At 66.5% G+C, this 57,210-nt stretch carries 48 protein-coding genes and 2 pseudogenes (2 of these 50 cut by a window edge); 21 read left to right on the plus strand and 29 right to left on the minus strand.

Annotation, left to right across the window (positions count from 1 at the left end):
- The 9 genes in view from R9J51_RS17510 to R9J51_RS17550 are tightly spaced (at most 40 nt apart) and all read right to left on the minus strand, a layout consistent with a single transcriptional unit that may run on beyond the window.
- On the minus strand, positions 1-76 hold the start of the coding sequence (locus tag R9J51_RS17510; protein WP_432787629.1) for an ATP-binding protein. Its footprint begins 1,883 nt before the window's first position; the window shows 76 of its 1,959 coding nt (coding positions 1-76); the start codon lies at positions 74-76; its stop codon lies off the left edge, out of view.
- A 40-nt stretch (positions 77-116) separates the two neighbouring features.
- Positions 117-1,082, minus strand: a complete 966-nt coding sequence (gene virB11 / locus R9J51_RS17515) for a P-type DNA transfer ATPase VirB11 (RefSeq protein WP_432787631.1) — start codon at positions 1,080-1,082, stop codon at positions 117-119.
- A 10-nt stretch (positions 1,083-1,092) separates the two neighbouring features.
- Entirely contained in the window at positions 1,093-2,169 is a 1,077-nt protein-coding gene (locus R9J51_RS17520) for a TrbI/VirB10 family protein (RefSeq protein ID WP_179505252.1), read from the minus strand.
- Positions 2,166-3,014, minus strand: coding sequence for a TrbG/VirB9 family P-type conjugative transfer protein (locus tag R9J51_RS17525; protein WP_179505253.1), 849 nt, complete (start codon positions 3,012-3,014; stop codon positions 2,166-2,168). Before R9J51_RS17525 ends, R9J51_RS17520 begins: the two co-directional genes overlap by 4 nt.
- The gene (locus tag R9J51_RS17530; RefSeq protein WP_179505254.1) at positions 3,011-4,180 is read right to left on the minus strand and encodes a type IV secretion system protein; all 1,170 of its coding nucleotides are present in this window, start codon (positions 4,178-4,180) and stop codon (positions 3,011-3,013) included. Before R9J51_RS17530 ends, R9J51_RS17525 begins: the two co-directional genes overlap by 4 nt.
- Entirely contained in the window at positions 4,177-6,573 is a 2,397-nt protein-coding gene (locus R9J51_RS17535; RefSeq protein WP_179505255.1) for a VirB4 family type IV secretion/conjugal transfer ATPase, read from the minus strand. Before R9J51_RS17535 ends, R9J51_RS17530 begins: the two co-directional genes overlap by 4 nt.
- Positions 6,570-6,854: a type IV secretion system protein VirB3 gene (locus R9J51_RS17540; protein WP_168556976.1), complete on the minus strand. Its 285-nt coding sequence runs from the start codon at positions 6,852-6,854 to the stop codon at positions 6,570-6,572. The genes R9J51_RS17535 and R9J51_RS17540 overlap by 4 nt, the downstream gene beginning before the upstream one ends.
- A 5-nt stretch (positions 6,855-6,859) precedes the next feature.
- Positions 6,860-7,177 carry a TrbC/VirB2 family protein gene (locus R9J51_RS17545; RefSeq protein ID WP_169476159.1) on the minus strand — a complete coding sequence of 106 codons (318 nt, stop codon included), beginning with the start codon at positions 7,175-7,177 and terminating at the stop codon, positions 6,860-6,862.
- A complete protein-coding gene (locus tag R9J51_RS17550; protein ID WP_179505256.1) occupies positions 7,174-7,779 on the minus strand; it encodes a lytic transglycosylase domain-containing protein in 606 nt (201 codons plus the stop codon). Before R9J51_RS17550 ends, R9J51_RS17545 begins: the two co-directional genes overlap by 4 nt.
- A 225-nt stretch (positions 7,780-8,004) precedes the next feature.
- On the opposite strand from R9J51_RS17550, the gene R9J51_RS17555 reads away from it, so the two are divergent.
- From R9J51_RS17555 to R9J51_RS17565, 3 genes are all read left to right on the plus strand, one after another.
- A complete protein-coding gene (locus R9J51_RS17555; protein ID WP_179505257.1) occupies positions 8,005-8,769 on the plus strand; it encodes a response regulator in 765 nt (254 codons plus the stop codon).
- An 86-nt stretch (positions 8,770-8,855) separates the two neighbouring features.
- The gene (locus R9J51_RS17560; protein ID WP_169476156.1) at positions 8,856-9,803 is read left to right on the plus strand and encodes an intradiol ring-cleavage dioxygenase; all 948 of its coding nucleotides are present in this window, start codon (positions 8,856-8,858) and stop codon (positions 9,801-9,803) included.
- Positions 9,804-9,821: 18 nt separating this feature from the next.
- Entirely contained in the window at positions 9,822-11,192 is a 1,371-nt protein-coding gene (locus R9J51_RS17565) for a phospholipid carrier-dependent glycosyltransferase (RefSeq protein WP_179505258.1), read from the plus strand.
- An 84-nt stretch (positions 11,193-11,276) separates the two neighbouring features.
- On the opposite strand, the gene R9J51_RS17570 is transcribed toward R9J51_RS17565, so the two are convergent.
- Positions 11,277-12,653: a formimidoylglutamate deiminase gene (locus R9J51_RS17570; protein ID WP_179505259.1), complete on the minus strand. Its 1,377-nt coding sequence runs from the start codon at positions 12,651-12,653 to the stop codon at positions 11,277-11,279.
- Between the two features lie 62 nt (positions 12,654-12,715).
- Between R9J51_RS17570 and hutI the strand changes: the two genes are divergently transcribed.
- From hutI to hutU, 4 genes are read left to right on the plus strand one after another with little or no spacing between them, the layout of a single operon-like run.
- Complete coding sequence (gene hutI / locus R9J51_RS17575; RefSeq protein WP_179505260.1) at positions 12,716-13,915, plus strand: imidazolonepropionase; 1,200 nt, start codon at positions 12,716-12,718, stop codon at positions 13,913-13,915.
- Entirely contained in the window at positions 13,912-15,441 is a 1,530-nt protein-coding gene (gene hutH / locus R9J51_RS17580) for a histidine ammonia-lyase (protein WP_218843506.1), read from the plus strand. Before hutI ends, hutH begins: the two co-directional genes overlap by 4 nt.
- Positions 15,441-16,235 (plus strand): N-formylglutamate deformylase, encoded by a 795-nt coding sequence (gene hutG, locus R9J51_RS17585; RefSeq protein ID WP_179505261.1) that lies wholly within the window; start codon positions 15,441-15,443, stop codon positions 16,233-16,235. The genes hutH and hutG overlap by 1 nt, the downstream gene beginning before the upstream one ends.
- Before the next feature lie 2 nt (positions 16,236-16,237).
- Positions 16,238-17,905 (plus strand): urocanate hydratase, encoded by a 1,668-nt coding sequence (gene hutU / locus R9J51_RS17590; protein ID WP_179505262.1) that lies wholly within the window; start codon positions 16,238-16,240, stop codon positions 17,903-17,905.
- 174 nt (positions 17,906-18,079) lie between these two features.
- On the opposite strand, the gene R9J51_RS17595 is transcribed toward hutU, so the two are convergent.
- From R9J51_RS17595 to R9J51_RS17605, 3 genes are all read right to left on the minus strand, one after another.
- Positions 18,080-18,742: a hypothetical protein gene (locus R9J51_RS17595; protein ID WP_218847383.1), complete on the minus strand. Its 663-nt coding sequence runs from the start codon at positions 18,740-18,742 to the stop codon at positions 18,080-18,082.
- Between the two features lie 35 nt (positions 18,743-18,777).
- Entirely contained in the window at positions 18,778-19,212 is a 435-nt protein-coding gene (locus R9J51_RS17600; protein ID WP_168556964.1) for a YbjQ family protein, read from the minus strand.
- Between the two features lie 120 nt (positions 19,213-19,332).
- Positions 19,333-19,962 (minus strand): polysaccharide biosynthesis/export family protein, encoded by a 630-nt coding sequence (locus tag R9J51_RS17605; RefSeq protein ID WP_432787632.1) that lies wholly within the window; start codon positions 19,960-19,962, stop codon positions 19,333-19,335.
- A gap of 490 nt (positions 19,963-20,452) precedes the next feature.
- Between R9J51_RS17605 and R9J51_RS17610 the strand changes: the two genes are divergently transcribed.
- The 4 genes from R9J51_RS17610 to R9J51_RS17625 all read left to right on the plus strand — a co-directional run bounded on the left by R9J51_RS17610 (position 20,453) and on the right by R9J51_RS17625 (position 26,479).
- Positions 20,453-22,648: a GumC family protein gene (locus tag R9J51_RS17610; RefSeq protein WP_169476141.1), complete on the plus strand. Its 2,196-nt coding sequence runs from the start codon at positions 20,453-20,455 to the stop codon at positions 22,646-22,648.
- Between the two features lie 298 nt (positions 22,649-22,946).
- Positions 22,947-24,092 (plus strand): glycosyltransferase, encoded by a 1,146-nt coding sequence (locus R9J51_RS17615; RefSeq protein WP_179506542.1) that lies wholly within the window; start codon positions 22,947-22,949, stop codon positions 24,090-24,092.
- A gap of 88 nt (positions 24,093-24,180) precedes the next feature.
- Positions 24,181-24,927 (plus strand): acyltransferase, encoded by a 747-nt coding sequence (locus R9J51_RS17620; protein WP_179505264.1) that lies wholly within the window; start codon positions 24,181-24,183, stop codon positions 24,925-24,927.
- 43 nt (positions 24,928-24,970) lie between these two features.
- Positions 24,971-26,479, plus strand: a complete 1,509-nt coding sequence (locus tag R9J51_RS17625) for a hypothetical protein (RefSeq protein ID WP_179505265.1) — start codon at positions 24,971-24,973, stop codon at positions 26,477-26,479.
- 626 nt (positions 26,480-27,105) lie between these two features.
- On the opposite strand, the gene R9J51_RS17630 is transcribed toward R9J51_RS17625, so the two are convergent.
- On the minus strand, positions 27,106-28,476 hold the full coding sequence (locus R9J51_RS17630; RefSeq protein WP_066763960.1) for an IS1380 family transposase: 1,371 nt from the start codon (positions 28,474-28,476) through the stop codon (positions 27,106-27,108).
- A gap of 798 nt (positions 28,477-29,274) precedes the next feature.
- On the opposite strand from R9J51_RS17630, the gene R9J51_RS17635 reads away from it, so the two are divergent.
- Both R9J51_RS17635 and R9J51_RS17640 read left to right on the plus strand, forming a co-directional pair.
- Positions 29,275-31,920: a TonB-dependent receptor gene (locus R9J51_RS17635; RefSeq protein WP_432787634.1), complete on the plus strand. Its 2,646-nt coding sequence runs from the start codon at positions 29,275-29,277 to the stop codon at positions 31,918-31,920.
- Between the two features lie 134 nt (positions 31,921-32,054).
- Positions 32,055-32,211 (plus strand): annotated as a pseudogene (locus R9J51_RS17640) (transposase); the annotation flags it as partial.
- 48 nt (positions 32,212-32,259) lie between these two features.
- Here the strand turns inward: R9J51_RS17640 and R9J51_RS17645 are convergent.
- Positions 32,260-33,159 (minus strand): AraC family transcriptional regulator, encoded by a 900-nt coding sequence (locus R9J51_RS17645; RefSeq protein WP_179506544.1) that lies wholly within the window; start codon positions 33,157-33,159, stop codon positions 32,260-32,262.
- A 94-nt stretch (positions 33,160-33,253) separates the two neighbouring features.
- Here R9J51_RS17645 and R9J51_RS17650 point away from each other — a divergent pair, with 94 nt between their 5' ends.
- Positions 33,254-34,003 (plus strand): SDR family oxidoreductase, encoded by a 750-nt coding sequence (locus tag R9J51_RS17650; RefSeq protein ID WP_179505266.1) that lies wholly within the window; start codon positions 33,254-33,256, stop codon positions 34,001-34,003.
- Positions 34,004-34,072: 69 nt separating this feature from the next.
- Here the strand turns inward: R9J51_RS17650 and R9J51_RS17655 are convergent, their stop codons facing one another.
- The 5 genes from R9J51_RS17655 to R9J51_RS17675 all read right to left on the minus strand — a co-directional run bounded on the left by R9J51_RS17655 (position 34,073) and on the right by R9J51_RS17675 (position 42,290).
- Entirely contained in the window at positions 34,073-36,385 is a 2,313-nt protein-coding gene (locus tag R9J51_RS17655) for an EAL domain-containing protein (RefSeq protein ID WP_179505267.1), read from the minus strand.
- 69 nt (positions 36,386-36,454) lie between these two features.
- Positions 36,455-38,350: a glucans biosynthesis glucosyltransferase MdoH gene (gene mdoH / locus R9J51_RS17660; protein WP_179505268.1), complete on the minus strand. Its 1,896-nt coding sequence runs from the start codon at positions 38,348-38,350 to the stop codon at positions 36,455-36,457.
- Positions 38,347-39,909, minus strand: a complete 1,563-nt coding sequence (locus R9J51_RS17665; RefSeq protein WP_432787635.1) for a glucan biosynthesis protein — start codon at positions 39,907-39,909, stop codon at positions 38,347-38,349. The genes mdoH and R9J51_RS17665 overlap by 4 nt, the downstream gene beginning before the upstream one ends.
- A 39-nt stretch (positions 39,910-39,948) precedes the next feature.
- Positions 39,949-41,184 carry an efflux RND transporter periplasmic adaptor subunit gene (locus R9J51_RS17670; protein WP_168556955.1) on the minus strand — a complete coding sequence of 412 codons (1,236 nt, stop codon included), beginning with the start codon at positions 41,182-41,184 and terminating at the stop codon, positions 39,949-39,951.
- Positions 41,166-42,290: a hypothetical protein gene (locus R9J51_RS17675; RefSeq protein ID WP_218847382.1), complete on the minus strand. Its 1,125-nt coding sequence runs from the start codon at positions 42,288-42,290 to the stop codon at positions 41,166-41,168. The genes R9J51_RS17670 and R9J51_RS17675 overlap by 19 nt, the downstream gene beginning before the upstream one ends.
- 195 nt (positions 42,291-42,485) lie before the next feature.
- Between R9J51_RS17675 and R9J51_RS17680 the strand changes: the two genes are divergently transcribed.
- Positions 42,486-43,265: an SDR family oxidoreductase gene (locus R9J51_RS17680; RefSeq protein WP_179505270.1), complete on the plus strand. Its 780-nt coding sequence runs from the start codon at positions 42,486-42,488 to the stop codon at positions 43,263-43,265.
- Positions 43,266-43,292: 27 nt separating this feature from the next.
- Positions 43,293-45,170, plus strand: coding sequence for an ABC-F family ATP-binding cassette domain-containing protein (locus R9J51_RS17685; RefSeq protein WP_179505271.1), 1,878 nt, complete (start codon positions 43,293-43,295; stop codon positions 45,168-45,170).
- Positions 45,171-45,341: 171 nt separating this feature from the next.
- Here R9J51_RS17685 and R9J51_RS17690 read toward each other — a convergent pair whose 3' ends face one another.
- The gene (locus R9J51_RS17690; RefSeq protein ID WP_179505272.1) at positions 45,342-46,154 is read right to left on the minus strand and encodes an APH(3')-I family aminoglycoside O-phosphotransferase; all 813 of its coding nucleotides are present in this window, start codon (positions 46,152-46,154) and stop codon (positions 45,342-45,344) included.
- 391 nt (positions 46,155-46,545) lie between these two features.
- On the opposite strand from R9J51_RS17690, the gene R9J51_RS17695 reads away from it, so the two are divergent.
- The gene (locus tag R9J51_RS17695; protein ID WP_179505273.1) at positions 46,546-47,541 is read left to right on the plus strand and encodes a sterol desaturase family protein; all 996 of its coding nucleotides are present in this window, start codon (positions 46,546-46,548) and stop codon (positions 47,539-47,541) included.
- Entirely contained in the window at positions 47,538-48,200 is a 663-nt protein-coding gene (locus R9J51_RS17700; RefSeq protein WP_432787637.1) for a hypothetical protein, read from the plus strand. The genes R9J51_RS17695 and R9J51_RS17700 overlap by 4 nt, the downstream gene beginning before the upstream one ends.
- A gap of 438 nt (positions 48,201-48,638) precedes the next feature.
- On the opposite strand, the gene R9J51_RS17705 is transcribed toward R9J51_RS17700, so the two are convergent.
- Complete coding sequence (locus tag R9J51_RS17705; RefSeq protein ID WP_179504171.1) at positions 48,639-49,010, minus strand: hypothetical protein; 372 nt, start codon at positions 49,008-49,010, stop codon at positions 48,639-48,641.
- 171 nt (positions 49,011-49,181) lie between these two features.
- Between R9J51_RS17705 and R9J51_RS17710 the strand changes: the two are divergent.
- Positions 49,182-49,583 (plus strand): annotated as a pseudogene (locus tag R9J51_RS17710) (S41 family peptidase); the annotation flags it as partial.
- A 31-nt stretch (positions 49,584-49,614) separates the two neighbouring features.
- On the plus strand, positions 49,615-49,851 hold the full coding sequence (locus R9J51_RS17715; protein WP_179504173.1) for a hypothetical protein: 237 nt from the start codon (positions 49,615-49,617) through the stop codon (positions 49,849-49,851).
- A gap of 30 nt (positions 49,852-49,881) precedes the next feature.
- On the opposite strand, the gene R9J51_RS17720 is transcribed toward R9J51_RS17715, so the two are convergent.
- The 3 genes from R9J51_RS17720 to R9J51_RS17730 are packed head-to-tail and all read right to left on the minus strand — an operon-like array spanning position 49,882 to position 53,355.
- A complete protein-coding gene (locus R9J51_RS17720) occupies positions 49,882-51,381 on the minus strand; it encodes an oligosaccharide flippase family protein (protein ID WP_179505274.1) in 1,500 nt (499 codons plus the stop codon).
- Positions 51,378-52,481: a glycosyltransferase family 4 protein gene (locus R9J51_RS17725; RefSeq protein WP_179505275.1), complete on the minus strand. Its 1,104-nt coding sequence runs from the start codon at positions 52,479-52,481 to the stop codon at positions 51,378-51,380. The genes R9J51_RS17720 and R9J51_RS17725 overlap by 4 nt, the downstream gene beginning before the upstream one ends.
- A 4-nt stretch (positions 52,482-52,485) precedes the next feature.
- On the minus strand, positions 52,486-53,355 hold the full coding sequence (locus R9J51_RS17730) for a glycosyltransferase family 2 protein (protein ID WP_168556946.1): 870 nt from the start codon (positions 53,353-53,355) through the stop codon (positions 52,486-52,488).
- A gap of 760 nt (positions 53,356-54,115) precedes the next feature.
- On the opposite strand from R9J51_RS17730, the gene R9J51_RS17735 reads away from it, so the two are divergent.
- The gene (locus R9J51_RS17735; RefSeq protein ID WP_157088941.1) at positions 54,116-54,262 is read left to right on the plus strand and encodes a hypothetical protein; all 147 of its coding nucleotides are present in this window, start codon (positions 54,116-54,118) and stop codon (positions 54,260-54,262) included.
- 130 nt (positions 54,263-54,392) lie between these two features.
- Here the strand turns inward: R9J51_RS17735 and R9J51_RS17740 are convergent, their stop codons facing one another.
- The 4 genes from R9J51_RS17740 to grxD all read right to left on the minus strand — a co-directional run.
- Complete coding sequence (locus R9J51_RS17740; RefSeq protein ID WP_349237537.1) at positions 54,393-55,127, minus strand: sugar transferase; 735 nt, start codon at positions 55,125-55,127, stop codon at positions 54,393-54,395.
- Positions 55,128-55,342: 215 nt separating this feature from the next.
- Positions 55,343-55,474, minus strand: coding sequence for a hypothetical protein (locus R9J51_RS17745; RefSeq protein WP_282599595.1), 132 nt, complete (start codon positions 55,472-55,474; stop codon positions 55,343-55,345).
- Between the two features lie 305 nt (positions 55,475-55,779).
- The gene (locus R9J51_RS17750) at positions 55,780-56,601 is read right to left on the minus strand and encodes an NUDIX domain-containing protein (protein ID WP_179505276.1); all 822 of its coding nucleotides are present in this window, start codon (positions 56,599-56,601) and stop codon (positions 55,780-55,782) included.
- A gap of 332 nt (positions 56,602-56,933) precedes the next feature.
- Positions 56,934-57,210, minus strand: the 3' portion of a protein-coding gene (grxD, locus tag R9J51_RS17755) for a Grx4 family monothiol glutaredoxin (protein ID WP_168556945.1). The gene runs 47 nt beyond the window's last position; the window shows 277 of its 324 coding nt (coding positions 48-324); the start codon falls outside the window, past its right edge; its stop codon occupies positions 56,934-56,936.

Genomic DNA, 57,210 nt, shown 5'->3' on the forward strand with positions numbered 1-57,210 from the left:
GCAGGGCCATGAGTTGCATGCCCAGCGGCAAGCCGGCGCGCGGGCGGACGGCGGGGGCGATCAGGGGAAGCTTCATTGTCTCGTCCTTGCTGCCTGTGCTGCTTCACGCCGCGCCATCATGCCATCCCCGCCACCAGATCGCGCGCCAGGGCCATGCCCGTAATCGCCCGCCGCCCATCCTGGCGGCCCAGGTGCACCACAACATCGATCACTTGCGCTGCATAGTGCAAGGTTTCCCGCCGGGCGAGGCCCAGGCCCGCCTGCATCACCAGCAAGGCCAGTTGCTCCAGCGCGCCGGTACAGCTGTTGGCGTGGATCGTGGTGAACGAGCCCGGGTGGCCGGTGTTGATCGCGCGCAGGAAGGTGATTGCCTCGGCCCCGCGCAACTCGCCCAGCACGATGCGATCGGGGCGCAGGCGCAGCGCGGCGCGCAGCAGCGCATCGGTATCCACCTGCGCTTCGCCAAGCTCCCCGCGCACCGCTACCAGGCCCAGGGCATTGGGCTGCGCCAGGCGAATTTCCGGCGTGTCTTCCACCGCGAGCACGCGATCGCCGCGCGGCACTTGCGCCAGCAGGGCATTGAGGAAAGTGGTCTTGCCGCTCGACGTGCCGCCAGCAATCAGCACGGTGCGCCGCGCGGCCACCGCCTGCGCCAGCCAACCCAGCGGATCTTCGGCCATGCCGTCCGTTTCGGGCAATGGCGGCAAAGCCAGCGGCCCTTGGGGCGCCCAGGCCGACAGTGGCAGGTCCACCACGCGGTGGCGGCGGATGGCCATGGCCCATCCGGTACGGGTGGCAGGCGGCCCGACGAACTGGATGCGCGCGCCATCGGGCAATGTCGCCCCCAGCAGCGGCTGCGCGCGATTGACCCCCTGGTGGCTGATCCGCGCGACCTGCTCGGCCAGGCGGCGCAGCGCGCGCTCATCCAACGCAGGCACGTCATGGCATTCCATCTGTGGCGCGCCGGCCGCTTCCACCCACACTTGCCCCGGCCGGTTGACCATCACTTCGCAAACATCGGGCCGCGCCAGAAAGGGCAGGAGCGGCGCCAGCGCCGCCGCCAGGACGGGATCGGCAATCACCGCGCCCCCCTCACCGCGCCACCGGGGCAAAATCCAGGTCGCGCGCGGTAAATACGCGGATCGGCTGGCCCTGCGCCACATGCACCGTAGGCGGGATCTGCGCATCGCGCTGCGCCGCGACCGAAGCCGCGCTTGTCCCGCTGTTGGCAATCAGAACGCTGGCGCTGCCCCCCGCAAGCGCGCCCAACCCGCCGATCACAGAAAGCATCGATGCCGCGCCAAAGCGCTTGAAGAAATGGTTGTCCACTTTGCCCGAAAAGCCCGACTGGCCGTTGAATTCCACGCCGGGCGAGGCCAGCGCCACCGTCACCCCATCGGGCCGGATCAGCCGCGTCCACATGACATAGGCGCGGGTCTGCCCGGCGGCGAGACCGCTCTTGTATTGCCCGATCAGGCGCGAGGACCGCGGGATCAGCACGCGCCGCCCGTCAAAGCTTTTCACATCCTGGCTTACCACCGCGCGCACATAGCCGGGCAGATCGCTGTCGATCGCGGTTTCCAGGATTGCCGGGATCAGCGTGCCTTGGGTGACGGTGTTGGAAAGATCGGCGATACGCGTGGCACTGGCGGTTTCCACCCCGGCATTGCCCACGCGCGTGCCAAACGCTTCGTTCTCCGTCAGGTTTTGCTGGGGCGTGGCTGGTCCGCCGGGCGCAACAGGTGTGGCAGCAGTCCGCACGGGCGCTTCGGCGGCCGACGTATCATAGACCATGACCGGCGCAGCGCCGGGATCGGCCATCTGGCTTGCCGGCATGCGATCGAGCACGGCCTGCTGCGCTGGGGTGGGCGGCGGCGGGGTGGCAACCGCCGTGGTCGAAGCCGGGGCGGGCGCGATCGGCGAGGACAGCGCCGGCAGCGGCGTCGGGCTCGATGCCGGCGGGGCAAGCGGCGGGGCATTCTCGCTGCGGCCGTGCATGGTGAAGAAGGTAAGACCGCCCAGTGCCAGGGCAATCGCCACGCCGGCCGTCATGCCCCCGCGATCCTTGCCCAACGTGCTGCCGGCCACCACGGGAAAAGCGTTGCGGCTGGCTTCGGCAAGGCTGTCTTGCGTCATGTCGGCACGCGGATCGGTGAAGTCGTGGGTCATTTCGCCAAACCTTGCGGTTGTGCCGGCCCGCTTGCCATGGCGAGCGGCGGCGTGGGCACTTCGGCCATGGGCGCATCGCGTTCCAGCCAGGCCACATCCTTGCCCGAACGCAGCACCAGCGTGGCATGGCGCCCGTCGATCACCAGGTAATCGCCCTGGCTGGCATAGTTGACCGGCCCTTCGGCCTGCCGCCGGGCCTTGGCACCATCGCCGGCGGTTACTCCGGCTGGCGCGGGCGCCAGCACGGCCGGCAGGTCGCGCCCCTTGGGCCAGGCAAGGTAGACCGCGTGGCCATCATCGAACACGCGATCGGGTAGCAGCGCGCGCGCGCCGCGCATGGTCCAGCCGAAATGCAGCGTGGCCGGATCGAGGGCGGGATTGGGCGCCGCCACCATTCCAGCATCGGTCGCAGCGGTGGTCAGCGCCGCTTCGGGCGTGGCCGGTGGCTGTGGCGGCGGATCATCGGGATAGGAAAAGCGCAGCAGGAACAGCGGCTCTCCCGCCAGCCCCACGCGCAGGGCGAACAGATAGGTGTGCCGATCGGTGATCACGGTCATGTTGGTGGCCACAGCGCGCGCGCTGGTGGGCTTGACGAACACGCGGTCGGCCCGGCGATTGGGGGTGATCTGCCACATCGCCGAACTGCCGATCGCGATGTTTTCCACCTGCTCGCCATCGGCAAAGGCGATCGTGGCTTCATAGCCTGGGCGCGCGGCGATGGCGATCACCTGGTTTTCATGAAACGCCAGGTGCTGGACGCGCGCATCCGCGGCGCGCGCCTCGCCCGGCGCCAGTGCGAGCACCAGCGTGACGAGGGAGGACAGGAAAGCCTTGGCGGTCATCATGTGTTCTCCGGCGCGCCCAGGCTGCGGCCCAGGCTTTGTGCGCGGCTGACGCCCGGCGCGGATGTCGTTGCCGTCGATGGCGGCATCGCGCGGGCACGGGACGGGCCAGCAACCGATACGCCGGGCATGGCGGCCGGCGCTGGCATGGCAGGCGGGGCCATGGCCGCAACAATGGCATGGATGCGCGGATCGCGGGGTGGCGTGCTCCCCGTCGTGCCACCAGCGGGCTGCCCAGCCTGCCCTGGCACCACCGCTGGCGCCATGGTGGGATAGGAACCTGGCGCGCGGACAGAATCGCCCGCGCCACCCAGCCACGGCGCGATGAGGGCGTCGATCCGCCAGCCGGCCACCAGCGTGGTCGCCACTTTCAAGACCATGGCCATCAGCGCGCAATGCACCGCCGCCACCAGGAACACCGCCGTGGCGCTGCGCATATCCACCTCGCCCGCGCCCAGATCTGCCACCACCGGATCGGCCAGCGCCAGCGCGCCCGCGCCGATCAGCACGGTGAACAGCGGCACCAGGGCAAACAGCACCGCCCCTTTCACCCAGCCTTCGAACAGCCCACGCGTGCCCGAAAACAGCGCCAGGATCAGGAACACCGGCCCAACGGCAAGCAGCGCGGCCAGCGCGATGCGGCTGGTGACCAGCACGCCCACGGTGCCCAGCAACAGCAGCATGGCGGCGTAAGACAGCATGTCGCCCGGCGTGGTGCCCTTGGCATCGCCCTGCGCGGCATGGGCACGTTCGGCCGCATCGCTTACCGCGTTGAACAGCGTGTCGAGATGCTGGGCAAAGGCGTGGGAAGCGCTGCCCCGGATGCCCAGCACCATGCCCGCCACCTGGTCGGGCCCGCCCGAAAGCAGGCCCCACACCACGTTTTGGTACGCCATCCACGATGTGGCAAAGGTCAGCGCCAGGCCCAATGTCATCACCCGCGGGCTTAGGCTGGCGAGGCCCAGCGTGACCCGCCCGGTGACCAGCCCGATCGCGATCAGCGCGACATAGATCGTAAGCCCCATGGTCAGCGCCACGGTCAGCCCACCATGGCTGCCGAACAGGCGGGCAAAGGCCTGCGCGGTGGCCTGGCCCGACAGGCAATCCACCGCATCGAGCGCCGAAGCGATAGTGCTGCCATCGGCCACCGAGATCGCCGGGCAGATCATTCCGCCGCCTCCGCCAGCGCGGAAGGCGCCAGGCCCGGCCACGCCACGCCGGTCAACGCGGGCAGCCACAAGGCGGGATCGTCCCCCAGTTCGGCCCGCAGCGAGTCGAGCCGGCGCACGCTCGCTTCCCGGCCAGACAGCACGGTGAGCACTTCCGGGCTGCCCGCCAGGTCCAGCCGCGCCAGCACCGAAGTGTTGGCATGGCGCACCAGGAAGCAGCGGCTTTGCGCCGGCAGCGCGCGGATCAGGTCCACCTCGTGCGCGGAAAGGCCGAAACCCTCGCCGTAATCCTCCCACCGCGCGCGCGAATTGGGGGTGAAGATCATCGTGGCGGTCTGTTCCACCAGCGCGCTGGCAATCCGGCTGTCGAGCGCATCGCGCGCGCTTTGCGTGGCAAAGCCGACGATGGCGTTGCGCTTGCGCAGGGTCTTCAGCCAGTCGCGGATGCGCGCGGCAAAGACCTCGTCGTCCAGCGCTTTCCACCCTTCGTCGATCAGCAGCATCGTTGGCGTGCCGTCCAGCCGCTCTTCCACGCGGTGGAACAGGTACATCATCGCCGGGGTGCGCAGCAGCGGCAGGTCCAGCAGCCGCGTCATGTCAAAGCCCAGCGTGCGCGCGGAAATATCCAACCGGTCGTGCGCGTTGTCGAACAGCCAGGCGTGCGGGCCATCGTGCACCCACGGCGCCAGGCGGCTGGCCAGGTCGCCTGGATCGGGACGCGCCTGCCCCGCAAGGTGATCGGCCAGGAAGCGCAAGCGGCGCAAGTGCGGTGGCCCTTCGTGCAGGGCATCGATGGCATCGGCAATGCGCGCCCGCTCCGTCGCGGTTTCCGCCTGGACCAGGCAGGCCACCAGATCGCGCTGAAACGCGCGGTTCTCCGCGCTGTCGGCCAGGGCGAGCGGATTGAACCCGGTCGGTTCGCCCGGAATAAGCCGGGCATAGTGCGCGCCCATCGCCCGCAAAAAGATTTCCGCGCCGCGGTCCTTGTCGAAGAACACCATGCGCGGCGCCACCTTCTGCGCCTGCGACGCCAGGAAATTGAGCACCACCGTCTTGCCCGAGCCGGATGGCCCGATCACCGTGAAATTGCCCAGGTCGGCGCGATGGAAATTGAAGAAGAACGGCGTGGCGCTGGTGGTTTCGAACACCGTGATCGCCTGGCCCCAATGGTTCCCTTGTGCCTGCCCCAGGGGAAAGCCGTGGAGCGAGAGGAACCCGGCGGCGTTGGCCGTGGAGATCAGCGCACGACGCACGGCATAGTGTTCGTTGCCGGGAAACTGCGCCCAGAATGCCGGCTCCAGGTTCACGTCCTCGCGCACGGCGATCGCGCCGAGGTCTGCCAGCGCATTCATCGCCGCCGCGCTCGCGCCTTCCAGCGCGGCCAGGCTGCCCTCGCGCACCATGACCGTGAGGTGATGATCGCCAAAACCGGCCGCGCCCGCACCCAGCGCATCGCGCGCGGCGTGCATCTGCGCGCGCTCGGCCATGGCTTCCTCGTCGGCCGATTTCAGCCGGCGCAGCGCCAGGTCGATCCTCTCGCGCGCGATCTGGCGGTCGGCCGGGGCAAAGGTTTCGGTCAGCACCAATTCGCATGGCAGGCGCAGCAGCGCATCGACCATGCCGGCGCGGGTGGTGTCGGGATAGTCCTTGAGGCTGATCATCGCGGCAAAATCGCGGCCCTGCGGCCGGCGCGTCTCGATCGCCTCCAGCCCGAACGATACGCGGGCATAGGGAACGTGGTGGCCCAGGTCGGTCGGCCCATCGGGCAGCGCCACCCCGCGCCACTCGCCGTTGTAGAGCGCGGACAGCAGCGCCAGCGGTTCCGACCAGCGCGTGCCGCCCTGCACCACCGTGCCCAAGGCCCGCGCGCGATAGCCGCCCAGCGCGCCGAGCAGCGCCGCACTCGCGCTTTCCAGATCGCGCAGGGCGCGTGGCGCATCGGCCGTGCTGCCGCGCGTCTTGCGCCCCAGCCGCTCCAGCCAGCCGGCCTTGCCGCGCGCCGGGCGGCGCACCAGGGTCAGGAACTGCTCGTTCACGAACAGCGGCGTGGCCGCCAGCCGCGCGCCCCACGCCGCATCGACCGCCGCCGAAAAGGGATCGGGAAAGGCCGCGTCAAGCCCGGCCGCCACGCGCCGCCGCACGACATGGTGATAGACCACGAAACGCGCGTCGAGCACGCTGCGCAACATCGTTTCGCGCACGGCCAGCATATGGTCGAGCTGCGCGGCGTCTTCGGTCTCGAACGGCAGCCCGTCCACACGGATCACGCGCATCAGGCTGCCATCGCGCAGGGCCAGCGTGGCGTCGTCCAGATGATGGGAATAAGGCAGCCGGTCGCCGGCCCGCGCCTCGCGCCGTGCCCAGGCGGCTGGGCCTTTCCAACGCCCAGTCATGGCGCGTAACTGTTGCAGCCCCAGCGGCGCCAGTTGCGCACGCGGGGGCAGCGGCTGACGCGCACGAGCCACAGGTCGAACACGCGCGGTTCGCGCAGCGCCGCCATATAGCCCAGGCCATGCACCACCAGCGCGATGGGCAACGACAGGAAGCTGTGGGTGATCAGGAAGGCCTCGGTCGTCACCGCCATGTTGATGACGAAGAACGAAAACGTCACGCCGGCAAACATCTGTGGGCGGGTGAGCGCGCGGAACACCGGTGCCTGGGCGAGGCCGGCCATCGCGCTCAGCCCGCCGCGCCTGCGGCAGACTGGATGCCCGCCACGATCGCTGCCGAACCGAACAGGATGAAGCAGCCGACGATGACCGTGGCGCCAAAGCGCCAGTTCAGCCGGCCTGTCAGCATCATGAAGCCCACCATGGCCACGGCAATCACCGCCACGGTGGTCGCGACCTGGCCCAGCAGGGTATCGCGCAGCCAGCCCAGCGCCGACACGATCGGGCCGGAGCCGGCCGGCCCGCCGCTGCCCGCCGCATGGGCGGGGGTGGCCAGCACGGACCAGGGCAGCGCGGCAAGGACAAGACGTTGAGACAGGACGTTCATGGGGAAACTCCGGCAAGATTGGCGTTCAGGCGCCCCATCACGGCGCGCACATAGGCGCGGGTTTCGGCAATCGCCGGCACGCCGCCGGCGCGGGCCACGCGCTCTGGCCCGGCGTTGTAGGCCGCCAGTGCCCATTCGATGTTCCCGCCAAAGCGATCCAGCAGGGCTTTCAGATACCGCGCGCTGGCGCGCAGGTTGGCCACCGGATCGCGCGGGTTCACGCCCAGCGTGCGCGCGGTGCCGGGCATCAACTGGCCCAGGCCCACGGCCCCGGCCGAAGAGACCGCCTGCGGGTGCCAGCGGCTTTCCTGCCACACCAGCGCCTCCAGCAAGGCAGGGCTGATCGCTGCTGCCTGTGCCGCAGCCGCCAGGTGCTCGCGCCATGCCAGCGGCGAGAGTGCATTGCCCGGAACCGTCAACGCTTCGGCTTGCGACCCGAAAGGCACGGCACCGTCAATTTGTTCGGGGCCGTCACTGGGCTGGGCGGCTGCGACATCGACTCCAGCCCAGTGAACGGCCCCTGCACCGCTGCGTGCCCTCATCGTGCCGCCCGCGGTGATCTCGAAAACATCGGCGCGCGCTGCCTGGGGCAGCGCCAGCATGGCCGGCAGCAGGGGGCCAGCCAGTGCCCACGCCCTGCGGCGCGGCCATGGTGTGATTCGATGTCGCATCACCATGGTCTGGGCGGGGGCTGTTGCCGGCGAATTTCACGCGGATTGCACGCGGATTGCAGCGCGTTGCAATGGGCCGCAACTGGTCGAAATCGGTGAAATTCACCGGCTACGAAGGCTTTCTATGGCCGCGTAATGCTACTAGACATCAAGCCCATGGACTTTGCGACGCGCATCCTGATCATTGATGATGACGAAGGTATCCGCACGCTGATCGGCGAATTTCTGGAAAAGCACGGCTTTTCCATCGCGACGGCAGCCGATCCGGCCGACATGCGCGACCAGATGGCGCGCGAGACCTTCGATCTCATCGTGCTCGACGTGATGATGCCGCGCGAAGACGGCCTTTCCGCGCTGCGCCAGCTGGGCGCCGATGCACCGCCGGTGATCATGCTCAGCGCCGTGGGCAGCGATGTCGATCGCATCGTCGGCCTGGAAATGGGCGCGGCCGATTACCTGGCCAAGCCGTGCAACCCGCGCGAATTGCTGGCCCGCATCCGCGCCGTGCTGCGCCGCCCCGCTGCCGCGGCGGCCAACGATGCGCCGGCGGCCCCGGCCGCGGCATCCGATGGCACCGGGCCGTGCCTGTGCTTTGCCGGCTGGCGGCTCGACATGGGGCAGCGGCTGCTGCACGATCCGGCAGGGCGCCTCATCGCCTTGACCGATGGCGAATTCCGCCTGCTGCGCGCCTTTGCCGAACACCCCCGCCGCGTGCTCAGCCGCGACCAGTTGCTCGACTGGTCCCGCGGGACCGAAAGCGAACAGTTCGACCGCGCGATCGACGTGCAACTCAGCCGCCTGCGCCGCAAGCTGGCCGAGGGCGAAGGCGGTGCCGACATCATTCGCACGATGCGCAACGAAGGCTATCTGTTCGTGCCCAGCGTCACCAGCCAAACTGCAAGTCTTCCGAAATCTGCCTGAAATTCCGCCGTTACAATCCTTTTCCACGGTGAGCATCCCAGCCGGCTGCGACAGACGCCCGGCGCAGTTCACCGGATTTCTTGTCAATGGCACACGATCACCCCCCGCATGACGACACCGCCGGCCCGGCCCACGGCCATGGCCTGCACGAAGACCTGGTGGTCATGGCCCGCCTGATGGGCCGGCGCCGGGCCCTGGCCCTGCTGGGTTCGGCTGCCACCACGTCCTTGCTGGCCGCCTGTGGCGATGGGGACGGCTCGTCATCGTCGTCCTCCTCGTCCAGTTCCTCGTCCTCTTCCTCCACCGCGTCGAGCAGTTCGAGCACGTCGTCTTCGTCCAGCAGCAGCAGTTCGAGCACCAGCACCGATACCTGCATTGCCGATCCCACCGAAACCAACGGCCCCTATCCGGCCGACGGCACCAACACGTCGAGCGGATCGACATCCAACGTGCTCACGCAAAGCGGCATCGTGCGCAGCGACATCCGCTCCAGCTTCATTTCCTCCACTACCACCGCCCAGGGCGTGATGCTCACCATCACGCTCAAGCTGGTTGACGTGAACAACGCCTGCGCCGCCATTTCCGGCGCGGCGATCTATGTCTGGCATTGCAACGCGGCCGGCCTCTATTCGCTCTATTCCAGCGGCGTCACCACCGAAAGCTACCTGCGCGGGGTGCAGGTTACCGATTCAAACGGGGAAGTGACGTTCACCACGATCTACCCGGCCTGCTATTCCGGGCGCTGGCCACACATCCATTTCGAAGTGTTCCTCGACGGGCTCACCAGCAGCAGCACCGGCAAGACCGCCTCCCTGATTTCGCAGATGGCCATGCCCGCCGCGGTCAACACCGTCGTGTTCAACGGCAGTTCGCTCTATAGCGCGAGCATTGCCAACTATGCCGCCATCTCGCTGTCCAGCGACAATGTGTTCGGCGACAACACTTCGGCCCAGTTGGCGCAAATGACTCCGTCGCTCACCGGCAGCGTCTCGGCCGGCTATACCGGGTCGGTGGTGATCGGCATCGCCCAGTAAGCCGCCAGGGCAGTCTCGATGGATCGCGCGCGCACGATTGCCCTGGTGGCCGTGCTGGGGGTGGCGGCCGCGCTGCTTCTGCCGCGCCTCGGCGCCGTGCGCGCGCCGATCTGGGACGAAGCCTATTACATGCCCGCCATCGCGCGCCTGCACGAGGGGCGCATCCAGTTTGCCTCGCATCCTCCGCTCGGGCTGATGCTACCGGCCGGTGGAGACTGGCTGGCGGGCGGCAATGCCCAAGCCGAATGGCGGATCATCGCCGCCACCCGCAGCGCGCGGGTAGAGGTGATGCCCGATCCGTTCGACTATGCCGGGCCGCGCATCGCCAGCGCAGGGGGCGCCGTGCTCGCCACGGGGCTGCTGTTCCTGCTGCTGGCAGCGCTCACGGGCCACACGGGCCTGTCGCTTGCCCTCGCGCTGGTCTTTGCCGGCGACCCGGCCGTTGTGGCGCAAGCCCGCGCGGCGCAGCTCGATGGCTTGCAACTGCCGCTCTTCCTTGGTGCGCTGCTGTGCCTGGTACGCGGGCTGGCACCGGGCGCCAGCGCCGGGTGGAGCGCCGGCTTTGGCGGGTTGTTGATGGCGGCGGCGCTGGTGCGGGCCAATGCCCTGGCCCTGGCCCCGCTGGGCCTTTTCCTGGCGTTTTGCCCCAAACAAAGCCTTGGCATGGCAGGCGCGCGGCTCGTGGCGGGCGTGACGGCGGCTTTGGCCGTGCTGGCGCTGACCCTGGCCACGATGCTGGCGATCGCACCCCTTCCGCCCGACAAGGGCACGCCCGCCGGAGCGATCGACGCGCGCCATGCCAGCATCACCTATGCCACGCTGCCCGCACCGCGCGCGATGATCACCTATGGCACGGATTACGCCGCGTTCATGCGCGATGACTTGGCCGGCATGGCGCGCCGCGACGCCAACGCCACCCATCCCTGGCAATGGCTGCTGGGCATGGGCGCCACCACCTATCGCTGGGATGCGCGCGGCAACAGCGTGCGCGCGATCGGCGTGGTGCCCAATATGCCGGGCTGGATCATGGCGCTGGCCGGCGTGATCCTGGCGCTTGGCAATCTGCTGGCCCGTCGCGCCGCGCCGGCGACGGTGGCGCTATTATGCGGCTGGGTCTTGGCGATGGGCAGCCTGGTCTGGCTCGACGGGCAGCGCGTCATGTACACGTACCACTATTTCCTGCCGCTGGTCGTGGGCCATGCCCTGCTCGCCGCTGCGTGGCACGAGCGCGGTTGGCCGGCGCGGCGGCTCTATCCCGCGGTGGCCATCGCACTCGCCTATGGCCTGGCGGCCATGCCGATGGCGCTCGCCCTGCCGGTGCCGCGCGAATATTGCCAGGTATTCCTGTCCGATTGTGGTCCGGCCCCACAGCCGTCGATGCGCCCCTGACCGCCCATGGATCGGCAACGTTCGCCCGGTTGGCTGCTGTGGTTCCTGTTCGCCTTTGTGCTGCTGGCGCTCTCGGGCGGGGTGCTATCGCGCCATTAGATCGGCGATCGTCGCGCGATAACGCGCGGCAATGGCATCGCGCGCATGATGGCGGCCGTCCCGCACCACGTGCCGGCCGCCGCGCCACACCCCGTCGATCGCGGCAGTGCCACCGGCAAAGATCCAGGCGTCGATCGCGCTCGCCGGGCCGTGGCCCGCCAGCGCCGGATGCGCAGGATCGAGGCTGACCAGATCGGCCACTTGCCCCACGGCCAGCGCGGAGGATGCAGCCTGGCCCAACGCCTGTGCGCCGCCCGCCAGGCTCGCGCCCAAGAGCGTTTCACCAGTGCTTGCGCCCGGGCCTGACGCCAGCACGGCACGTCCGCGATGAGCCAGGCGCTGGCCATATTCCAGCAGGCGCAGTTCCTCGGCCGCATCGATCCGCACGTTGGAATCGCTGCCCACGCCGATGCGCCCGCCTGCGGCCAGGAAGGCGCCGGCCGGAAACAGGCCGTCGCCCAGGTTCGCCTCGGTAATCGGGCATAGCCCCGCCACGGCGCCGCTGGACGCCAGGGCCAGCGTTTCAGCCGGCGTCATGTGGGTGGCGTGGACCAGGCACCATTGGGCATCGATCGCTGCATGGTCGAGCAGCCATTCCACCGGGCGCTGCCCGCTCCACGCCAGGCAGTCCGCCACTTCCTTGACTTGCTCGGCAATGTGAATGTGGATCGGCGCGCCGTGCGCCAGGGCGGGCACTTGCGCCAGCTGGGCGGGCGCCACCGCCCGCAGGCTGTGTGGTGCCACGCCCACCACCGCATCGGGCACCGCGGCGGCGTGGCGGCGCGTGGCGTCGAGCAGGCGCGCAAACTGGTCCACGTCGTTGATAAAGCGCGCCTGCCCCGCTCCCGGCGCCTGCCCGCCAAAGCCGCTGTGCGCATAAAGCACCGGCAGCAGCGTCAGGCCGATGCCGGTTTCCTGCGCGGCGGCCACCACGGCCGCGCCCATCTGCGCCGGGTCGGCAAAGAGGCGCCCGGCCGCATCGTGGTGCAAGTAATGGAACTCGCCCACGCGGGTGAAACCTGACTCCAGCATTTCCACCTGCGCCTGCGCCGCAATGGCCCAGAGATCATCGGGCGTGATCTGGCCGACAAAGCGGTACATGGCCTCGCGCCAGGTCCAGAAACTGTCGGCGCCCGGTCCGCGCCGCTCCGCCAGGCCGGCCATCGCGCGCTGGAATGCATGGCTGTGCAGGTTGGGCAGGCCGGGCAGCACCCAGCCGTGCCGCTCTTCGCCCGGTCGTGGCACCGCATCGGGTTCGATGGCAGCAATCCGGCCATCGGCCAGGGTCAGCCGCACATCGCGCGCCCAGCCGGCAGGCAGCCACGCCGCATCGAACAACAGGCTTTCAGAATCCGCTTGCATCGCCAGGCTCCTTGCCCGATTATGTATATACATTATTGCTCTCCCGGCAAGGACCAAGCGCCATGCAGTGCGACACGATCTGGACCAATGCACGCCTCGCCACGATGGCCGGGCCGGCGCTGGGCATGATCGAAAATGGCGTGGTGGCCGCGCGCAATGGCATGATCACCTATGCCGGGCCGGCTGCGGCAGCACCCACTTTCCAGGCGGCCCAAACCGTCGATTGCCAGGGCCGCTGGATCACGCCCGGCCTGATCGACGCGCACACCCACCTGGTCTTTGCCGGCAACCGGTCGGACGAATGGGAAGCGCGCCTGGCCGGCGCCACCTATCAGGACATTGCCCGCGCCGGCGGTGGGATCATGGCCACGGTGCGCGCCACGCGCGGCGCCAGTGTCGACGGTCTGGTGGCGCAGGCCCTGCCCCGCCTCGATGCCCTGCTTGCGCAAGGCGTCACCACGATCGAGATCAAGTCGGGCTATGGCCTGACGCTCGATGCCGAACGCACGATGCTGCGTGCCGCGCGCATGCTGGGCATGGTGCGCCCGGTTCATGTCGTTACCACGTTCCTGGGCGCGCATGCCCTGCCGCCCGAATGGGCCGGGGATGCAGACGGCTATATCGCAGAGCTGGCCGATCATTGGCTGCCCACGCTGGCGGGCGAAGGGCTGGTCGATGCGGTCGATGCCTTTTGCGAAGGCATCGCCTTTTCGCCCGCACAAGTCGATCGCCTGTTCCACGCCGCCCGCGCCCTGGGCCTGCCGGTGCGCCTGCATGCCGAACAGCTATCCAACCTGGGTGGAGCGGCCCTGGCGGCCGGGCATGGCGCGCTGTGTGCCGATCATCTCGAACACCTTGATGACGCTGGCGTTGCCGCCATGGCCAAGAGCGGCACCGTGGCCATGCTGCTGCCCGGCGCGTTCTATTTCATGCGCGAAACCATGAAGCCGCCGATCGCCGCCTTGCGCGCGGCCGGCGTGCCCATGGCGATCGCCACCGATTGCAACCCGGGCACATCGCCGCTCACCGCGCTGCTGCTGGCGATGAACATGGGTGCCACGCTGTTTGGGCTGACGGTGGAAGAATGCCTGATGGGCGCCACCGTCCATGCCGCCCGCGCGCTCGGCCTTGCCGGCACCGTCGGCCAGCTCTTGCCCGGCCAGCGGGCAGACCTGGCGATCTGGAATATCGCGCGCCCCGCCGATCTTGTTCACGGGATGGGCGCCGCGCCGCTCCATGCCCGCATCTGGAGTGGAAAATGAGCCCTATCGTCCTCACCCCCGGCGCCGCGACGCTGGCCGATTGGCGCGCGATCCATGCCGGCGCCGATGTGGCGCTGCATGACGCGGCCTGGCCGGCGATCGCCGCCAGCGCCGCCGCCGTGGCACGCATCCTGGCCAAGGGCGAGGCGGTCTATGGCATCAACACCGGCTTCGGCAAGCTGGCCAGCGTGCGGATCGCTGATCACGATCTCGCCGCCCTGCAACGCAATATCGTGCTCAGCCATGCCGCCGGCACCGGCGCCCCCTCGCCCATTCCGGTGGTGCGGCTGATGATGGCACTCAAGCTCGCCAGCCTGGCCCAGGGCGCTTCGGGCGTGCGCGAGGAAACCGTGCGCCTGCTCGAAGCCATGCTGGCGCGCGGCCTCGTGCCGGTGGTGCCGTGCCAAGGTTCGGTGGGCGCCAGCGGCGATCTGGCCCCCTTGGCGCACATGACCGCGACGATGCTGGGCGTGGGCGAAATCCTGGTAAACGGCCTGGCCGTTCCGGCAGCGCAGGCGCTGGCCGATCACGGCCTTGATCCCCTGGCGCTCGGCCCCAAGGAAGGTCTGGCCCTGCTCAACGGCACGCAATTCTCCACCGCCAATGCCTTGGCTGGCCTGTTCGCCGCCGAACGCCTGCTCGCCACCGGGCTGGTGACGGGCGCGCTCTCTACCGAGGCGGCGCGCGGCACCGATACCCCGTTCGACCACCGCATCCACGCCTTGCGCGGCCACGGCGGCCAGATCGAGACGGCGGCCGCCCTGCGCGCGCTGATGGCCGGCAGCGCCATCCGCGCCAGCCACGCCGTGGACGATCCGCGCGTGCAGGACCCCTATTGCCTGCGCTGCCAGCCGCAAGTGATGGGTGCCGCGCTCGACATTCTGCGCCAGGCCGCCCGCACGCTGGAGATCGAAGCCAACGGCGTGACCGACAACCCGCTGATTTTCCCCGAGGCCGACGAAGCGCTTTCAGGCGGGAATTTCCATGCCGAGCCGGTGGCCTTTGCGGCCGACATGATCGCGCTGGCCCTAGCCGAAATCGGCTCTCTTTCCGAACGGCGCCTCGCCATGCTGGTCGATCCTGCGCTGTCAGGCCTGCCTGCGTTCCTCACCCCGCTGCCCGGCCTCCATTCGGGCTTCATGATCCCGCAAGTGACCGCCGCCGCGCTGGTTTCGGAAAACAAGCAGCGCGCCGCGCCGTGCAGCGTCGATTCCATTCCCACTTCGGCCAACCAGGAAGACCACGTCTCCATGGCCGCCCACGGCGCGCGCCGCCTGCTCGACATGGCGGGCAATCTCGACGCGATCCTTGGCCTGGAACTGCTCGCCGCCGTCCAGGGCATCGAATTCCACGCGCCGCTGCGATCGAGCGACGCGCTCGAAGCCGTGCGCGCCATGCTGCGCGCGGCGGTGCCGCGGCTGGTGGAAGACCGCCACTTCGCGCCCGACATTGCCCTGGCGCGCGGCCTGGTGGAAAGCGGCGCCGTGCTGGCGGCCTGCCCGCACGACCTGCCGGTGCTCGGCTGATGGACTGGCTGAAGATCCATCGCGGCAATGCGCCGCTGGTGGTCGCCTTTCCCCACGGCGGCACCGATCTTGCCGGTTGCACGTTCGCTTCGGACTGGCTGGCCCGGCGCGACACCGACTGGTGGATCGAAGACGTCTATGGCTTCGCACGCGATCTGGGTGCCACGCTGATCGCCACGCGCATTTCGCGCAGCGTGATCGACGCCAACCGCGATCCTTCAGGCGCCTCGCTCTATCCCGGCATGGCCACCACCGGCCTGTGCCCGGAAACGACCTTCGACGGCGAACCGCTGATCCCCGCTCCGATCAACGAAGCCGAGATCGCCCGCCGCGGGGAAACCTGGCACGCGCCCTACCACTCGGCTTTGCGCGCGGAAATGGACCGACTTCGTTCCATTCATCCGCAAGTCGTTCTTTATGATGCCCATTCGATCCGCAGCCACGTGCCGCGCCTGTTCGATGGGGAACTGCCGCTGTTCAACATCGGCACGAACGATGGACGATCCTGCGCCCCCGAACTGGAGCGCGCGGTGGCCGTAGTCTGCGCCGCCAGCGGGGAAAGCCACGTGGTCAACGGCCGCTTCAAGGGCGGTTGGACCACGCGCCACCACGGCGCGCCCGACGCGGGCATCCATGCCGTGCAGATGGAACTGGCGATGCGCGGCTATCTGGCCGAACCTGTTGAACCCACGCCCGAAAACTGGCCGCCTCGGCCCGATCCGGCGCGCCTTGCCCACCTGCAACCGATCCTCAAGCGCGTGCTCAGCGCCTGCCTTGCCTTTGCCGGAGAATGACGATGACCCGTATCGACAACAGCCGCGTGATCCGCCCCGCCACAGGCACCGAACTGACCGCCAAATCCTGGCTCACCGAAGCGCCTCTGCGCATGTTGATGAACAACCTGCACCCCGATGTGGCGGAAAATCCGCAGGAACTGGTGGTCTATGGCGGGATCGGCCGCGCCGCGCGCGACTGGGAAAGCTATGACAAGATCGTGGAAACCCTGCGCCGGCTGGAGCACGACCAGACGCTGCTGGTGCAATCGGGCAAGCCGGTGGGCGTGTTCCGCACCCATGCCGATGCGCCGCGCGTGCTGATCGCCAATTCCAACCTGGTGCCGCAATGGGCCAATTGGGAGCATTTCAACGAGTTGGATCGCAAGGGCCTGGCCATGTACGGCCAGATGACCGCCGGATCGTGGATTTATATCGGCACGCAGGGGATCGTGCAGGGCACCTATGAAACCTTCGTGGAAATGGGGCGCCAGCACCACGGCGGCGATCTTTCGGGCAAGTGGCTGCTGACGGCGGGCCTGGGCGGCATGGGCGGCGCGCAGCCGCTCGCTGCCGTCATGGCCGGCGCATCGTGCCTCGCCATCGAATGCCAGCCCAGCCGCATCGAAATGCGCCTGCGCACCGGATACCTCGACCACGCCGCCGAAACGCTGGACGAAGCCATGGCGATCATTCGCCAGTCCTGCGCCGAAAGGAAGCCGGTCTCGGTGGGCCTGCTCGGCAATGCCGCCGAAATTCTGCCGCAGATGCTGGAAGCCGACATCCTGCCCGATCTCTTGACCGACCAGACCAGCGCGCACGACCCGATCAACGGCTATCTGCCCGCCGGTTGGACGGTAGCCGAATGGATCGAAAAGCGCGAGCGCGACCCCCAGGCCGTGGCCCGTGCGGCCCGGGCCAGCATGGCCACCCATGTGCGCGCCATGCTGGGGTTCCAGGCGCGTGGCGTGCCGACCACGGACTATGGCAACAACATCCGCCAGGTCGCGCTGGACGAAGGGGTTGGAAACGCGTTCGATTTCCCCGGTTTCGTGCCGGCCTACATCCGCCCGCTGTTCTGCCGGGGCATCGGCCCGTTCCGCTGGGCGGCGCTCTCGGGCGATCCCGAAGACATCTACAAGACCGACCAAAAAGTGAAGGAACTGCTGCCCGATAACGCCCACCTGCACAACTGGCTGGACATGGCGCGCGAGCGGATTCACTTCCAGGGCCTGCCGGCGCGGATCTGCTGGGTGGGCCTGGGCGACCGCCACCGCCTTGGCCTCGCGTTCAACGAAATGGTCGCCAGCGGCGAATTGAAAGCCCCGGTGGTGATCGGGCGTGACCATCTCGACAGTGGCTCGGTCGCCAGCCCCAATCGCGAGACCGAAGCCATGCAGGACGGATCGGATGCGGTGTCCGACTGGCCGCTGCTCAACGCCCTGCTCAACTGCGCCAGCGGCGCGACCTGGGTTTCGCTGCACCATGGCGGCGGCGTGGGCATGGGCTATTCACAGCATTCAGGCATGGTGATCGTGGCCGACGGCACGCCCGAAGCCGCCCGCCGCCTGGAACGCGTGCTGTGGAACGACCCGGCCACCGGCGTGATGCGCCATGCCGACGCCGGCTACGCCATCGCGCAGGACTGCGCCCGCGAAAAGGGGCTGGACCTGCCGGGTATCCTGGGCTGAACGCCAAGGGCAAGCTTTTGCGCCGCGCAAAGGCTTGCCCGCAGATGGGCGTGGTTAGCATCTCGATCGGCCTTGGAGCATGATCACGTTTCGTTGAAACGCCCTCGTGCTCCAAATTTTTGTGTTCGCGCGATTTTTGACAAAAAACCGGTTCCCACTTTTTGTCATCGCGCCTTAGTGCGCCGCAGCCGGTTGGGCAGCCGGCGCGTTTACCGCCGCCGGCTCTGGCGGAAAACTCCGGGCAACGGTGCCGATGAAGATATCACCGGCCCGCAGGCGCGCGCTGTCTCCTTGCGCCAGCAGGCCAAAGACCCCAAAGCCGACAACGGCCATGAGCACGCCGCCGGCGTTGCCATCGCCCTTGCGGGCAATCTTGCCCTCCAGCGGCACACGGCCAGTTGGCATGTCGAGATAAAGCAGTTGCGCGCCGAGCCGGCCGCTTTTGCCGGCAGCGCCATTGGCCTGCTGCGTCACCACTTCGCCCCAGGCGAGCGTGCCGACAGGAACGACCGTGACCCCGTCGAGCACGATCGCTTCGTTGACGCGCAGCTTGAACCGGTCGCCAGCGTGTGCGGTGCGGCTCGTCACCTCGGTCAGCAGCATGAGCTGCAATGGCGTTCCCACCGCAAGGCCCGGCACCGCGGCCGCGTTTGCACCCGGTGACGGCACCGCCGTGGCGGGCGGTGATTGCCCCGCATTGGCCGCCGAGGCCGCAGGAGCAGATTCGTTTGCCGCCGCAGCCGCCGGTACTGTCCCGGCCTGCGCCGCGACAGCGTCCCTGCCCGCCGCCTGGTCAATACCCGTCATTGCCATGACGCCGGCGCAAACCAGCGTCATGGCCGTGCGGCATTGCGCCGCAGCCGTGCGAAAGGTCACTGCGCGGGGGGCGGGGCAGGCTGCGCAGGCGCAGCTTCGCCAGGCGCGAGAAACTTGACCGCCACGCCCGACGCGCTGACCGAGCCCCAGCTGAACGCAGTCATGTGCGGATCGCCATAGGTGGCCTTGACCACCGCGTCGGCGCCCAGCTTCTGCGCCCGTTCCCACAGCTCCCGATAGACCTTGCCCTGGCTGGGCGCCTTGCTGAACACGGTGGCCTTGCGCACGCCAGCCTTCACCTCGCCAAGCACCTTGTAAGGGCGATCGGTGATATCATAGGGAAAAACCGGCACGCCGAATTCGGCGTTGGCCGCCACCTTGGCATCGGCAGCCTTGGCGTCGACAGCCGGTTCTGCGGCATGCGCCGGCGTCACCATCAAAAACCCGGCAAGCATCATCGCCTTGCACGAAACACCCCGTCCCGACATCATATCCCCCGTCGTTTTTCGGCCTTCTCTCGGCCGCGCCGGGCACGATAAAGGCGGCATATGTTTCGTCAAGTTTCCAAAACTTTCAATTTGCAGCCATTTTGGCCGTCGCGCGCGATCGGCTCAGAAATAGCGCTCGCCCACGCGGATCGTGTCTCCCGGCAGCACGGCAACGGGGGTGCCACCGCGCAGCAGGATGCTGCGTTCGCCGCCCGATGTTTGTCGGCGCAGGAACGCGGTCTTTTCATTGGCGCGATAGGTGAAGCCGCCCGCCTTGGCGATGGCCTGGTCGACAGTGAGGCCCGAGGCGTAGGGGTACTCGCCCGGCTTGTTCACTTCGCCCAGGATGTAGAACGGGCGGTAGTTGAGCACTTCGACGCTGACACGCGGATCGTTGACATAGGCGCCCGACAGGCGGCCCGTGATCTCGTGCGTGACGTCCTCGATCGTGCGGTTGCCCGCCTGCACCATGCCGATCAACGGAAAGGCCACGGCGCCGGTTGAGGTGACGTTGTATTCCCCCGTCAGCGTGGGTTCGTTGAACACCGTGATGCGCAGCTTGTCCCCCGCGCCGACGCGATAACCGGCAAGGCCGGCGGCCTGGTCTGCCACGGACAGCGGCTGGGCCGGGGCACCCGCGCAACCGGGCAGCGCCAGGGCAAGTGCGAGAGCGGTGGCCAGTGCGGCGGCGGGGCGAAAGCGCCGGGCCTGTGGCCCGTGGCGCGACTGGCCAAGATTGATCTGGGGAATCACGTTACACCCTCCGTGTGCGTTCGTTTCCCTGTTGTTCTATGCCGGGGCAGCGTGAAGACAATGGAGCGGGCCGGGATGAAGGCTCCGACTTGGAGGCATTCCGGAGCGATCCGAATCGCCCCAAGGGCGTCAGCGAAGGGCTTGCCCAGGCGAGCACGACGCCATCCGACGCCCTGCGCACGGGGCCGGTACATGCGGGCAATCCCTACGCAATTTTCCGGTGGCATACGGTAATTTACCGATAGCCGACCCGCAGGCCCCACCCGTCCCTGCCCCGTCCCCTGCCCCCCCGTCGGCCCCGTACGGGCAAGGCCGCGAGGCGCCTTGCTGCGGGCCGTGCTATTGCTCCGCTGCGGATATGCTTGGCCTTCCTTGCGCGGGCGAACGGCCACAGGCTGAGGTCATACCGGGAACGGGCAACGGCTGATGGGGCAGAAATGCCGCCCTTGCCTGCCTGCCGGGTGGAAACCTTGACTGGCCGAAGGGGGCAATGGTGAACACCGCAATCGACTTTTATCGCGCGCCAGCCGGCATCATGCCGGCAACGCCGGCCGAGCCGCGCGCCAACAGCGCGGCAGCGACCGATCGTATCGATCTCAGGCGTCTTCTCGCCATGTTCCGCCGGCGCATCGGCGTGTTCCTGGGGGTTTTGCTGGGTGTGCTGGCGATCGGCATGGTGATCACCGCGCTGCAACCGCGCACCTACCAGGCCCGCGCCGAAGTGACGCTGAACAGCAAGCTGCAGCCCGTTGCCCCCACCAGCACCAACGACCGCGCCGATCAGCCTGCGATCCCCAGCGAAAGCTTTGTGGACACGCAAGTGTCGGTCATCACTTCGGAAACCAACACCGCCGCGGTGGCCGATGCCCTGGGCCTGGCGCGCGACCCGCGCTTTGCGCCCGAGGCCGGCAACGCCGCGGGCAAGGCCGGCACCGCGCAGCAAAGTTCGCGGGAGGCCGCGATCCGATATCTGAGCAAGAACGTGACGGCGCAACGCATCGGCACCACCTATGGCATCGCGATCACGTTCGACAGCCGCGATCCGCAAGAGGCGGCGCGCATCGCCAATGCCTTTGCCGAGCAATACACGCTGGGCGCGCTGGAGAACAAGCGCAGCGGTGCGCGCGAAACCACCTCGGTGATCGCCAACCGGCTGGAACAGCTGCGCCAGCAGGCCCTGGCCGACAGCGCCGCCGTGCAGCGTTATCGCATTGCCCACAACCTGCTGAGCACCACGCAAGGCACGCTGACCGAGCAGGAAATCTCTTCCTACAACCAGGAAGTGACGGCAGCCCGCGCGCAGGCCAGCGAAGACGCCGCGCGGCTGGAAGCGGCGCAGCGACAGTTGCAGGCCGGCGGCAGCGGCGGCGTGGGCGAAGCCTCGCTTTCCCCCGTGATTGGCCAGATGCGCGCGCAGCAAGCCGGGCTGGCGGGTGAATTTGCCGCGCTTTCCTCGCGCTATGGCCCGCAACACCCGGATGTGCTGCGCGCCAGGGCCCAGCTTGAGGCGGTGAACCGCCAGATCGCGGCCGAAACGCAACGCGTGCTGGCCAGCCTGGAAGCCAAGGCTCGTGTTTCGCAGCAGCGCCTGTCTTCTCTGGCGGGATCGCTCAATGCCTCGCGCGGCATGCTGGAACAGAACAACGCCGCGATGGTGGGGCTCAATGACCTGGAAAAGCGGGCGGAAACTTCCAACGCGCTCTATGAAAGCTATCTCAACCGCTACAAGGAATTGACCGCGCGCGAAGGCACCGAGCAGGCCGACGCCGACATGCTGCACCGGGCAGACGTGCCCCGCAATCCAAGCAGCCCGCATGTGTTGATCAACGCAGTGCTGGCCCTGGCACTGGGCACGGGCCTTGGCATTGCGACGGCATTCCTGACCGAAATGACCTTCACCGGCCTGACCACCGGCGAAGACATCGAGGAACGCCTGGGCGTGCGCTATCTTTGCGCCATTCCCACGCTGCAATCGGTGGCCAAGCGCGGCGAGCGCGTACCGGCAAGCGCCTTGCTGGAAGACCCACGCTCGGTCTTTGCCGAAAGTTTCCGTTCGCTGCGCGCCTCGATCGCGATGAACACCACCGAAGCGCGGATCATCGCCATCACTTCGGCGCTGCCGGAAGAAGGCAAAACCACCACGTCGATCTGCCTGGCCCGATCAATGGCGGCAGCGGGCGATCGCATCCTGCTGATCGATGGTGACCTGCGGCGCCAGGGCGTGAGCCGTTTCCTGCGCGGCGGCGAAGGCCGGCCGGGCCTGATGGAAGTGCTGCATGGCACGGCCTCGCTCGATGACGCCATGGTCATCGATCCGGCCACCGGTCTTTCGATCCTGCCGCTTTCGGCCGAAAACACCGACCGATCCGAACTGATGACCGGCGAGGAAATGGACCGCCTGCTGGCCACGGCACGCGAACGGTTTGACGCGGTGATCATCGATACCGCGCCGGTCCTGCCGATTGCCGATGCGCGGCTTTTGCTGGGCAAGGCCGATGCCTCGGTCTTCGTGGTGCGCTGGCGCAAGACGCCGGAACAGGCGTTGCGCGCGGCCCTGCGCCTGCTGCCGATCGACCGGGTGCAACTGGCCGGCGTGGCGATGACGCGGGTGGACATGCGCAAGCAGCCGCGCTTCGACTATGGCGAGACCGCATTCTACCGCAGCTATGAGAGCTACTATGCCTGAGCGGCGGCGCCCGTCCCCCGGCCGGGTGCCTGGCCCGGCCGCGCCTGCCCTCGCGGGAAGCCGGGCCATGACCCCGGCGGCAGAGGAGGCTGGCAGCGCTACACCCGGCGAAAACGGTGCACCGGCCGCAGCGGCAGTGGATGAACAGGTTATCGCCCTGCCCCTGCCGGCCGCGCTGCCCCTGTTCGAACCGTTGGCCGACCACCCCGCCGCACTTGCACCGATGCGGACAAGATCCCGGCCGGCGACCAGCCGGCTGGCGCAGGACCAGGGTTCGGCAAGCGCCGGCGGGCGTGCGATGGGTCGGCTGGCACCGCCCGCGGCGGCGCCCAGCGCCGATCCGCGCGGCCGCTTTGCCCGCGTGGCCATCGTGCATTACTGGCTGGTGACGATGCGCGGCGGCGAGCGCGTGCTGGAACGGCTGCTGCGCCTGTTCCCCCAGGCCGATATCTTCACCCATGTCTACGATCCGGCCGCAATGTCGGACACGATCCGCCGCCACAAGGTGACCACCAGTTTCATCCAGCGCCTGCCGGGCGCGCGGCGGCACTATCAAAGCTATCTGCCGCTCATGCCCATGGCGCTCGAACAACTGGACCTGCGCGGCTATGACTTGGTGATCAGCAGCGAAAGCGGGCCGGCCAAGGGCGTGATCACGGCGCCCGATGCCTTGCATCTGAGCTATGTCCATTCGCCGATGCGCTATCTGTGGGACCACTACCACGATTATCGCGACGCGGCCGGGATGGTGAGCCGGGCGGTCATGCCGCTGCTGTGCCATCGCCTGCGCGCCTGGGATGTGAGTTCGGCCGCGCGGGTGGATCGCATCCTGGCCAATTCGCACTTCGTCCAGCGGCGCATTGCCAAGGCCTGGCGCCGCGAAGCGGACGTGCTGCATCCCCCGGTCGAGGTCGACCTGTTCGGCGCTTCTGCGCAATTCGGCGCCAACGCGGTGGGCCCGGCCTGGCTGTGGGTGGGGCAAATGGTGCCCTACAAGCGGCCCGACCTGGCGATCGATGCGTTCAATGCGCTGGGGCTGCCGCTGGTGATGGTGGGCGATGGGCCGATGGCCGCTGCCATGCGACGCCGCGCCGGGCCCAATATCACGATCCTGCCACGGCTGGATTTCAATGCCTTGCGCCGCGCCTATGCCCAGTGCCGCGCGCTGGTGTTCCCGGCCGAAGAAGACTTCGGGATCGTGCCGGTGGAAGTGATCGCATCGGGACGGCCGGTGCTGGCCTATGCCGGCGGCGGCGCGCTCGACAGCGTGACGCAGGACGTTTCGGGACAGTTCTTTGCCAGCCAAAGCGTGGAATCGTTGATTGCCGGGGTGGAAGCGATGGAGGCCTGGCTGCGCCATTTCGATCCAGCCACGGCCATGGCCGATGTCCGTCGCTTTGCGCCTGACCGCTTCGACGACGGCCTGCTCGCCGCCCTGGAATGACACCTTGATCGCATCCATGGCGCGCGGTGCCCTTCCGGCACAGGGCGGCCGCACCTTGTTCTTGCCACGTTCAATCCAGGGGATGCCCATGGCCACCACCATTGCCCAGCCCATACCCGCCGAACCGCCAGTTGCGCCACGCGATGGCGCCGTTTTCCACGCGCTGCCGCTTGGCACCCCCGATGCGCGAGAGCTGGAAAGCGTTCCTGGTGAAGCAGCTTGGGCAAGTACGGGACTTGTGGCGAGCGCGGAAACGGGCGGCCGCATCGCGCGGCTGACCCGGGCGATCCAGCCGGGCAATCGGCTGGCCACGCTGGCCGCCCGCCTGGCGCTGCGCTTGCGCGGAACCCGGCCGGGGCCGCGCTTTTTCGTGCATGGCCGGCGCCCGCGCTTTGTGGGCCAGGGCCGGATCAGCATCGGCGCGCGCGTCAACTTGCGCTGCGATGTGGCGCCGGTGCGGATCGAGGTGGCGCGCGGCGCCGGGGTGACCCTGGCCGACCGTGCCTTTCTCAACACTGGCGTCCAGGTGATCTGCCACAGCGCAATCGAGATCGGGCCACATTGCCGGATCGGCCCGGATTGCGTGCTGTGCGACACGAACCACCACCCCGTCCACGAAGGCAGCGCGGTGCGCGTGGCGCCGATCCGGCTGGGACGCAACGTGTGGCTGGGGCGCGGCGTGATCGTGCTGCCTGGCGTCACGATCGGCGATCATGCCGTGGTGGCCGCCGGATCGGTGGTGGCGAGCGACATTCCCGCCGGCCAGGTGTGGCGCGGCAATCCGGCCAGCTTCGTCAAGGCCGTGCGCTGCTCGGCCGATTTCGTGCGGCCGTGATGCCAGGCCGGTTCTCTTCCGTTTCGTTGGTGCGGAGCCCAAGATGATTTTGACCTTCATCGGCGCGATCCAGGTGCTGTTTGGCCTGGGCCTGTTCCTGGCCGGTTCGATCGAGGCGATGTTCGCCTTCCTGCTGATTTCGGCGCTGTTCGGCGGATCGGCGGCGATCGTGTTGCCGATGCTGGGCGGGTCGTCGATCCCGCCGGTGCAGTTTGCGCTGGCGTTCATGGCGCTGCGCCTGCTGGTGCCCGGCGCGGGACACGGGGCGGCAGTGGGCCAGGCGGCGCGGGCCAATATCTGGCTGGCCACTTTCATTCTCTATGGCGCGGCGCTGGCTTTCATCGGCCCGCGCCTGTTTGCCGGGCAGATCGACGTGACGCCGATGCGTGGCAAAGTGGAAGCGCGCTATATCTCCATGCGATCCTACATCTATTCTACCCGCCCCTTGGGCTTTTCCGCGCAGAATATCACCACCACCGTCTATCTCGTGGGCACGTTGCTGACCGCGATGGCCGCCCACGTGGTGTGCAGCGGCGAGCGTGGGCGGCGCGTGTTCGTGCGCACCATGGCGATTGCCGGGCTGGTCCATGCCATAATCGGCTTTGTCAGCGTGGTGGCCAAGGGCACGCCGGTGGACACCGTGCTCGCCCTGTTCCGCAACGGCTCCTATGCCCAGTTGGACCACAGCTATCGCGGGTTCGTGCGCATGGCGGGGCTTTGGCCCGAGGCTTCGGGTTTTGCCTGGTTCGGCATCAACTGGTTCGTGTTCCTGTTCGAATGCTGGATGCGCCGCGTGGACACGCGCTATACCGGGCCGGCGGCGTTCCTGCTGGCAGCAGCGCTACTGTGCAGCACGGCAACCACCGCTTATGTCGGCCTTGGCCTCTATGCCGCGATGGTCCTGGCGCGCAGTCTGCTCTTGCCCGGTGCCATGCCGGCCGATCGTGCATTGATCATTGCCGGCGCGGGGCTGGCGATGGTGGTGCTGATCACCGGCATGATGATCGCCCACCCGGCGCTGGTGAACGAGGCGGCCGATCTCTTGCGCCACATGACAATAGATAAGGGCCAATCGCTTTCAGGCGAGCAGCGTGGCTTCTGGGCTTGGCAGGGGTGGCACGCCTTTGTCGAAACCCATGGCATCGGGATCGGGCCCGGCAGCTTCCGTTCCTCCAGCCTGGCCACCGCCATCCTGGGTTGCACCGGTCTGATCGGAGCGACCGCGATGATCGTGCACCTGGTCAGCGCGTTCAAGCCGACGCGACTTTCGACGTACGTGCCCTCGCCCGACCAAGCCCTGTCCACCGGGGCCGCCTGTGCCTGGGCGGCGGTGATCGACGCCCTGGTGGCCTCGCTCTCTTCCCCCACGTGCGATCCGGGCACCGATTTTGCCATCCTGACCGGCGCCGCCCTGGCCCTGCGTCCGATCGTGCCCCGCCTCACGCCCTGGCGCGGGCCGGTGCGCCAGTTGCCGCCCTTGCAGCTTTCGCCCGCCATGGCGCTGGCCTCGGCCATGCCCGGGCCTGCGTTCTCTACCCAGCCGGCAGAGTAGTGGGGGGAGTGGCCATTTCCAGTCACGCGCTATCAATGGCGATTGCGCTCTAATTCCGGACGTTCCTGCAGCACGAAGCCGACAACGAAACGGCGCCTTCGTTCATCTCGGAGTGGGAGCCTGGTAACAGCTAATTTCCCTGCGACCATTCACACTGTTAGCCGGCCGAAAGCGGTCGGATACGGACATTGACGAAGACGTTAAAATGGCGCTCTGTCGACGACAAAGCAGTGAGAAAGTGTTTCGACGATGGGCCAATACAGAGCCACCTTCGAGGTGGGATACTTAATCTGCATGATCACGAACCTATCATCGCGCTTCACAGACTTGACGTAAAACTGGAAATTGGCCCCATCGTTGCCTGACAACACAACCCAACTCGCTTTGCCAGCGCGATAAGTTATCCGGCCCCTTTTCCCGGTATAGGAACCGGCCTCGTCGGCCGTCCAAGAAGCTAACCCGGCTTATTCATGAGCCCGCTGCACTGGGGCGTGCCGGGTTTGATGTGTCGGTGGCCGCGTGATCCGGGCGCGCGGTTTCGGCGGCGTTTTTCGCCGCAGCAAAACCGATGGCTTTTCGAGGTTGATGGGCGATGGCTCGGGCTTTGTGCGGCACAGCCGCGCTGGCTATGTCGGCGCTGGCCGGAGACTGGTGGCGATGGCTTTGAACACGCCGGCGTCGGGGCATGCTGACGCGAAGGCGACACGGATGCGCGAGGCGGTCTCGATGACGCGGGCGGCGACCTTGAGCAGCCGCAGGCGCAGCGTTGCGAACTCGGCAGTGGCCAGAGAGGTGGCCTTGGGGATGGCCTGCTGGACGCGCCACATCAGCCAGTAGGCGGCGGTATGCAGGATGAGGCGCATCTGGTTGGCATTGGCCGAGCGGCACGAGGTGCGATCGCTGGCCAACTGGGTCTTGTGGCGCTTGATCAGGTTTTCGGCTTGGCCGCGCGCGCAATAGAGCGTGTCGTAAATGTGCTCGGGCGAGCCTTCTGTCAGCGAGGTGACGACATAGCGGATGTCCATGCCCAGCGTGCTGGCCTCAATCCGGGCGACGACGCGGCGTTGGCTCTTCCAGCTTTTGGCGCCGTAGCGGGTCTCGACATAGTTGCGCAGGACCGGATGTTGGGCCTGGGCCCGCTTGACCGCGCAGGCATCGGCGACGGCAACGATGGCCGGATCGGCCCGCAGCGCGGCGTTGGTCGGCAAGCCGAACACGTAATCGACCCCGGCCGCCTCGCAGAACGCCATGATCTCGGGACGGGCGTAGTGCCCATCGCCGCGGATGGTGATGTGGGTATCGGGCCAGTGCTGGCGGATATGACGCACCAGGCGCCGGATGTGGCCGGCACCTTCGGCACCCGACGGCGTCTTGCCAGTGCGCAGCAGCATCGCCACCGGCCGCCCGCTCGCGGTATCGTACACATGGATCGGCAGGAAGCAGCGCTCACCGTGATGTCCGTTCCAGAACGAGAGCTGCTGATAGCCGTGCACGACATCACACGTGTCATCGATATCCAGCGTCACCGCCGCCGGTGGGGCCGGATAGCTGGCACAGTAAACGCCGATCATCGCGACCATCATCCGGGCCAGTTCACGCGTGGTCGGTGCATTCTCCCAGCGGCTCATCGTCGGTTGGCTGGCCAGCCCCGCGCCCGATCCCGGCAACTTGCCCAGCGCCAGGCGGAAGCCCGGATCGTCGCGCAGGGCATCGAGATCATCGGCGTCCTCATAGCCACACGTGATCGCGAACACACGGGCACGCAGAATGTCATCGAGGCGATGGATCACCCGCGTCGGGTCACGCGGATCGGCGATGCACGCAGCAAGCTGCCGGCAGATCCCCATCGCGCGCTCGGCCTGCGCCAGCAGCAGAACGCCGCCGTCAGAGGTCAGCCGGCCACCGTCGAACGCGGTTGTGACCTTCTTGCCGCCAACCGCTGGAAACGAAAATCCCGGTGCGCTATCATCGCTCCCGGCGGGTGTGGTCCGTGGCATAAATTGCCTCGCTGAAGGACTGGTCTAGACACCCATTTTCCTACTGCAAAGCAATCGCTTACGCCACTCCCGCCAACCCTCTCACCCGCCGCGGTGAATAAGACAGGCTAAACTCCTACCATCCGCATAACGCCCAAAGACCAGATATTCAGCGCCGTTCGCATCTATGAACTTTCGTCCATCAGCATTATCCGCCTCTCGCTGGGGCTTAAAAGCCCTTGGGTAACAGATCGAGTAGCCGAACCGAGCATTGGCATACGTTGGCCAAGCAGTTGCCCCCGCAAGGATAGCCGCAAAAATAAGTGCCATAGTCGCAGCCTACATAAGCTTTAGATGTCCGCAAGTGGACACAAACTGCCAATTTGACCATCGCCAAGTCCTCCGCCACGATCGCCTCCAGAACGGCCGTTTAGGCGGCGTGGACAAATTTGAGCCAGTATCTGGCGGTGGCGATATGGACCATGCCGATGAAGCTGTTGGCAAGCTGGTCGTAGGCGGCGTGGACAAATTCCACAACGCCATGGTTGCGCTGTGGAATTTGTCCACGCCGCCTATGCCCTGATCGACGTCCTCAACCGCCCTATGTCTTGATACTCGCCGCAGGCGACATCTGCGACGTCAAGGCCGCGCTGACGTTGCGCGAAGACGGCAATAGCTGGGTCTTCTCAGGTCGGCGCAGCCGTAAGGGCGCCCGCCGCTACGACAAAATTGCTGCCACTTCCTCTCAGGCGCAGCACCTATAACCGTACTGACAACAGGATTGTAATTCGGTCTTAGGTCTAAGTAAATCGACCATTCGTGGAATGGCTGGATCTTAAAGAAGCTTCAGCAAAATATGGCCTCTATCCTGAACAAGGTGAAAATACCTTCTTACGGGAAGATGAGGGATTTATGAATACTAACTATAGAAATCTTGCCAATCACTGCTCATCCATCTGCGTGATAGCCCTTATGCTTCACAGCGCGCCAGCTCTTGCCCGCGACAATGAAAAGCCATTGACCGCTTGGGAAGCAAGCCGCGCGGACAACGACAGCGATATGGTGACAACTGGTGTTGCTCGCGCGCGCGATCGTCTCGACAGCGCAACTTCGACCAGTTCGCTCAAGGAAAATGAGATCGCAAAGCTGGCTCCCCGGTCGCTCGATGATCTTTTCCGCAACATTCCGGGCATTCGGGTCGAAGGCGGCTCGGGCGAAGGCATGAATGCCTATACTGTGCGCGGCCTACCCCTGGTCAATGGTGGTGCGAAATATCTCCAGATTCAGGAAGACGGCCTGCCCGTGCTGGAATTCGGCGATCTCGCGAACATGGGACCGGATGTTTTCGTGCGTGCGGACCTCAACGTCGCGTCGGTCGATTCAATCCGCGGCGGCTCGGCATCGACGTTTGCTTCAAACGCACCGGGCGGTGTGATTAACCTGATTTCCAAGACGGGCGAAGTCGAGGGCGGCTCAGTTCAGCTGTCGTCGGGCCTTAACTATGGTAGCAACCGGGCTGATTTCGACTATGGCACCCGCTTGAACGATACTTGGCGTTTCCACATCGGCGGCTTTTATCGCGCTGGCGAAGGCCCGCGCAAGACGGGTTATAACGCAACCCAGGGCGGCCAGATCAAGTTCAACCTAACCAAGCAGTTCGCCGGTGGGTCGATCCGCTTTTACGGCAAATTTCTGGATGACAAGTTTCCCGGCTACATTGCTGGCCCGATGACGGTAAGCGGGACGGACGCCAAGCCGATCTACGGCAACCTGCCGCAGTTCAACGCTGTCACTGACACGGCAATGTCTCGCTATATCTCAAACATGAATCAGGTGGATGCCTTTGGCAATATCGTGTCGACCAACGCGCAGGACGGATATCGCGTCAGCGCAAAAAGCGTTGGCACCGAAATCCAGTTCGGGTTGGGCGGCTGGAGCTTCACGGAGCGTTTCCGTTATTCGGACATGTCGGGCCAATCCGATATTGTTGATCCCCAGCTACAGCTGAACGCTCCCTTTGTGTTGCTTGGCGTGATCGCGCCGGGCGGCACCGCAACCTATGCCACCGGTCCCAATGCCGGCCATGTCATCAATCCGCTCACCGTCAGCGGCAATGGGCTCGTGGCATTGTCCACTATCGGGCATACCAAAATCAACAGCCTGCGAAACTTCACCAATGATTTTCGCGCCAGCAAGGTTTGGCAGATTGGCGGCGGCGACCTGACGACAACGGCGGGCGTCTACAAATCGCTGCAAAAGCTTGACCGTGAATACTTTGGCTCGGTCGTGATTCAGGATATCGTGGGCAATGGCAATTCCGCGCTGATCAATGTCCAGGACCCTTCCGGCGCCTATATGTTCCGCAACGGCGTGCTGCAGTATAACGATGCGCTAAACCCCAACCGCCACGTGAATGTGGATTACGACGTTCTGGCGCCTTATGGATCGTTCAACTTCCACAAAGGCAAAGTGGCGATCGGCGGCTCGGTTCGTTATGATCGGGGCAGGGTTACGGGCAGCATTGCTCAGGCCAACGCCTCGCAGAATGTCGATGTTGATCGCAACGGTATCCTCGACATGGCTGAACGGGGTTTTGCCAACGGTGTGGCCATTGGCATCCCGTTCATCTCGCCCAGCGCGTCGCAGCCTGTCGATTACAGATATGGCTATGCGTCCTATTCGGTGGGTATCAACTATCGCATGGCTGAATCCCTCGCCCTTTTCGCCCGCCACAGTCTTGGCGGCCGTGCTGGCGCCGACGCCCTGTTGTTCTCGCCCGCCATCAGCGCAAGGACCGGCGCGCTCCTGAACAAGGATGCAGGGCACGATTCCGTGCGCCAGAGCGAGGTCGGTGTGAAATTCCGTCGCAACGGCATCACGCTCAATCTGACAGGCTTCTACGCGACCACGCGGGGAACCTTCCTTCCGAATCTTCCCGATGCGTTCGGCCTCAAGACGCCAACGCTGGTGTCTCGCTCCTATCGTACCTTTGGTGCGGAATTCGAGGGTTCTGTCCACCACGGTCCGTTCAGCCTCGCCGGCAGCGCAACGCTCACAGGTGGCGAGATCACGGCCGATGCGCCTGCGTTCTCCAACACCTTGTTCCCGGTTGCGAACCCGATAAAATTGGTCGGAAAGACGCCGCGTCGCCAACCGACTCTGCTCTACACGCTAACACCGCAATATGATTCCGATCGCTTCACTGTCGGGGCTAACGTGGGGGGCCAAACCTCCAGCTATGCCGATGATTCGGATATGCTGAAAATGCCCGGGTTCACGACTGTGGGTCTGTTTGCACAGTATCGGCCCGTTGATCGCCTCTCGCTGGGCGTCAACGTCTCGAACGTCTTCAACACGACGGCAATCCAGGAAGTGAACGCAACGACCATCCCGCTCAACGGGGTCGCTACCGCGCGCACGCTCTATGGCCGCCTGGTCTCGGCTTCAGCGCGGTTTTTCTTCTAAAAAAGAATACCTTTAGGCTGCTTCGGCAAAGCCCCCCACGGGGCTCGCCGAAGCGGCATTGTTAGAGCCCACCCCAACGGTTGTTTAGCAATAACAGCACGTTGTGATTCACGCCGTCCTGAGAGAGATAGAATGAAGGATGGCGTTATTCCAGCGATGTGACTGACCGGGGGTGGGCCTTGGCAGCGCCGTTCATCGCTGCCGCCAAGCGCGGAGGCCGACGCCGGACAAACGGACATGCGCAAAGTCGTGAACGCCTTGCTGTATATTGCGGCGGGCAGTTGCGCCTGGGCAGGCGGCACCGTTCGGCAGTCCCTTTTCTTATCTCCATCCCATGGATCAAGCCGCCGCGCGTGCGAACTTGCCTGGCGGGCAGCCCAGCCGCTTGCGAAACGCCGTGCTGAAGGCGCTGGCTGACCCATAGCCTATCTCTTCTGCGATCCGATCGAGCGTCTTGTTGCCGCGAGCCAGCGCGTCCTTGGCGATCGCCATGCGCCAGCGCAGAAGATACTCGATTGGGGCGCATCCCAACACTTCACCGAACCGGGCTGAGAAGGCCGAGCGCGACATGCCCGCGACGCTTGCGAGTTCTGCCACTGTCCAGTTGGCACGGACATCGGCATGGATCGCCTGTAACGCCTGGGCGATTGCCGGGTCCTGCATCCCGTTCAACAGGCTTGCGGGGACAGCCTCGTTGCCAAGGCTGCGCCAGCGAAGCGCCTCGACCAGCAGAGCTTCCAGCATGCGCCGAATGATCAACGCCTTGCCGGGGTAATCGGTGGCGCATTCCTCAGCCAGCAAATCAATCAAACGCCCGAACCGTGTCGAACGGCCTTCGGAGGCCGGGATGTGGATACGCTCGGGCAGAAGGGAAAGCAGGAGAGGAGCATTCACCCGCTCGAAGGCGAAGCTCCCGCCCAACGCCACGAAGTCGGGCGCTCCATCAGGGTCGCCATGCCGGACGGCTTCGTCACGCGGCGTGACACGTGTACCCGCAATATGAGGCCCGCTTGCCAACGAGAAGGGTGGCGTGGTCGGCAGCAAGAGAAAATCTCCTTCCGCCAGACGCAGCGGCTCCTTGCCATCAACGGTCAGCCACGCCTCGCCCGAGAGGATGATCGTAAAGCCTGGCGCATCGTGCGCGTCGTAATGAACAGCCCAGCGCCCCTTTCCGGAGATCGGCTTCGACACTGCGGCGCTTGGGCGCAACAAGGCGACCATGTCGCTGAGGGGATCCATATTCTTGGACGATCCATAAATTAATGTGGATTCCCCATTATAGATCGTGCAAATCACCTCGTCTATCTCTTGGTCAACGAAACTGGAGACTGACATGACCAAGACCGTCCTCATCACCGGAACCTCGTCAGGCTATGGCAAGGCGATCACCGAACATTTCCTGGCGCAGGGTTGGAATGTGATCGCCACGATGCGGCGGCCCGAGGCGGCCAATTTCGCTGGTGACACCAGCCGCTTGCGGGTTCTGCCGCTCGACGTCACCGACGAAGCGAGCATCGCGGCGCTGATCGACGCCGCTGGCCCCATCAATGTGCTGGTAAACAATGCTGGCATCGGCGCGGTCGGAGCGTTTGAGGCAACGCCAATGTCGCTGGTGCGCCAGCTATTCGAGACCAACACGATCGGCGTGATGGCGATGTGCCAGGCGGTCATCCCGCAGATGCGGGCGCGCCGCTCAGGCATCATCGTCAATGTAACATCGAGCGTCACGCTCGGCGCTTTTCCGCTGGCAGCCGCCTACACCGCGAGCAAGCAGGCGATCCAAGGGTTCACGGGCTCGCTTGCCCACGAGCTCGCCTACTTCAGTATCTCGGTAAAGCTGGTCGAGCCCGGCTATGCCCCAACCACCAACTTCGGCGCGAACGCCATCATTCCATTCGACCAGTTGCTCCCGGGCGAGTACGCCGACTTCGCCAAGCCAATCATGGAAGGCTTCGCCGCGCCAGCACTGACCACGCGAGAGAGCGATGTGGCCGAAGGCGTTTGGAACGCCGTGCATGATGTAACCGATCGGCTTCGGTTTCCTGCGGGGCCAGATGCTGTAGCGCTCGCGGAAACCAACTGACCGCCAATCCTGTGCCGGGCCGCGGAAACGGACCGCGGCCTCCCCGCATCCGCCCCCTCGCACCGCTTCTCAGGCCCGTTTGGCCTGTTCGGGCGCGGCCTGCTCGGGCGTCGTCTGACCAGGCGTGGCGGCGCGGCCGAACAGGTAGCCTTGGGCTTCGTCGCAGCCTTCTTCCATTACCAATTGGCGCTGGCTTTCGGTTTCCACCCCTTCGGCCAGGACCGGGAGACCGAGGCTGCGCCCCAGGCCGACGACGGCGCGGATGATCGAGCGGGCCTTGGCGTCGGTCAGGGCGCGGGCGACGAAGCTCTGGTCGATCTTGAGCTTGCTGAACGGGAAGCTTTGCAGGTTGCTGAGCGAGGAATAGCCCGTGCCGAAATCATCCATGCTGATATGCACGCCCAGCGCGCGGATCTGCTCCAGGATGGCCAGGGCACCATCGCGGTTGGCAATCAGTGCGGATTCGGTGATTTCCAGTTCCAGCCGCGCGGGTGCCAGGCCGGTCTGGCGCAGCGTGCTGGCGACGATGTCTGGCAGATTGAGCACCTGCAGCTGCACCGGCGAAATGTTGACGGCGACGAAGGCATCGCCCGACCACTGGCTGGCCGCAAGACAGGCCTGTTGCAGCACCCATTCGCCGATCGTCACGATGGCACCGCTGGCTTCGGCCAGGGGGATGAACTCGCCCGGCGCGATCGCCCCGAGATCAGGGTGGCACCAGCGCAGCAGGGCTTCATAGCCCTGCACGGCATGGGTGGCGGGATCGACAATCGGCTGGAAATCCAGGTGAAACTGCTGGCGCGCCAGGGCATGGGTCAGGTCTGCCTCCAGCCGCAGGCTGGCCCTGGCCGAGGCATCCATGGCGGAATCAAAAAAGCAGATCTGCCCACGGCCGGACTGGCGCGCGCGATCGAGCGCAAGGACTACGGCAGACTTGAGCGTTTCGGGGGAATGGCCGTCGCACGGATAAGTGGCGATCCCGGTGCTGAGCGCGACGGCGCTGGGATCGCGTGCCACGTCCCAGCGCGCGGCCATGGCTTCGGCCACGGCGGCGACCAGGCGGCGGGTGTCTTCCGGGCCATCGGCCATGCGCTGGATAATGCAGAATTCGTTGCCGGCCACGCGGCACACGACGTCCTGCGGATGGGCCACATGGCGCAGGATATCGGCCACCTCGCGCAGGATATCGTCGCCCACCGGCGGGCCGAACACCTTGTTGATCGTGGCCAGGCGATCGATTTCGAACGCGACGAGCGCGCAATAAGGCGGTTCGTCGGCCAAGGTTTCATCGAGCACGCGACGCGCCAGGCTGCGATTGCCAAGGCCCGTCAGCGTGTCGTGCGAGGCGAGGTATTCCACGGCATCCTGCGCTTGCAACCATTGGCCGATGGTCGTTTCGAAATCGCGGGAAATGCGCTCGTATTCGGCGGGCAGATTGGGCTGGGCCTGGGCCAGATCCCCCTTGGCCATGGCCGAAAGCGCGCAGGAAATGCGATCGATCACCACCTCGCGCTTGCGCTCCTCCTCGCGCGCCTGTTCGGCCAGGCGGCGTTGCACGGCAAGTTCCTGGTTGGCCTTTTCGCGCACCTTTTGCGCCACCAGCCGCTTGATCGCGTGGAGCGCCTGGCTGATCGCGCCGATTTCATCGCTGCGCTGGGCGCCGGGAATGGCATGGTCCAGCGCGCCTTGGGCCATGGCCCGCATGGCATCGGCCAGGCGCACCAGCGGCGTTATCACGCGTTGCAGCAGGCAGGCGATGATCAGGCCGGCCACTGCCACCATCACCGCGCCAAGGCCCACGGCCAGGCGGACGGCCTGGCGGATATTATGCGCTTCTGCCCGCGCCACGGCCATCGAGCGCCCCTGCTGGTGACGGATCAGGGCATCGACCGCGCTGCCCACGTTTTCGCCCACGCGCGGCGCATCGACCTGGTAAAGCGCGGCGGCCGCGGCATAATCGCGCAAGGTGAGGCGCAGCACGCCTTCGCGCGCGGCTTTCCATTCGTGCCAGGCCGCCTCCACGGGCACGAACAGCGCCTGTTCCTGCGGTTCGCGGATCGTGTCGCGATAGCGCTGGATCAGCCGATCGGCCTCCATGATCGCTTCGCGCGTGGCGGTGGTTTCGGCGCTATGGCGCTCGGGCGAGCCGTCGATCAGCGCCTTGGCCATGTGCTGGCGCGCGCCGGTCACGGCTGTCTTGATGTGATCGAGTTGCACCAGACGGGGGATCACGTCGTGCTCGATCTGCTGGATATGGCGATCGGCATCGATGGCCGACCGCACGGGAACCAGAACGGCAGTCAGCGCCACCAGCAGCAGCACGGCAAAGCTGCCCAGAACGAACGATCGGATCGTGATACGATTGACGACGTCCAATGGCACGAACGGGCTCCTGGCAGCAAACACGGCTGCCCGGCTTAGCCGTGCGCCGGCAAGAACCTGCCAAGCAGCCTATCCGTGTTTTTGCGCAAGGGCGGATTCGCCATCCGGCAGGGTCTGCCCGGCGGGACCATTGCCAGCCGGCCCGTCGCCAGCCGGATCTGGCACTTCGGCCCGGCCCACGCGCATGGTGCGGGCCGGCACGCGGAACAGCCCCCGCCGCGCGGCCGCTTCGCCCAGATCCTCGCGCGAGGTGAGGCTGACCAGCCAGGGCGCGCCCAGCAGGCCGATGGTGAGCGGAAGCAGCCACAACGCAGTGACGGTATCGAGCCACAAGGTGCCGGCAAAGGCCAGACCAAGCAGGATATGCTCGCGCATGGCCGGCAGGATGGCGCGCAGCGAAATGGCCTGCGCATCGCGGTTCTGCGCGTTCCATTGCGAGGGGATACCCAGCAGCAGGCCAAGCAGCGCCTTGATCTGCAAGACCATCGAGACGGGTGCGAACAGCGTGGACAGCACCAGTTCGACCAGGACCGACTTGAGCGCGCGCCACGGGCCGCCAAACGCGGCGCAGCGCTGGCCATCGGCGAGGATCCAGATCAGTCCCATCAGCTTGGGCCCGAACAGCAGCAGCACGGTGAGCGCCAGCACGCCTGCCGGCACCGTCATCAGCACATTGCCTTCCACGCCCCCGCCCACTTTGGCCATGGCCACTTGGGCAATCGTGGCCAGGATCAGCAAGAGCCAGCCTGGCGAAGTGAGATAGGCCGATGCCCCGATCAGCAGGTGCAGGCGGCTGGTGGCAGCCAGGCCAGAGGCGCCAATCAGGCGCAAGTGCTGGAGGTTGCCCTGCATCCAGCGCCGATCGCGCAACGCGTGATCGACAATGGTGGGCGGATATTCTTCATAGCTGCCACCGATCATCACCATGTGCACGGCCCAGCCGCGCCGCCGCAACAGCGCGGATTCGACCATGTCGTGGCTGAGGATGTGGCCGCCAAACGGCGCCTTGCCGGGCAGATCGGGCAAGCCGCAGCTTTCGGCAAAGGCGCGGGTGCGCACGATCGCGTTGTGACCCCAGAAGTTGGCCTCGGCCCCGCTCCACCACAGCAGCCCGGCCGAAGCGATCGGGCCATAGGCCTCGCTGGCAAACTGCATCCAGCGCTGGAACAGGGTGCGGGCGTTGGTGATCATCGGCACGGTCTGGAGCAGGCCGATCGAGGGACGCGCTTCCATGATCGAGGCCAGCCCGACGATGGCTGCCCCGGTCATCACGCTATCGGCGTCGAGCACCAGCATGTTTTCATACGATCCCCCGAAACGGCGGACCCATTCGGCAATATTGCCCGGCTTGCGGGCAATGTTCTGTTCGCGCCGACGATAATAGAGGTTGATCGGGGCGCGGGCGGCAAGTTCGGCCCAGGCGGCTTCCTCGCGCTTGCCATGCAGGGCGCTGGAATCGCTGAGCACGAAGAAATCGATCCACCGCGCGCCGCCGGCACGATCGATCGCAAAGGCCATGGCCTCTACCCGTGCGAAAACGGCGTCGACGTCTTCGTTGTAGACCGGCATGAGCACGGCCGTGCGGTGCGCCAGGCTGGCGGCCGGTGACGGCACGGGGACGAAACCGGGATGCGCGCCGCTGATCAGTTGCACGAAACCGATCGTCGAACTGACAAAGCCGAACGCCACCCAGCTGAACAACGGGACGAAGAACAGCAGCAGCACCACTTCGATTGCGTTGAGCCCGTCGCGCGAGAAGGCCACGCGCACTTCGCTCGATGCCGCCAAGCCAAGAACGGCGGTCAGCGCGATCAGCAGCCAGCGCTTGACCATCAGCCCATGGGGCCGCGTTTCCACCTCGCGCCGCGCGGGCGCATTGCCGAACAGGCGCTGCACCGGCATGTCGAGCGGGGCTTCGGGCGGAAGCGCCGGGGCGACGGGCCGGAACGGCGGGCTGGCGGTCATGGTTGCACGGCCTTGATCACCGTTTCGCTGAGCGCGCCGCTGCCGCGCTTGAGGAACAGGCGAAACTCGCGCTGGGCGAGGCCCTGCGTCTTGATATCGAGCGTTACGCGCCACTGCTTGTCGCGCCCGGCGATCGGGCCCACCGCCCTGTGCAAGACGGCCGCGGCGGGCAGGTCCACTTCCACGCTCACGCCACTGCCACGGTTGAGCCCGGCCAGCGCCTCGCCTTCGAAATCGAGGACATAGCGCGTGGCGCCGGGAATGGGATCGCCGCCCGGCACCCCGCCCGGCCCGACGAAGACCTTGATGCAGCGGGCATTGGCATTGGCGGCCAGATCGCGGCTGGTCCAGGTAAGGCGATAGGCAAAGTCCTGGCGTTGACCCGCCTTGGCCGGACGATCACTGAGCCAGAAGGCCGCGACATTGTCCACCGTTTCGGAAATCGTGGGAAAGGCATAGAGTACCACGGCGCCTGCCCCCCAATCACCTTGGGGTTCCACCCAGAGCGAGGGGCGCCGATCGTAGAAATTGAGATCGTCCTGGTAATGGTCGAACACCTGGTCGCGTTGCACCAGGGCAAAGGCCTTGACCGAGTCCGCCCGAAACGTGTTGGTGCGCGGCTCCGGCGGGTTTTCCAGCGGGCGCCAGATACGCTCGCCATTGGCCATCCAGATCGCCAGGCCATCGGAATCGTGCACTTCGGGGCGCCAGTCCCGCCGATCCATCGTGGTCGCTTCGTCGAAGCAGAACATGCTGGTCATCGGCGCAATGCCGAGCCGCGCCACGTCCTTGCGCAGGAAGAGCGCCACTTTGACGTCTTGCACCACGCCGGTCTGGGTCTGTCGCGTGTCGAACGCATAGGCCCCCGTCAGCGACGGGCCTTCGAGCAGGGCATGGATGACCATGTGCTGCGTGCCCTGCTCGCTGCCGAGATCCTCGATCCAGAATTCCGTGAATTCGGGAAATTCCTCGGCACCGGGCATCGTGCCAGTGTCCACCGCGATGCCGCGTGCGGAAAGGCCGAACTGATCCTTTTCCCCGGCCGCGCGGAAGTAGGACGCCCCCAGGAACGCCAGCCAATCGGCGTGGCCATCGGCATACATGACCCGAAAACCGGCGGGATCGACGTTCTGCGCCGCCCCGAACAGGCCCTGGGTGTTGACCACTGCCCGCGCCTGCCCCCTTGCCACCACATTGACGGCGACCGCAAAGGGCGCGGTCTCCAGCCGGGTGGGAAACAGGCGCACATGGCCGGGCAGGCTTTGTGCATCGCCATAGGTCAGCCGCGCGGCATCGTCGAACGTGGGGGCGGCATGACGCGACACGGTGCGCGGAACGAACGCACGGCGCGCCGAACCTTGGGCGCGGGCCACCAGGCTGTCCCAGGAAAAGGACCGCGCAGGGCCAAGATTGCCGGGCCCTTGCGCCATGACGCGGCCGGGCAAAGCGGCAAGGCCGGCCAATGCCAGCGCCATGCCACCCAATGCGCGGCGGGACAGGCCGTTGGCCGATGGAGCCCCGGAAAAGTCGATGGGGGGATAATCGGTGGGATCGGTCATGCCTGCCCTAACGCTGACTCTGCTGGATAGTTTCGCGCTTCATGGCCGGGACGCTGGTGCAGCGGGCCGGGCCGAAGGCGAGGCACCGGGTGCCCGGCGCCCGATGATGACCTGCACGCCCGGCTCCAACCCGCTGGCGAGCACTTCGGTGCGCTTGCCATCGCTGGCCCCGGTGGCAACCGCCACCTGGCGCGGCTCGTTGTCGTCGGCCACCACATAGATCGCCCCGTTTCGCGCCGGCACGCCTTCGGGGGTAAAGCCCAAGGCCGCATTGGGAACGAGCAGGACGCCCTCGCGCGCGGGCAGGTCGATCTCGACCGTGGCCGCCATGCCGGGGCGCAGTTGCACCAGGGGCGTGCCCTCGCCACCGGTTACGGGATCGAGCGCGAAAACCGCCAGCCGGTCAAGCCCACGGGTATCGTCGGTGGGATCGATCCGCACCAGGCGCGCGGTGCGCACCTTGTCTGCCATGCCCGACAGCAGCACGCGGGCGCGGGCATTGAGGGCCAGGCGCTGTGCATCGGCGGCCGGCAACGGCACGGTCACGACCAGGCGATCGAGCCCGGTGGCAAGCGAAAGCAGCGGCATGCCGGGCTGGACAAGCTGGCCCGGCGCCACGGCGCGGGCAACGACCAGGCCATCGAACGGCGCGCGGATCGTGGCGTCGGCCAGGCGGCGACGGGCGAGCACTTCATCGTTGCGCGCCTTGGCCAAGGCTGCCGTGGCCGTGGCCAGCGCCGCGGCGGTGCGCGAAAGTTCGGCACGCGCGCCATCCATTTCGTTGAGCGAGGGCACCCGTCCACCCGAACGGCGCCAAACCCCGTCATAGCGTTCCAGCCGCGCGCGTGCGCCATCCACATCGGCCTGCGCGGCGGCCAACGTGCCCTCGGCGGCAGCCCGCGTGGCTTCGGCGCTGGCCAGGTCGGCCTCGAACGGGGCGGTATCGAGCATCGCGATGGGCTGGCCCGCGCGGACGACCCCATCGCCTGGGCCGAGCAGGCTGTGCACCACCCCGCCCTGCGGCGCGCGCAGGATCACTTCATCTTCCGCGTGCAAGGTGCCCGTGGCGCTCAATGCCGGGGTCAGGCTACCGCGTTCGAGCGGAACCGTGTAATAGGGCAATTCCGGACCATCGACGAACCGCACGAACAGCCACAAGGCGGCGACGCCGGCTGCCAGCAGCGCCAGCACCATGCCCCAGCGCGCCAGGCGCCGGCGCGGACGGGCGCCCAGGAAATCGTCGAGATCGCGCTCGGTCATGGCTGCGCCGGGCATCGCGGGGGTGCTTCACCTGGTGCGGCCGGCGCCAGATCGGCCGAAGTCCAACCCAGGCCCTGCGCCGCCCACAGCCGCACGTGCGCCCGGGCAAGGCCGCTGCGGGCAGCAGCGTCGGCCTCCGCCGCGGCAAGCGCCGACGCCTCGGCAACATAAAGCGTGGCAAAGGTTTCCGTCCCCGCCCGATAGCCGGCACGCGCATCGCGCACGGTGCGATCGGCCTGGGCGAGCGTGCGCGCGCTGGCGGCAACCAGGGCCTGTGCGGCGGCGAGGGCCTTGGTTGCACTGTCGATCTCTTCTGCGCCGGCGGCCGTGGCGCTGGCCAGGGCAGCGCGCGCCTCGTCCAGGCTGGCCTTGCCCTGCACCACGGCCTGTCCCTGCTGCTGGCGCAGCGCCAACAGGGCGGCACGGCGCGGCGCGGCATCGGGAATGTCGGCCAGGGCGGGCACCGCCGCGCCGTCGCCCAGCAACGCGAGCAAGGCCTCTGCCGACAGGCCGGTTTCCTGCGCCAGCCGGGCCAATGCCTGCGACAGCTCGGTCTGCGCCTGCGTCACGGCATCGGCATCGAGATCGACCATCACGCCGCCCAGCGCGCCATCGATCGCCGAGACGAGGCCCGCCTCGCGGCGGAAGCGGGCAATCTCGGCATTGTCTTGCCAGGGGGCGACAGCGGCCCGGCGCGCGGCGAGGCGCGCCTGCGCGAGGCGGACGGCAAGATAGGCCTCTGCCATGGCGGCAGCGCGCGTGTTGACCAAGGCAGCGTGGGCATAGGCGCCAGCAGGCGGCCCGTCGGCCACGCGCTCCTTGCTGAGCAGCCCGGCCAGCCGCCCGCCCAGATGCCGCCGCCGGGCATCGGCACGCGCGGCATCGTCGTGCAAGTGCCAGGCGCTGCAAGCCAGCACCGGATCATGCGCCAGCCCCTGCGCCACCACTTGGGCCAGCACGGGATCGCCCGCCGCGGTCCACCATGGCGCGGCATCGGCCTGCGCGCTTTCCACCGGCGGCAGGTCAGGCTCCACCACGCGCGGGGTCGAAACCGCGCAGGCAGCACAGCTGAAGGCCAGGGCAAGGGCTGTCACCCTGCCGGCAAGGTTGGATGGTTTCACGCGGAGCACCGGCTGGCGATTAGCAAAATATCACCGTGTGGCAATCAAATGGCGGGGCTGCCAAAATGCTTGCCATGCATTTCGGCGCATGGACGGGGCGTTTCAGCATATGTGCGAACGCATCATCGCCCCCGCTTGTTCCCTGCGCCGGTTGCGATAGATCGGCAGGCAATCCCGCAGACAAAGGAAGTGACGATGGATCTTGGCATTACCGGGCGCAAGGCAGTGGTCTGCGCCTCGTCAAAGGGGCTGGGCCTGGCCTGTGCCACGTCCTTGGCGCGCGAAGGTGCGCAAGTGTGGATCAACGGGCGCGACGCCAGCCGCCTGGACGCGGCGGCCGCGCGCATCCACGCGGAAACCGGGGCGAAGGTCACGCCGGTGGTGGGCGATCTCAACACCGCCGATGGCCGTGCCGCGCTGCTCGCCGCGTGCCCCGATCCCGATATCCTGGTCAACAACAACCACGGCCCTCGGCCCGGCAAGCTCGACGTGCTGGAAGAAGCCGATTTCCTCGCCGCGCTCCAGGCAAACATGCTCAGCCCGCTGGCCCTGATCAAAGCCGTGGTGGGCGGCATGCGCACGCGCAGGTTCGGCCGTATCGTCAACATCACTTCGGCCCAGGTGCTGATGCCGCAAGCCGACATGGGCCTGTCGGTTTCGGCCCGCGCCGGGTTGATGGCCATGGCCAAAGTGCTGCAATTCGATTGCGTGGCCGACAACGTGACGGTGAACAACCTTCTGCCCGGCCCGTTCGACACCGATCGTCTGGCCGGCCTGGCGCAGCGCTATGTGCAGGAGGATGGGATCACCCTGGACGAGGCCTATGCCCGCATCGGCGCACGCGGCCCGGCCGGGCGCATCGGCCAACCGGGTGAATTCGGCGATGCCTGCGCATTCCTGTGCGCGGCGCAGGCGGGCTATATCTCGGGCCAATGCCTGACCTTGGACGGCGGCGCCTATCGCGGCTTGTTCTAAACGCGCGGGGCCGCTAGGCGCACGGCCATGCTCACGATTTCCGGCATCACCGTGCGCCTTGGCGGCCGCACCATCATCGATCGCGCCTCTGCCACTTTGCCCACGGGCGCAAGGGTGGGGCTGATCGGCCGCAATGGCGCGGGCAAGTCCACGCTGATGAAAGTGCTGATCGGGCAGATCGAGCCCGACGAAGGCAGCGTGGACATGCCCCGCCGCGCCCGCCTGGGCTATATCGCGCAGGAAGCGCCCACCGGCACGGCCACGCCGTTCGAAACCGTGCTGGCCGCCGATACCGAGCGCGCCGCCCTGCTGGACGAAGCCGAGATCTGCACCGATCCCGATCGGTTGGCCGACGTGCACGAGCGACTGATCGCGATCGACGCTTATACCGCCCCGGCGCGCGCGGCGCGCATCCTGATCGGCCTGGGCTTTACCGAAGCGATGCAGGCCGAGCCGCTCGACAGTTTTTCGGGCGGGTGGAAAATGCGCGTGGCGCTCGCCTCGCTGCTGTTTTCCCAGCCCGACCTGCTGCTGCTCGACGAACCATCGAACCACCTCGACCTGGAAGCGACGCTGTGGCTGGAAAATTTCCTGCGCAGCTATCCCGGCACGCTGATCGTGATCAGCCACGAGCGCGACCTGCTCAACAACGTGGTCGACAATATCCTTCACCTGCAAGGCGGCAAGATCACGCTTTATGCCGGCGGCTATGACAGTTTCGAGCGCCAGCGCGCCGAACGCGCGGCGCAAGCCGCCGCGGCCAAGGCCTCGCAGGACGCGCAGCGGGCCAAGCTGCAGGACTATGTCCGCCGCAACAGTGCGCGTGCCTCCACCGCCAAGCAGGCGCAATCGCGCGCCAAGATGCTGGCGCGGATGCAGCCGGTGATGGCCATGCTGGAAGATCCCAGCCTGACGTTCGATTTCCCCAGCCCCAGCGAGTTGCGCCCGCCGCTGATCACGCTGGATATGGCTGCCGTTGGTTATGTGCCCGATACGCCGATCCTCAAGCGGTTGAACCTACGCATCGATCCGGATGATCGCATCGCCCTCCTGGGCCGCAACGGCAACGGCAAGACCACGCTGGCGCGCCTGCTCGCCGGGCAATTGCCGGCAATGGAAGGCGGCATGACCACGTCGGGCAAGCTCGCCATCGGCTATTTCACGCAATACCAGGTGGAGGAACTGGCCGGCGGCGACACGCCGCTGCTGCACATGACCCGCGCGATGACCGGCAAGACGCCTGCCGCCGTGCGCGCACAGCTGGGCCGCTTCGGCTTTTCCGGCGACAAGGCGACGACCGAGGTTTCGCGCCTTTCGGGCGGGGAGCGCGCGCGGCTGGCGCTGGCGCTGGTGACGCGCGACGCGCCGCACCTGCTGATCCTCGACGAACCGACCAACCACCTCGACGTCGACGCGCGCGAGGCGCTGGTCCAGGCGCTCAATGCCTATCAGGGCGCGGTGATCCTGATCAGCCACGATCGCCATATGGTGGAAATGACGGCCGACCGTCTGGTGCTGGTCGATGACGGGGCGGCCGTGCCCTATGACGGCAGCATGGAAGACTATATCGACTTCGTCCTGGGCCGGAACCAGCCGAAGGCCGATGCCCCGGCCAAGGCTACGGCGGCCAGCCCCAAGGCCGAAGCCGACAAGGCCGCCACCCAAGCCGCGTGGCAGGCGCGCCGCGAACTGGGCAAGCAGATCTCCAAGGCCGAAAAGGACATGGCCAAGCTGCAGGCGCGCATCGCCGAAGTCGATGCCACCCTGGCCGATCCGGCCAAGGCGCCCAAGGCGCTGGCGGGGATGAACCTGGGGGCGCTGGGCAAGCTGCGCGATGACTTGGAGGCCGAACTTGCCCGCGTGGAAGCGCAGTGGCTGCAATGGAGCGAGCAGGTCGAAAGCTAAGGGCCAAGCCCGCTCCACATCCTTGCTGCGGCTTGCCGATCCCCCATTCTTCAAAGGCTTTGGTGCGGCCACTCATGCGAGAGGAGCGGCCGCCACTGCGCGAACCCCGATGTCGGAGCGCTGCTTTTGCCCGTTGGCGTGGTGCGATCGAACCGGGCCAAGCCGCCTCAATCAGAACAGTTCATCCAGCATCAGGTGAAACTGCAGCTTGCCCTGATCGATATCCGGCTCACCGTAAGCGACCATGAGCCTGTCCTGCAATTCCCCCGCGAACTCTCCCAGGCAGTTCCACAGGATCGCAAGGTCCTGGTAGCGGTCGGCAATACCGGCCCTGCCCGTGTCTATGCAGCCGGTGACCACGCCCCCGGTGATGAACAGATTGTCGAGCGAGAAGTCCCCGTGCGTGACGACCGGATCGGGCGCGAGAGGTAGCAGCTGCTGCATTGCCTGCCAGACTTGTTCCGCGCTCCAGCCTTCTCTCGCCGCGTCGAATTCATCCGCTTCGACCAGTCCTTCATTGATCCGGTTCCGCGCCAGGCCAAGCCGCAAGGCATGATCGCTGTTGAACGGGCATTCGCTGACGGGGATCGCGTGGAACCGTCGCAGAAAGGCGGCCAGCGCATCGACGATCGCAATCCGTTCCGCCGGCCGTGCCTGGAGCGCCTGAAAGGCCGTCTCGCCCGGCAAGGCTGCGGTGACCAGCCACGCTTCGCTTGGGGTGCTGGCAAAGTGCAGCACCGGCGGCACCGGCACGTAGCCGGCCAGCCAGCGGAGCCTGACCATTTCGTCGGTGATGGCATCGGCAACTGAGCCAAGGCCGTGCTTGAGATAGAGTTCAGGCGCGCCCGGCTTGCCATGGAGCCGGTAAACCGCGCCGCCGGATTCACCGACCAGGTCGCGCGCCCATGCATAGCCCTCCAGCGCTTGCGCCAGTCCGGCCGGCAGGGCGGGCGCCGCACAAAGTTTCTCACGATCGGATGTCACCGTATCCAGCGCCTCGTCAATGCGATGTCCATGGCACGGAGAATAGCGCCCGATTGCCTGGCAACAACAGCGCGTGATGCGGAACAGCTGCCTTGGCGCAGCGCCGGCCGGCCGCAGCCTGGCCTGTGCTCGGACGATTCCGGTTGTGCAAGGCAAGAGAATTTCCTGGCGCGAATCGGGACGACGGCAGCGTGGCTGGCCAATCCATCGCCCCCGCAAACGGTGCACTGCACCATCGCGCCGGGCCCAAAATGCGCAAACCGGCGTATTTTCAACGCAAATCCATCAATAAGCATATGCAATATGGTATAGACGAAGCATTCGATCCGTATTACCATCTGATCAGTTAGTATTACTGACACGGGTACCCAAGTATTACGAGGGCAGGCAGATGGAAGGCATTCGGGTCGGCAAGCGGTTGATTGGCACCCAGGCACCGGTCACGGTGGGCTGGGAAAACATCCCGCGCGTGGAAGGCGGCCCGGTCAAGCGGCTGTTTTTCTCGTGGTTTCAACCCACTGTGCTCTTCGCGCTGATCCTGTTCTGGTATTATGCGCCAAATTCCATCGCCAAGGCATCGACCGCGATCGGCATCGGCATCGGTTTCCGCGTGTTTCTTCTGGGCCTGGAATTCTTCTTTCCGCGCCATGAAAGCTGGCAACTGACGTGGAAGGAAGTGACCACCGATCTGTTCTATGTCGGCCTGGGCTATACCGTTCTACGCCTTGTCGATGGCTTTATCGGTTCCGATGTGATGGTTGGGGCCATCCAGGATTCCTTTCACTGGAAGAGCTTTGATTGGTTCACCGGCCTGCCGATACTGCTTCAGGCTTTCATAATCTCGTTCATCTTTGATTTCGGGCAGTATTGGATGCATCGCGGCATGCACAACTGGTATCCGCTGTGGCTGCCACACTCGGTGCACCATTACATTACCCAGCTCAACATCAACAAGGGCGCCGTGGGCAATCCGATCGAACTGTTCCTGATCGGCCTGGGCATCGGCGGGTTCTTCGATTTCGTGCCCCGCGCATTCCTGCTGGCCGGCGCGATCGGCCTGGCCGTGGGCAGCTATCAGCATATCAACGTGCGGTTCAATTCGCCGCGCTGGTGGCGCTTCTTTTTCCATACCACGGAACATCACAGCCTGCACCATTCGCAAGACTTTGAAGCGACGCGCAGCAACTATACCAACACCTATATCTTCATTGACCGTATGTTTGGCACCTGCATCGATGGTGAAGCCGAACTGCTGGGCATGGAAGGCGGCCGCCGCATGGGCCTGCGCGAGCAGATGACCTTTCCCTTCACCGAGGGCTGGCGCGCCATCAAGGGCAAGTTCGCCCGGCAAGGGCAGGAAGAAGCCGCCGCGGTGCCGGCAGAATGAGCAACGCCATCGCCCTGCCCTCGGCACGCCATGGATCGGCCATGAACCTGCGCTTCATCGATTGGATCTGGCATATTCGCGGCAGCGTTGACCTGCCACCCGGACAAACCAGCGAGGAAGCCTTCGCCAGGCTCGAGCCGCTGCTGCGCCAGCCGGGCACCAGCCAGCAGCGTGGCGGCGAAGCCTTGCGCTTCACCAAGATCGATCCAGCCTCGCAAGACAAGCTGGCGGTGTTCGAAAACGGCCTGTTGCAAGTGGAACAGGACAGCGCTGGCCCGGTGCTCCGCTATCATTTGGTCAGCCGTGCTCTGTTGCTGTGCTTCCTGGCACCGCTGCTGTTCCTGGCCTTTGCGCAGCTGACCATCGCGGTGGGCCAATGGCAAAAGCCGGCAGCCGAAGCGGCGGCAAAAGCCAAGGCGGACAAGAAAAAGGACGCCAAGAAGGACGACGTCCGGCCGATGAATCCCATCGACAAGGCGCTTGGCGCGCCCGCCCCCGAAAAGGACGGCAAGAAGCCCGACCGCAAGGGCGACAAGTATTCGCCCACTTCGGCTTATGTCTTTGCCAGCCTGTTCGCGCTGCTCTATGTGATCGGGCGCATCCTGGAGGCCCGGCTCGTCAAGGCCCGTCTGCGCAAGAGCTTGCTCGGCGCCGAATAGGCGCGGTTCCACACACCTGTCCACTTGGCAGAACCTCGGTGCTGCCACGCAGGCATTCACGATCCAAGCAGGCCCGCACGCCCTGATGCGGCGCGACCAATCGGGATTGCCCTGGCCAGCGGAGAATTGCGCGCAGACAAGCCTGCCCGCCCGGGGTACAAGCTTCGCCAAAGATGACTGGCCGGGGGGATGCGTGCGATGCGGCGCCGAAACGTGCTCACGGGGCTGGCCGCCATGCCCTTTTGCCCTGCCCCGCTCGCTGGGGCCGCGCCGTCGCCACTAGAGGCCGATCTGGCCGTGATCCGCGCCGCAATGGACATTCATCCAGGGCGGGACCGTTATCTCTCACCCACCGATCTTGCCCGCCATCTCGATCGGTTCGAGCGGGATTACGGCCCCGCCCTGGCCGCCGGCGATCTGGAGCGCTGCTATCTGGCGCTATCGCGCTTTCTCTCCACGCTGCGTTGCGGGCACAGCTACGGCAATTTCTTCAACCAGAGCGATGCGGTGGCCAAGCGGCTGTTCGACCGTCCCACCCGGCTGCCGTTCCACTTCGAATGGATCGACGCCACGATGGTCGTCACCGCGGATCACAGCGGCACCGGCGCGCTGCCGCGCGGCACCCGCGTTGTGGCGGTAAACGGCGTGGCCAGCGCAGACCTGCTGGCCCAACTGATGCCCTATGCCCGGGCCGATGGCCACAACGATGGCAAGCGGCATTCGCTGCTGGGGGTGCGCGGCGCGGAAAACATCGAGTATTTCGATGTGTTCCAGGGCTTGCTGATGCCGCCCAAAACCGCCGCGCACCATCTGGCCATCATCCTGCCCGACGGACGCGACGCACGGGTGGACGTGCCGGCAATCGGCCTGGCGGCCCGCCGCGCCGCGATGACGCGGGTGCCAGAAAGCAGCGATGCGCCGCGCTGGACCTATCACGTCCGGCCCGATGGCATTGCCTTGCTCGACATGCCCGGTTGGGCGATGTGGAATTCCAAGTGGGACTGGCGATCTTGGCTGGCCGATCGGCTGGATGACGCGGCGCGGACGCGTGGCCTAATCGTCGATATCCGTCGCAACGAAGGCGGAGACGATTGCGGCGATCCGATTCTGGCCCGCTTGATCGATCATGACGTGACAGGCTGGCCCTTCGCGAGCCGCGTGCGGTTTCGCACGGTGCCCGCCAGTCTGGCCGATCACGTTTCGACCTGGGACGACAGTTTCCGCCGGATCGGCGAAGGCGGCGCAGACCTGGGCCAAGGCTGGATCGCCCTGCCCAAGGGCCAGGCGCCGCAAGCGATCCGCCCCGATACCAAGCGCCTGCCCGTGCCCATTGCCGTCCTGATCGGCCCGGCCAACAGTTCGGCAACGTTCGGGTTTGCCTGCGCGGCGCGGGCCAGTGGCAAGGTGACGCTGTTTGGCGAGCCGACCGGGGGGCAACCAGCGCGGCATCAACGGGGGCGGCTTTTTCTTCACCCGCCTGCCGGGCAGCGGCATCGAATTCGACCTGCCGCTGATCGGCTATTTCCCTGCCACGCCACAACCCGATGGCGGCATTGCGCCCGATCATTTCGTGCCACAGACCGCCAGTTCGATCGTGCAGGGGAACGACCCCGTGATGGTCGCCGCCGCGGCTTGGCTGGGCAGAGCCTGAGCACGGGCAGACCCGGCCAACTGGCGCAGATCACCGCCCCAATGCGCCCAGGCCGGCGCGCAGGGGGCGGCGCACGGCGTGAAGCGACAGCCCCCAGCCAGCCAGGCCCATGGGCACGACGAGGCCCAGCGTTTGCCCCGGGAGCAAGTGCCAGTGCAGCGCCAGCAGGCGGCCGCCCCAGGCCAGGCCCAGCGTCGCCAGCGTGGGCCACAGGACGAGCAGCGCCAGATCACCCAGCGCCCCGCCATGAACCCGGCGCGCGCGCCAGGCTGCCACGGCAAGGGCCGCGGCCCAGCCCAGCGCGACCAGGGTGGTAGCAAAGGCGGCCGCAATCGGACCTTGGCTGGCAAGCGCCAAGGTAAGCACCGCCGTGGCGATGGCAGCAGCGGATTGAATCCACAGCACGCGGTTCTGCCGGTCTTCGATCACCAGCACGGACGAAGCGACAGCAATCGGCAGCGCCGCCATACGCGCCACGCAGAACACCGCGATGATCGGCCCCGCACCGACCCAGGCAGGCCCGAGCATGACGGGGGCAATCTCGTCAGACACCACGGCCAATCCGGCCAGGGCCGGCCAGCACAGCGCGCCGAACAGGCCCGACAGGCGCAGCCAGGCGCCATCGCCGGCGCCGCCCCGCGCTCGCTCTGCGGCAAGGCCCGTGGTGACGAGCAGGCCGGCGGGCTGCACGAACATGTCGGCCAGGGCCGAAACCACGCGGTTGCCGGCGCGATAGAGCCCCGATGCCGCCGGTGAGAACACCGCGCCGAGCAGCAGGTCGCCGCTGTAATTGGCGAGGAACCCAACCATGACGGAGCCATAGCGGCTCCACGACCAGGCCAGCACCTTGTGCGTCTCGCGCACAGATGGGCGCGGCAGCGGCGGCAGCACCAGCACGGCGCGATAGGCGACGATGAAGATCACCAGCCGCGCATAGACTTGCGCCACCAGCGCCCACAGCCCCCAGCCCAGCACCAGCAGGAGAGCAGCCCCCAGGCCGGCCGCAATTTCGGTCACGACAGTGATGGCATAGTAGCGGCGCACCAATTGTCCGCGCAGCAGCATCGCCTCTTCCCAGCCGGCGAGGGCGGCGAGAAGATTGGACGGCGCCAGGCAGAACAGCAGCAGCGCCACGCCAGGCCCACGAAACACGAAAGGTGCGGCAAGCCCGGCGCCGCACAGCAGCACGACCCAGCCCAGCGCCACGGCCAGGTTGGCAGCGAGCCCGGCGCTGGCCACCGCCGGCCCATCGGCCTGCGCCGCCTTGAGCACATATTCGAAGGGCCCGGTGTAAAGCATCGTGCGCGACAGGGTGAGCAGCGCGGCCGCAATCGCGAAGACCCCGAAATCGGCCGGCGCCAGCGTGCGCGTGGCAACGAGGGTGACACCCAGCAGCGCCAACTGGCTGCTGGCCCGCGCAGCCATGGCGATCACGGCGGTAAAGCTGCCGCCGCGCCACCAGCCACCTATCCGCCCCAGCAACGCGCGTGCGGGCGCTGGCAGTGTCGAACCGCCCAAGGCCCCGCTCACGCGGCGCATTCCATCAAAAGGTTGAGCAGGTTCCGCCCTGCCCCCACCCAGGTATAGCGGCCGGCCCGCGCCAGCCCGGCTGCCACCATGGTTGCCCGCGTGGCAGAGTCTTCCAGCGCACCGATCTGTTCGAGCCAGGCGGTGGGATCATCCGGATCGGCCATGAGCGCGGCCGCCCCGCACACTTCGGGTACGGCACCACAGGGGGCGGCGATAACCGGGCATCGGCAAAGCATCGCTTCGACCGGGGGCAGTCCGAACCCTTCGGTGCGCGAGGGGAACAGCAGCGCCTGCGCGCCTTCATACAGTGCGCGCAGCACGGCATCGTCGCACCCGCCGGCAAAGACCGCATCGGCCGGCGGCACCAGCCCGGCATTTTCCAGCGCGGCGCGGCCTGGCCCCACGATCACCAGGCGGCGCGGCGGCCAGCCCAGTCCCGCCGCATGCGCCTGCGCGGCGAGCGCCAGGGCATCGAACACCACCTTGTTGTTCTTGTAGGCCTTCACGCTGCCGAACATCAGCAGGTATTCGCCCGTGATCAGCCCCAGGCGCGCAAGGGCGCCGGCATCGGGGGCCATCTCCAGAATATGATCGGCACCGTTATGAAGGATTTCCACGCGTCCACCGCCGATCACGCCATATCCGGCAAGATCATGGCGCGAATAGTCCGACACGGTGAGCACCAGCTTGCTCGACCGCGCCATCAGCGGGGCCAGCAGGCGATAGCCCATGCGCTGGCGCCAGGGATAGGAGCAGTCCGGCCGGCAGAACTGGGCATCGTGCAGCATCGTCACCTTGGGGCGATGGAACACCGGCGCCAGGTTGGCGAGGTTGACGAGCAGGCTGCCCCGCGCCAGCGCCGGAAGCCGCCGCTGTTCCCAACTCTGGCTGGGGCCCTGGCCATCTTCCTCCACCCGGATCACGCGATAGGGTTCGGCCGCCGGGCAGCCGGCCGGCACGATCACCCGGACATCGGGCCGTGCCGCCATGGGCATATCGGCCAGCAGGCTGTCTACCTCGCGGATCAGGCGATCCGACACGCGCCAGACCCCGTTGTGCTTGCCCGCGCGGAATTTGCCGTTGAAGGCGATCGTGCGCACGAGGTCACATGCTTTCGATCTTGCGCGGATCGATCCGCCCGCGCAGCAGATCGACAAAGGCCAAGCCGTTGCCGCGCAGCCGGCCCAGCCGGTCCACATGCGGTTCGGGGAACAGCGCGCGCAGCAGGTTGGCCGCCACGTTGCGCCACAACAGCTTGCGCGCGAGGGCGCCAGGCATGGTGCCTTTGCGGCGCAAATAAACGATGTTGGCCACTTGCGAGTAGCCCAGCCGCCGGCCCGAGGTGCGCCCGCCCTTCACCCCCAGATGAACCCCGGAAACCAGGCCGGTGGAGACGAGCCGCCCGCGCCGCGACAGGCGCATGGTAAAATCGATGTCCTCCTGCCAACCATAGAGCGGCAGCGCCTCGTCAAAGCGCAACGCGCCGACATGGCCCATGCGCAAGGCCATGTTGCAGCCATAGAGCGCCTCGCGCGGGATGATCGCGGGATCGAGCAGCAGGGTTTGCGCGGCGATCATCGCCTGCGCCTGGGCAATGCCATAGCCGCCATGGCGCACGCCATCGCCCACCAGATTGCCGGTGATGCCCGCAACATCCGGGTGCGCCAGGAAAATCCGCTCAACCGCGGCAAGATAATCGGGGGAAGGGACGAAATCGTCGTCGAAGAACACGACCACATCGGCCCGCCCCTCCAGCAATTCGAGCGCACGGTTGCGCTGCCGACACAGGCCGCGCTCTGCCAGCGCCAGATCGGGCTGCATCACACTGTCCCCGATACCGGCAATGTCTGCGTCGGTCGCGCCGACAACCAGCACGCCATCGGGGCGGCGGGATTGCCCGGCAAGCAGGTCGATCGTCTCGCGCGCCAGGTTGGCGCGACCGACGGTGGCGATGGCAACATGGATTCGCAGCATGCTCTGCGTGGTCCCCCTTGGTGGATTTCCCCTATTGGTAGGGCGACATGCCGTGCGGTCCACGCAGGTTGGCTCCGTTACCGAGACACTATGCCCTGCGGATTCGCCCCTATCCCATGCGAGCCATCGGCCGCCGCCCCGCAATCCAGCGAAAAAATTGCATTTTTGCAGCGCAAAAAATGCCCATCAGGGATAGCCCGCCCCTCGACGGCCACAGTGCCAATTTGGCGCCTTCGCATGAGCAACATCTTGGGCTCGCGCGTTACGGCGCGCGCACACACGGCCGGACGCAAAAAAGCATCGTCCTGACGCAGAGAGCCTTTTGCCTCGACTCGCCGCGATCAGGCGGCATCAGCCTGACTTTGTTTCAACTTTATGGCAGTGTCGGCAGCTGTACCCCGCCCCCCGGCACCCTGCCCGATGGCTGCGCTGTCATACCACCATCAAGGTTGCAGTGCAGCACTAGCCATGTGCAATGCAACAAGAACCAGTCACACAGCAAGAATGGCGGAATCGTGCGATGCAATAGTCCACCTGTTGCATCGCAATCGTGCGCAAAAACGGTGGTATTCACGGGTTTACAACTATCCTGCGCTATGAAAAGCGTGTGTCAGACGGTTGAGCGGAAGACGGCAAAGCCCTTATTCCCCAGCCGGACAAGCAGGAGCACAGCGGGAACAAGCTAGCCCTGTGACGCGTTGGAAATGGTGAAGCGGCCACTGCCGCCAAGGCCAAAAACACTGGTTACAAGGGTTGCAGGATGTCCACTCAGTCTTTCCGTGAAGATGGTTTCGTCTCGTTCCACGATGCCCCCGCTGGCGAAGGCACTGCCGCCGCCAAGGGACTTCTGATCGGCCTGGCGTTGAGCCAGGTGTTCTGGATCGGACTGGCGCTCCTCATCTTTTAAAACATAACGAATGCCGGGTTTTCGGCTCGGTCCATTTACCTGCGCGAGACGGGAGAAGCGTGGCGACCGCGCTTCTCCCGTTGGCGTTTCAAGGTCCGTTCGCTGGCAAAAGCAGGGCTTGCCGTCCAGTTCAGTAAGCCCCGCGTGCAAGAATGACACTGGGCACGGTCAACAGCAGGATGCGGAAGTAGAGCCGCAAGGACCGCGCGCGGCGATAAAGCAGATCGCAGGCAACCCGCCGACGATACGTGGTATCGTGGCGCCGCGCCACCTGCCAAAGCCCGGTAACGCCGGGGCGCACCGCGCAATAAGCAGCGAAATGGCGTCCATACCGAGCGACTTCGGCGTCGACGATCGGACGTGGCCCCACCAGGCTCATGTCGCCGCGCAGAACGTTGATCAACTGGGGCAGTTCATCCAGGCTGCTTTTGCGCAGCAGCCGGCCCACCGCCGTGATGCGCGGGTCCTTTTGCAACTTGTGCGTTGCTTCCCACTCCGCACGGGCGGCGGCATCGGTGGCCAGCACATGGCGCAGGCGGGCGTCGGCATCCACGCACATCGAGCGGAACTTGAGGCAGGCAAAGTGGCGCCCGCCAGCCCCGACGCGGCGGTGGCGAAACAGGATCGGTCCGCCGTCAGAGAGCCGCACCAAAGTGGCGATGGCCAGCATCAATGGCAAAAAGACCAGCAGCGCGCAGAACGCCACGGTCACGTCGATAGCGCGAATCCAGGCCTCGGCGCTGTCTGCGCCGGGCATGGTGCGCGGGTGCCGCCAGCGGGTGCCGGTGGCCCGCAGCGCTGCCACCGGCGGGGCAGAGGCCGATGCACCGATCGCCGGTGCGGCAAGGTCTGGCGCAGCAGCCATGACCGGCCCATTCCACCCGCCAGCCGCCAGATTGCGAGCGACATCATTGCGCGCCGCGAGATTGTGCTGATGATTCACCGTTGCTGGTCCCCACATCGGGCGGTGCCGTGATCGCGGCACCCGTTGTGAGGCGATGATAGGAACAGCCCGTTGACCCCGTCAGCGAGCGATACAGCCGAGATGGTTCGTTAGCTGACGCCCAAACGGCGAATCAGCTAACCCAGGCGCAGCGCGCCCCAGATGATCAAACCCCATGCCAGCGCCGACGATCCGCCGATGATGGCAACGCGCAGCCACAGCGGATAAAGCGCCTCGACATGGGCAGGCGCGGCTGTGGCGAGCGGCAACAGTTCCTGCTGCAGCGCATGAACTGGCGAAAAAACAGGATCTTCCGTGCCAGACGCGAGTCTTGGTGCTGGGGCGGCATCGGGGCGTGGCGCATCAACAGGATAGGATGGCTTGGGTTGGGCAACGGGCATCGGGCAATACCTCCACCCGGGTTTTACGCCCGCCCGCTTACCGCGTTCTACGGCCAGCCATCGGGGCCTATACGTATTGCCCTCAGGAACATTGCTTATCCGATCTGGCGATTTGCCACCCGCGGATATTCTCGAATGTGGATGCAAGTGCACCTACCACGGGATGGGCGGGTTCAGGCGCGATGCGCCTCGGCCAGCGGCTCGCCCAGCACGGGATAGCCGTAGCCGTCGGGAATGGTCAGCCAGGGAACGCCATCGCGCAGCACCGTGCCCGGAATGATCGGCGCGATCGGAAACGCGGCGGCATGGGCCCGTGCGGCGGCAAAATCGGCGCATTGCGCCAGCCGTTCCAGGTTGCGGCGGGTGGGAAAGATCAGATGCAGCGCACCACGTTCGGCCGCGTCCAGCGCCTCGTGGGCAGAAGACCAGAACAAGTGGCGATTTTCCGTGTTGTCCACTGCCAGATCCACGGCCCCGCTGCCAAGGTCAGCCAGATAGAACCGCGTGTCGAACACCCTCCCCGGCTTTCCACGCGGCCACCAGCGGGCCCAAGGGACCAAGGCGCCCAGATCCGGCCGCCACCCGAAATGATCGAGCACCGGGCCCATCCGCCCGGTTTCCGCGAGCATCGCCCGCGCCGCGACCGCGGCCGTGGCATCGCGCGGCGCGGCATCCGGCCGCGCCGAGGCCATGCCCACCAGCAGGCCGGTTTCCTCCAACGTTTCGCGCAGGGCAGCCAGGCGAGCGGCAGCATCATCCTCGTCAAGGCCCTGAACCCAGGCAGGACGCGCCGCGGCCAGCGCCTTGTCAGCCTGATCGACCTTGCCGCCAGGAAAGACCGTAGCCCCGCCGGCAAAGCGCAATTGTGCCGATCGCTCTACCAGCAGGATCTGCGAAGCTTGGCCGGGCACCCCCTTGCGAAACACGATCAGCGTGGCCGCAGGCTCGGCCTGTTCGCCCGGCAGGGCAGCAGGTGGGGAAAGCGGATCGGCCATCGCGGCACCATGCTTTGCCAGGCGCCCCTTGCCAAGAGGGGGGAGATGTCGGCCAATTTTACAGTTCGCGTAACCCGGCAACCCTGCCCGAGGCGTTCTTGCCCGAAGAATTCGGCAATTTGCAAAACTGGCACGGTCCGTGCTTAGTCTTGGATACCCCGAAGACTTCTTCTTCGTGAGGCGGAGCCGGCAACCCCAAGTCTCCCCGGCTCCGCCTCCCCCGGGGTTCAACACATTCAGCAGACACAAAAAAACGCGGCCTCCCCGTGGGAAACCGCGTTTTGGGACGGGCCCTGTCCGCCCGGCAATCGCTTGCCAGGGCGGCAGCCGGGTCAGGCCGGCTTGACTTCGGCCTCTTCCATCAACTGGGCGAGTTCGCCGGCTTCGTACATCTCGGTCATGATGTCAGAACCGCCGACGAATTCGCCCTTCACATAGAGCTGCGGAATGGTCGGCCAATCGGAATAGGACTTGATGCCCTGGCGGATGTCCATGTCCTGCAAGACATCGACGCTGGCATATTCGACGCCCAGGCGTTCGAGGATCGCCACGGCCCGGCTGGAAAACCCGCACTGCGGAAACAGCGGCGTGCCCTTCATGAACAGGACA

It is taken from the genome of Novosphingobium rhizosphaerae (assembly GCF_050920675.1).
Taxonomy (GTDB): Bacteria; Pseudomonadota; Alphaproteobacteria; order Sphingomonadales; family Sphingomonadaceae; genus Novosphingobium; species Novosphingobium rhizosphaerae.

What these genes read in the sequence shown, in the direction of transcription:
- R9J51_RS17520 (WP_179505252.1), bottom strand. Translation starts at nt 2,169, where the DNA reads ATGACCCACGACTTCACCGATCCGCGTGCCGACATGACGCAAGACAGC.
- R9J51_RS17525 (WP_179505253.1), bottom strand. Translation starts at nt 3,014, where the DNA reads ATGATGACCGCCAAGGCTTTCCTGTCCTCCCTCGTCACGCTGGTGCTC.
- R9J51_RS17530 (WP_179505254.1), bottom strand. Translation starts at nt 4,180, where the DNA reads ATGATCTGCCCGGCGATCTCGGTGGCCGATGGCAGCACTATCGCTTCG.
- R9J51_RS17535 (WP_179505255.1), bottom strand. Translation starts at nt 6,573, where the DNA reads ATGACTGGGCGTTGGAAAGGCCCAGCCGCCTGGGCACGGCGCGAGGCG.
- R9J51_RS17540 (WP_168556976.1), bottom strand. Translation starts at nt 6,854, where the DNA reads ATGGCCGGCCTCGCCCAGGCACCGGTGTTCCGCGCGCTCACCCGCCCA.
- R9J51_RS17545 (WP_169476159.1), bottom strand. Translation starts at nt 7,177, where the DNA reads ATGAACGTCCTGTCTCAACGTCTTGTCCTTGCCGCGCTGCCCTGGTCC.
- R9J51_RS17550 (WP_179505256.1), bottom strand. Translation starts at nt 7,779, where the DNA reads ATGCTGGCGCTGCCCCAGGCAGCGCGCGCCGATGTTTTCGAGATCACC.
- R9J51_RS17555 (WP_179505257.1), top strand. Translation starts at nt 8,005, where the DNA reads ATGGACTTTGCGACGCGCATCCTGATCATTGATGATGACGAAGGTATC.
- R9J51_RS17560 (WP_169476156.1), top strand. Translation starts at nt 8,856, where the DNA reads ATGGCACACGATCACCCCCCGCATGACGACACCGCCGGCCCGGCCCAC.
- R9J51_RS17565 (WP_179505258.1), top strand. Translation starts at nt 9,822, where the DNA reads ATGGATCGCGCGCGCACGATTGCCCTGGTGGCCGTGCTGGGGGTGGCG.
- R9J51_RS17570 (WP_179505259.1), bottom strand. Translation starts at nt 12,653, where the DNA reads ATGCAAGCGGATTCTGAAAGCCTGTTGTTCGATGCGGCGTGGCTGCCT.
- hutI (WP_179505260.1), top strand. Translation starts at nt 12,716, where the DNA reads ATGCAGTGCGACACGATCTGGACCAATGCACGCCTCGCCACGATGGCC.
- hutH (WP_218843506.1), top strand. Translation starts at nt 13,912, where the DNA reads ATGAGCCCTATCGTCCTCACCCCCGGCGCCGCGACGCTGGCCGATTGG.
- hutG (WP_179505261.1), top strand. Translation starts at nt 15,441, where the DNA reads ATGGACTGGCTGAAGATCCATCGCGGCAATGCGCCGCTGGTGGTCGCC.
- hutU (WP_179505262.1), top strand. Translation starts at nt 16,238, where the DNA reads ATGACCCGTATCGACAACAGCCGCGTGATCCGCCCCGCCACAGGCACC.
- R9J51_RS17595 (WP_218847383.1), bottom strand. Translation starts at nt 18,742, where the DNA reads ATGACGCTGGTTTGCGCCGGCGTCATGGCAATGACGGGTATTGACCAG.
- R9J51_RS17600 (WP_168556964.1), bottom strand. Translation starts at nt 19,212, where the DNA reads ATGATGTCGGGACGGGGTGTTTCGTGCAAGGCGATGATGCTTGCCGGG.
- R9J51_RS17610 (WP_169476141.1), top strand. Translation starts at nt 20,453, where the DNA reads ATGGTGAACACCGCAATCGACTTTTATCGCGCGCCAGCCGGCATCATG.
- R9J51_RS17615 (WP_179506542.1), top strand. Translation starts at nt 22,947, where the DNA reads ATGGGTCGGCTGGCACCGCCCGCGGCGGCGCCCAGCGCCGATCCGCGC.
- R9J51_RS17620 (WP_179505264.1), top strand. Translation starts at nt 24,181, where the DNA reads ATGGCCACCACCATTGCCCAGCCCATACCCGCCGAACCGCCAGTTGCG.
- R9J51_RS17625 (WP_179505265.1), top strand. Translation starts at nt 24,971, where the DNA reads ATGATTTTGACCTTCATCGGCGCGATCCAGGTGCTGTTTGGCCTGGGC.
- R9J51_RS17630 (WP_066763960.1), bottom strand. Translation starts at nt 28,476, where the DNA reads ATGCCACGGACCACACCCGCCGGGAGCGATGATAGCGCACCGGGATTT.
- R9J51_RS17645 (WP_179506544.1), bottom strand. Translation starts at nt 33,159, where the DNA reads ATGGATCCCCTCAGCGACATGGTCGCCTTGTTGCGCCCAAGCGCCGCA.
- R9J51_RS17650 (WP_179505266.1), top strand. Translation starts at nt 33,254, where the DNA reads ATGACCAAGACCGTCCTCATCACCGGAACCTCGTCAGGCTATGGCAAG.
- mdoH (WP_179505268.1), bottom strand. Translation starts at nt 38,350, where the DNA reads ATGACCGCCAGCCCGCCGTTCCGGCCCGTCGCCCCGGCGCTTCCGCCC.
- R9J51_RS17665 (WP_432787635.1), bottom strand. Translation starts at nt 39,909, where the DNA reads ATGACCGATCCCACCGATTATCCCCCCATCGACTTTTCCGGGGCTCCA.
- R9J51_RS17670 (WP_168556955.1), bottom strand. Translation starts at nt 41,184, where the DNA reads ATGCCCGGCGCAGCCATGACCGAGCGCGATCTCGACGATTTCCTGGGC.
- R9J51_RS17680 (WP_179505270.1), top strand. Translation starts at nt 42,486, where the DNA reads ATGGATCTTGGCATTACCGGGCGCAAGGCAGTGGTCTGCGCCTCGTCA.
- R9J51_RS17685 (WP_179505271.1), top strand. Translation starts at nt 43,293, where the DNA reads ATGCTCACGATTTCCGGCATCACCGTGCGCCTTGGCGGCCGCACCATC.
- R9J51_RS17695 (WP_179505273.1), top strand. Translation starts at nt 46,546, where the DNA reads ATGGAAGGCATTCGGGTCGGCAAGCGGTTGATTGGCACCCAGGCACCG.
- R9J51_RS17700 (WP_432787637.1), top strand. Translation starts at nt 47,538, where the DNA reads ATGAGCAACGCCATCGCCCTGCCCTCGGCACGCCATGGATCGGCCATG.
- R9J51_RS17705 (WP_179504171.1), bottom strand. Translation starts at nt 49,010, where the DNA reads ATGGTGCGCGGCGGTTTTGGGCGGCATCAGCAAGCCCTGGAACACATC.
- R9J51_RS17730 (WP_168556946.1), bottom strand. Translation starts at nt 53,355, where the DNA reads ATGCTGCGAATCCATGTTGCCATCGCCACCGTCGGTCGCGCCAACCTG.
- R9J51_RS17735 (WP_157088941.1), top strand. Translation starts at nt 54,116, where the DNA reads ATGTCCACTCAGTCTTTCCGTGAAGATGGTTTCGTCTCGTTCCACGAT.
- R9J51_RS17740 (WP_349237537.1), bottom strand. Translation starts at nt 55,127, where the DNA reads ATGGCTGCTGCGCCAGACCTTGCCGCACCGGCGATCGGTGCATCGGCC.
- R9J51_RS17750 (WP_179505276.1), bottom strand. Translation starts at nt 56,601, where the DNA reads ATGGCCGATCCGCTTTCCCCACCTGCTGCCCTGCCGGGCGAACAGGCC.